Genomic DNA, 55162 nt, shown 5'->3' with positions numbered 1-55162 from the left:
CGCAAACGATTTCGCCGCAACGGTTTCTAAGCTTCGTGCCGCCCTCGAGAAACGCCCGCTGACCATCTTCGCCATGGTCGAGCATTCGAAAGGCGCGGCGGATTCGGGGCTGGAGCTTGCACCGTCGACGCTTTTCATCTTCGGCAATCCGAAAGCTGGAACGCCGCTGATGCAGGCCAACCCGGCGCTCGGAATGGAGCTTCCGATGAAGATCCTCGTCATCGAAACGAGTAGCGGCGTGCAGGTCCTGCGTCAGGACATCGGTGCGCTCCTCAATCAATACGGCGTGGCCCCCGACAGCGTGAACGCGGGCAAGATCGAAGACACGCTGTCCGGCATAGTCGCCGAAGCGATAGGCTAGTTGGCAAGCAGGTTGCGCGCGACCGCAGAACGGCGGGCCTTCTCGAGGAATTCAGAGAACTCGGCCACGGTTTCGCGCCACTCGAATGTCTCGCTCATATTGAAGACATTCTCACCGCCAAGGTCATAGCGCGACTGAACGCAGAGCGAGGCACTGCCGTTTGAGGCCCGACTGACCAGCGCATATCCACGCGGCTCACGCTGCAGATTATAGGTGTTGGCCAGCTCCAGCGCCTCGCCAGCGCCGGTCGACATCATGTCGACACAGCTGCGCGCGATCACCACGCGGCAGGCATAGTCAGGCACATCGCACTGAAACATGGAGGCGGTGAAGGCCTGCTCCTCAATGGTGCCCTTTATGACCGGCACGCCGTGCAACAGCACGCCTTCGACCTGCGCGGCGCCCCGATTGCGAAACTCCTGCATCGCCTCGCGCAACGTGATGGGTTCGGCCATTGCGGTCATCGCCGCCGAAGCTGCAATGATGAGGGCAGCAATCGTTCTCATGAGACACCTTTGAAAAAGCCTGTTGTCCTGCTTCTACGTGGCAGGCCCGCAACTGGTTGTCATGTCGATGTTGCAGCCTGTACAAGCGGCGTCGACTGAAACCAATTCGGAGCCATCCCATGTCCAGCGCCAATCGTCCCCGCCGCTCCTGTCTCTATATGCCGGGCGCCAATGCCCGCGCGCTCGAAAAGGCAAAGTCGCTCGCTGCAGATGCGGTCATCCTCGACCTTGAGGACGCCGTCGCGCCGGACGCAAAGCTTGAAGCCCGCAAGACTGTCTGTGACGCAGTGAATGCTGGTGGGTATGGTCAGCGCGAGGTCGTGATCCGGATCAATGGACTTGATACCGAATGGGGCCTCGATGATCTGAGCGCGGCTGTCGAGGCTGGCCCTGATGCCATTCTGGCACCAAAAGTCATTGATGGCGGCGATATCGACCGGCTGGACAATGCGCTGTCACGTGCGGGCGCCCCCAAGGAGCTTGGCCTCTGGGTCATGATCGAGATGCCGAAGGCCATCCTAAATATTAAGGATATCGCAGAGGCGGCTGGCCGCACACGCCTGGCCGCCTTCGTGATGGGCACCAATGACATCGCCAAGGAGCTGCGCGCCGTGAACGATCCCGCACGCACAGCATTCCAGACATTCTTTGGCCTGACGCTCGCCGCGGCGCGCGCCTATGACATCATCGCAATCGATGGCGTGTACAATGACATTTCGAACGCCGAAGGCCTCGAAGCCGAAGTGCGTCAGGGCCGACTTCTGGGTTTTGATGGCAAGACGCTGATCCACCCAAGTCAGATCGAGGTCACGAACGAGATCTTCGCGCCCGCCGAAGCCGATGTGGCGCAGGCAAAGGACGTGATCGACGCCTTTGCCGACCCGGCCAACAAAGGCAAGGGCGTGCTCAAGGTTAATGGCAAGATGACGGAGCTTCTGCATCTTGAAGAAGCCAAGCGTATCGTCGCAGTTAACGAGGCGATCAAGGCGATGGAGGCGAACTGAGCAATGACCTACACACTTCTCCACCACACCGGCTGCTCCACCTCCCGCAAAGGCCTCGCCCTGCTGCAGGAAAACGGGATTCAGCCAGAAATTCGCAAATACATGAATGCAGGCGAAGCGCTGAGTGTCGCGGATCTGAAAGAGATCGCGCAGAAGATGGGCGGTGTCTCCCCCCGTGAATTCCTGCGCGACAAGGACGCCCAGAAATTCGACATTCCAACGTCGATGAGCGACGAGGACCTGTTCAAGGCGATGGTCGAAAACCCAAAGCTTATCCAGCGCCCTATCGGCATCAAGGGCGACAAAGCCGTACTTGGCCGGCCAATCGAAAAACTGCTCGAGATTACCTGAATAGATCAAATTTGATCGAAATCGGGAGCGGGATGTTCAACCAGCCGCGTTATCAATGGCGGCTATGAGCTTCTTCGTTCTAATCGCTTTCGCGTTTCTCGCCCTCGCTGCCGCCCTTTTCTTTGGGCCGCACTTTATCGCTTATGGCCCTGATGGCTTTCGCGATCTGATCCGCCGCGGCGATGCCCGGATGATCAGCCTGTTCCTGGTCGGCGCAATTATTCTCGCCATCCTTCTTCCGGGACAAGATCCGGCCTTGATCTCAAGGGTCTAGCCGGTGCAACTGGTCCCCGTATGAATTGACGGGGCCAAGACAGGCGTGCACTGCGCGCCGCTGCGCCCTCAGCAAAGCTTAGAGGGCGACATGACCAAATCGAATCCGGGCCATTATTTCGAAGATTTCAAGCCGGGCATGGAGCTTGTCCATGCGACTCCGCTGACCGTCTCTACCGGCGACATCTCGCTCTATCGCGCCCTCACCGGCAGCCGCCACGCGCTCTATTCGGCTGAGACCTTTGCGACAGCCAATGGCTTTGACGCCCTGCCGATTGATCCGCTGCTCGCCTTTCATGTCGTTTTCGGCAAGACAGTGCCGGACATTTCTCTCAACGCGGTCGCCAATCTTGGCTATGCCGACGGCAAATTCCTGAAGACGGTGTATCCGGGCGATACGCTGACGGCGATTTCCGAAGTCATCGGCGTCAAGGAAAACTCCAACGGCAAGACGGGTGTGGTGTGGGTGCGCACGCGCGGTGAAAACCAGCGCGGCGAAACAGTTCTCTCCTATGTGCGCTGGGTCATGGTCCACAAGAAGGACCCATCCAGTCCTGCACCAGATGTTACAGCACCGGACCTTCCCGAAGCGGTCGCTGCGTCTGACCTTGTCGCACCGAACTACACTGACTGGAACAGTGCGCTGGCCGGATCCAGCTGGCGCTATGACGACTACCAGGTCGGTGAGAAGATTGACCATGTCGACGGCATGACGGTCGAAGAAGCTGAGCACCAGACCGCCACGCGCCTCTACCAGAATACCGCCAAAGTTCATTTCGACGCGCATGCACAGGTGGGCAGCCGCTTCGGCAAGCGCCTCATTTATGGCGGTGTCGTGATCTCGATTGCGCGCGCCCTGTCCTTCAATGGCCTGGAAAGCGCCGCCCAGATGCTGGCCATCAATGCCGGTACGCATGCAGGCCCACTCTTTGCGGGCGACACGGTTTATGGCTGGTCGGAAGTCCTCGACAAGGCTGAGCTCTCTGACGGCACCGGCGCGCTACGCCTGCGCCTCCTCGCGACCAAGAACCACCCGTGCAGTGACTTCCCGCTCAAGGGCGAGGACGGCAAGTATCACGCCGATGTCCTTCTGGACTTTGATTACTGGGCCGCGATCCCCAGATAGGCAGCCATGACCGGATCACCCCTCCGCACTCCACAAAACACTGAGCGAGGGGCCTGATATGGGCGGCGTTCCCGGCTTTGATGGCGTCGCTTATGTTGCGACCGCCATTGCGATCCTGCTGTCTGCGCTCGCAAGCCTGCTGAGCACGATGACCCGCAAGCAGCAGGTCGAGGGCGGCGTCGTGGATGCGGCCATCCTTTGTGAGCTGACCGGGATTCAGGACCCGCGCGTCCTTCAGGATGTGTTCGGCCCGCCCACCATGAACCGCATGTGGCAGGGGATAACCCTGAAACAGATCGCCCGAGAGCGCCGCTTTCCCGGCTATCTCATTAGTGACGACCGGGTCGACTGGACCTGTATAGGCGTCGTCGTCCTGTCCTTCTTCTGGCAGCACGCGCTCATGGATGGCCTCGTGATCACGGCCGCACTGGTCCAGATTTCAGGATGGGTCCTCGCCTATCAGCTGCCAAGGCAGGTCTAGGCGAGAATCAGGCGCTTTCGCTTCGCGCCTTTCGCGCCTACATAGCGGACCATGAAAGTCTGGAAGATGAATGGGGCAGGCAATGCGTTCGCGGTCTTTGACGCGCGCCAGCAGGCTTTTGCGCCCGATACAGACAAGATCCGCAGCATCGCAGCCGAAATGAAGGCCGATCAGGTCATGGCGATCGAGAAGGATGCCTCATCCGACGCTTTCCTGCGCATCTGGAATTCGTCTGGCGAAGAAGTCGGCGCCTGCGGGAACGGGACGCGCGCTGTCGCGCACCTTCTGCTGGAGGAAGCCGGGTCAGACAGCGTCTCGATTCGCACGTCTGCCGACCTGCTTAAGGGTATGCGCGCCGGGAACGGCCTCGTCACGGTCGATATGGGCAAGCCGCGCATGGACTGGGAAGACATCCCGCTCTCGGAAAAAATGGATGTGCGCGGCGTCGACGTGCGTATCGGGCCGATGGACAATCCATACCTCTCAAAGCCCGCCGTTGTGTCGATGGGCAATCCGCATGCGGTCTTCTTCGTCGAGGATGTGGACGTCTACAATATCCCCCAGATCGGCCCGCTGGTTGAATGGCATCCGCTATTCCCTGAGGGCACCAATGTCGGCTTTGCACAGATCATTGATCGCGAGACGATCCGGCTCCGGGTCTGGGAGCGAGGCGCCGGCCTTACCAAGGCGTGCGGCACTGGTGCGTGCGCCGCGCTGGTGTGCGCCGCGCGGGGCGGGAAGACCGAACGCAAGGCGCGCATGATCCTTGATGGCGGCGACCTCATCATAGAATGGCGGGAAAGCGACAACCGCGTCATGATGACGGGGCCCGTGGAAGTCGAGATGAGTTTCGACCTTTAGGCCGCCGCCAAAGGCCCGTGCCTGCCCGCGAAACCTTGATTTACCGGGCATTCGGCGCGATGTGGCGGGGTCTGGACAGGCATTCTGGCAATGACGGCAACGAAAGATCCCAAACCGACGGCTTCGGCCTCGCGCGCCCGCGTGATTACGCTCGGCTGCCGCCTCAACTCTTATGAGAGTGAGGTGATGCGCGGGCATGCCGACGCTGCAGGTCTGGAAGATGCCATTATCGTCAATACCTGCGCGGTGACGTCCGAGGCCGTGCGAAGCGCGCGCCAGACCATCCGCCGCGCCAGGAAAGACAATCCGGGTGCCCGCATCCTGGTGACGGGCTGCGCGGCACAGATCAATCCGGATGAATTTGCGGCCATGCCGGAAGTTGACCGAGTGATTGGCAATCATGAGAAGATGCAGGCCGGGACGTGGGCCTCGCCAGCACTGCATGAGGGCCACGAGAAGATCCTCGTCAACGACATCATGTCGGTGAAGGAAACCGCCGGCCACCTCATCGATGGGATGGAGGGCCGGGCGCGCGCCTATGTTCAGGTCCAGAATGGCTGTGACCATCGCTGCACCTTCTGCATTATCCCTTACGGCCGCGGCAACTCGCGCTCGGTGCCCGCAGGCGAGGTGGTCCAGATGCTCCGCCGCCTGGTTGAGACGGGCCATTATGAAGTCGTGCTGACCGGTGTCGACCTCACGAGCTGGGGCGCAGACCTCCCCGGCCAGCCGCAGCTTGGCAATCTGGTCCAGCGTATCCTGAAACTGGTGCCGGAGTTGGAACAGCTACGCATCTCGTCCATCGACGCGATCGAGATGGATGACGCGCTGTTTGAGGCGATTGGCGACCCGCGTCTTGCGCCCTTCATGCATCTCTCGCTGCAGCATGGTGACAATCTCATGCTGAAGCGGATGAAGCGGCGTCATTCGCGCGAGGATGCGATTGAGCTTGCCGATAAACTACGCGCCATCCGCCCTGACATCGCGCTTGGCGCCGATATCATTGCTGGGTTTCCGACAGAGACCGAGAGCGCCTTCGAAAATTCGATGCGCCTCGTTGAGGACTGCACCCTCGCCTTCCTGCACGTCTTTCCCTACAGCCCGCGGCCCGGCACGCCTGCCGCGCGCATGCCGCAGCTGGAGAAGGCCCTCATCAAGGAGCGCGCCGCGCGCCTGCGCGAAGTGGGTGAGCGCGCCCTCGCCCGCCACCTCGACACGCATGTCGGCGCGGTGCGGGATGTTCTGGTCGAGCAGGAGAATGACGGGCGACTTTCCGATTTCTCGCGGGTTGCGTTGACGGGGTTTGCCACGCTTGAGGCTGGACGCCCCGTTCCCGCGCGGATAGTCGCTCAGGATGGACAGAAACTGATCGCGGAGCCTGCATGATCCTCTGGTTCGGAAAGAAAAAGAAAAAAGACGAGCTGGAAGACGCCGGCGCGCAGATGCGCGAGCCGGAGCTGTCCGCCGAAGAGCTGGCCGCGAAGGAAGCTGCCGAGAAGGCAGAGGCTGAGCGCAAGGCGGCAGAAGAGGCCGCTGAGGCAGAACGCAAAGCTGCTGAACAGGCCAAGATCGACGCCGCGATCGCCGAAGCCAACAAGGCCTGGGAAGAGCGCCAGAAGCGCGAAGCAGCCGAAGCAGATGACGAAGCGGCCCGTCAGAAAGCCGAAAACGAACTCAAGATCCTTGAGGAGCGTCGCCGTGCCGAAGCCGCGCGCGAGGAAGCGCGCCGCAAGGAAGAAGAGCGCCAGGCCGCCATCGCCCGCGGGGAACCTGACCCTTATGCCGAAGTCCGCGACCCGGGCTTTTTCGACAAGTTGTCGGGCGGGCTCTCCAAGTCATCTTCAAAGCTCGGCACCGGGCTTACAGGCATGTTCGGCGGCCGCAGGCTGGACGACGACGCGCTGGAAGACCTCGAAGACTTGCTGATCATGTCCGACATGGGCGCGAAGGTATCGTCGAAGATTACAGCGAACCTCGCAAAGACCCGGTTCGACAAGGATATCAGCGACGACGAAATCCGCATTGCGCTGGCCTCGGAGATTGAAGCCATTATGAAGCCGCGCGAACAGGTCGTCGATTTCGCCGACGGGCCACGCCCGCGTGTCGTCCTGTTTGTCGGCGTAAACGGGTCTGGCAAGACGACGACGATTGGCAAGATTGCCTCGAAGCTGAAAGAGCAAGGCGCCAAGGCGCTTCTCGTGGCCGGCGACACTTTCCGCGCTGCCGCCATTGAGCAACTGACCGTCTGGGGTGAGCGCGCCGGTATTCCGGTTCTTTCCAAGCCAACGGGCGCTGATGCCGCTGGTCTCGTTTATGAGGCCATAGAAAAGGCGCAGCGCGAAGATCTCGACCTTGTTCTCGTCGATACGGCAGGCCGTCTTCAGAACAAGGCCGAGCTCATGTCAGAGCTCGCGAAGATCGTTCGTGTCACCCGCAAGCTTGACCCGGATGCACCGCATGATGTGATCCTCGTCCTCGATGCCACGGTAGGGCAAAATGCATTGAGCCAGGTCGAAGCCTTCCGGCATACTGCAGGTGTATCAGGTATCGTGATGACCAAGCTTGATGGCACCGCGAAGGGCGGCGTTCTCGTTGCTGTTGCCGAAGCCCACGCCCTGCCGATCCACTTTGTTGGCGTCGGCGAGAAGGCCGAAGACCTGCAGCCCTTCAGCGCTTCAGCCTATGCGAAGGCCCTCGTTGGCCTTGGCCAGGAAGAAACGGTTTGAGCGCCGGGGACGAGAAAGCTGCCCTCCGGCGTGAGCTGAAGACCTTGCGCGAAGAAGCGCATGCGCGCGACCCTGACGCCGGTGAAACACTGGCATCCAAGTTTCCGCTGAAGCTGTTTGAGCGTTACGGGCCCCTCGTTGCAGGCTACCTACCGATCGGAAGCGAGATTGATCCGCTACCGCTAATGGAACGGCTTGAGGGTGAAGGCGCAAGGCTTGCCCTGCCGCGTCTTGAGACCGATGGGTCAATGACATTCCGGGCCTGGTCCTCGAATGATGCTCTCGAGAAGGCCTCCATGGGCCTTCGCCAGCCGATCGAGAGTGCGGAGATGGTTCATCCGACACTCGTATTGATGCCTCTACTCGCTTTCGACGGGCATGGTACGCGCCTTGGCTATGGCAAGGGTTTCTATGACCGCACGGTTTCAGGATTGCGCGTCAATGGACGTGTCTTCGCCTGCGGGGTCGGCTTTCATGCGCAGATGCTGGACCAGCTACCAGCCGAACCACACGACCAGCCTCTGGACTGGGCCGTAACCGAGCGCGGCTCTGTGCCCATTTTCATGATGCGGACCTTCAAGGGTGATGGCGGCCCGAATGACAACGGGCCGAGCGCTGCCTGATCAGAAGCGGTCGAGCAGGCGCTCAAGGTAGTTGCGCTCTTCTTCATCAGCCGGGTCGCCATAGCGGCGGCGGAGCTCTTCCAGAATATCCTTGGCCCGCTGACGTTCAGCCTCGTCGGGAATGTTGACATCACGGCTGTCTGAGGTGCCGCCCATTGGCCGTCCAAACGGATCGACCCGGTCACCGCCATTGCCGTATTCTTCGCCGAGGCGGTCGCGTTTGAGATCGTCGAGTTCGCGCGCAAGGCCTTCGGCGAGGTCCCGTATCTGATCGGTCGCATCATCCTGATTTCGGATCGCACGGAAATTGTTGCCGTCCTCAAGCGCCTCAGCGGCGCGGCGCTGCGCCCGCTCAATAGCCTCAAGGGTTTCCTCGTCGACCGTCCCGCCTGCGCCAGCGCCATCCTCGCTGCTGTTACCTTCGCGGCCACGCCGACGGGCAAGCTCTTCGACAAGATCACCCAGACGGGCCTGGCGTTCGGTCAACGTGCCGCCGCGGCTTGAGCTGCCATCTTCGCCCTCTTCCTTACCAGACTGGGTGCCTGACTCACCCTGCTGGCCCTGTTGCTGGTTTCCGGGCGGCTGGCCGGGTTGGCTGCGCCGTTCGCCGCGCTGCTCAGCCAGCGTGTCATCATTGAGGTCGCGCTGTTCGCGCAGCAGGTCTGACAGTTCCTGAAGGGTTTCGGACAGCTCGCGCTCCTCCTCAGGCATGTCGTCGTCATTCTCACCCGGCTCACCCGGCATGCCGGGGAAGCCTTCGCCGCTGCCATTGCCCTGTTGGAACTGCAAGTTCTCAAGCATGTTGGTGATGTCGGCGAGCAGCTGCCTTGCCTGATCACTCGCACCGGTTTCGGTGAGGTCAGACAGCGCGTTCAGCATGTCAGCAAAATCGCTGCCCCCCATGCCGGAGCCGCCGCCCTGTGCGCTATCAGTATCGCTCGGCGGGGCATCAAGACCGTTCGCCAAGGCTTCGGCCATCCGGGCCGCGAGATAGTTCTGCGCGGCCTGTTTGAACGCTTCCATGCGTCGCTGAATCTCAGCTTCTGAGGCGCCGTCGCGCAGCGCTTCCTCAAGGGCCTGACGCGCGGCCTGCAAGGCGCGCAGGGCATCAGCGGCACTGCCATATTCGGCCCGGAGTGCCAGTGACCAGAGAAGCGGCTCTGTCTCATCGGCCTCGTCGGTGGAACTTGCCGCCTGCAGAATAGATCCGGCATGGCTGAGGCCGAAATAGACGTTCACATCCTCGAAGAAGCGTTCGGGCTTGTAGGTGACAGCGTCTATCATCAGGGAGGCGCGCTGGATCCCTGCAGGCGCGCGTGAAATCCGCTGCGTCGCTTCGGTGAAAACCTCATTCTGGACAAGGCTTTCGCGGTTCGCCGTTACTGTCAGCGTATACTCATCATCCTCGCGAAGGATCGTGACCCGGATATCCTGAATGGCCCGGGCGAGTGGCTGGAGGAGCAGTTTTTCAGGGAGGATGAAAACGGCCTCTTCGCTGAAACCGGTCTGACCGGCCCCGTCCGCCACCCGAAGTCTCGCGCTGACCTCGAGGCCCGCCCAGCGGTGGCGCGTGAGGTCGATCGACGCCACCTCCTGCGACTCGCGCGGCGAAATTCCCGGCATCTGCAGATCGACGATCTCTGCGGGGCTATCTGTTCCCTGATCGGTACGTTGAAGGACGAGCTGCAAGGCGTCGACGCCGTAATCGTCAGCGAGCTTCCACTCGAACTCCGTCCGGTCGAGCGGGGTCATTTCAGGCGTCGAGACCCATTCTACTTCCGGCGGATTGTCTGGTGAAGCCAAGATGCGCCAGCTTGCCCGCGCCCCCCACCAGCTGACGCGCAGATCACTATCGGCAGCGATGATCGCGCGCGCCTCATAAGCGCCTTCCGGGGTTTTACTAAATCGGACCCGTTCGCGGCGTTCCTCGCTCTCGATGATAAGATTAGGCGCTGAAGGTGCCTGCGCCCGCACCGTTAGTTCAGAACCTGCAGGCACGCGAACCGGCGCGGCATCAGCGGCGAGGAAGACAGGTGGTTTGCCGGTATGCTCCGGCGGTGTGATCCATGCCTCAATACGGATATTTTCTGCGCCGAACAGGCTGCCAACATCCGGGCTGAAAGCGCGCGACAGTCGCTCACCCGCCACAGAGAATGACATGAAAGCCGCGACAGCTAGCAAGGCAGGCAGGATGAATCGCAGATAGAGCGGGTCCGAGGCACGCCATTCAGCGCTAAAGTCCGGAACGTTCAGCCTGCGCGCGGCATCTGTCAGATCGGTCTCATGCGCCCGCCAAAGCGCAACACCGCTTGCGTCAGGTCTTGCCGGGCGGTCCTGCAGTGCAGAAAGGGGACGCAGCTCGGACTGGCGGTCCAGCAGGCGTATCGCCTCGGCGCGTTCCGGCTCGCGATAACGCGAAGCGCCGAACCAGACGAGTGGCAGAAGTCCAGCGAGAAAAATAACAAGCGCGATCGAAGCCAGCTTTTCGCTGACCCCGTCGAGAAGCCCGGTCAGCGCCATGACGAAAAAAATCGTCACAAAAACAGCGAGAGGCCAGAATGCGCGGGCCGTACTCAGCCTCCAGAGCGCCGCTTTCGTTCGGGCGATCTTGGGCTCGAGTCCGGGGATCCTTTTCAGCTCAGCCAATCGGGCATGCTCTCCAATGCGATCATCTCGTCGAAGTCAGGTCGCCTGCGAATGACGGCATAGCGGTCTCCATCGACCAGGACTTCCGGAACGAGAGGCCTCGCATTGTATTGCGACGAAAGCACGGCACCGTAGGCACCCGCTGACATTACAGCCAGACGGTCGCCCCCTTCAATGCGCGGCATGTCACGCTCTGCAGCAAACTTGTCCGTAGACTCGCAGATGGGTCCGACAATGTCGTAGCGCACCTGTTCATTATCTGCGCCGCGCTCGCGGAGCGGGAGGATATCATGATGTGCCTGATAGAGGGCAGGGCGCATCAGATCATTCATGCCGGCATCGACCATCAGGAAGTTGCGTTGCGGCGCCGGTTTAACGAAGAGAGCCTCGGTCACAAGCACACCCGCATTGCCCGCGATGACGCGGCCCGGCTCAAGTATGACTTCCAGACCCATCCCTTCGGTGACCTCCCGGATCATCTTTGCATAGGCAGAAGGCGGCGGAGGATTGTCGCCCGACTTGTAGGGAATGCCGAGACCGCCGCCGAGATCCACACGCCGGATATCATGACCGTCAGCACGCAGGTCTGTGACCAGCGTCATGACTTTCTCGAAGGCCGCGCGCATTGGCGCAATATCGTCGATCTGTGACCCAATGTGCACATCGACACCGACCGCCTCGACACCATCCGTCTCTGCGATCTGGGCATAGGCCTGCCGGGCTTCGTTCCAGGGCACGCCGAACTTGTCGCCTGCCTTGCCGGTCGAGATGTTAGGATGTCCGCCAGCCGCGACATCCGGATTAACCCTGACAGCAACTTTAGCTGTCTTGCCGACAGATTTCGCGACCGCAGCGAGCACGCCAAGCTCTGCCGAGCTCTCAATGTTGAACTGGTGAATGCCCTCTTCCAGCGCGAGGCGCATTTCGGACCGTGTCTTTCCGACACCGGAAAACACGATCTTGCTCGCCGGGATACCCGCCTTTCGGGCACGCATCAGTTCCCCGCCGCTTACGACGTCAGCGCCGCATCCTTCGGCAGCCAGCGTTTTCAGTACGCCGAGGTTGCCGTTCGCCTTTACTGAATAGGCAATGAGGCAACTCATGCCGTCAAACGCATCTGCGATCACGCGCGCATGACGGCGCAGCGTGGCAGATGAGTAGACATAGACAGGTGTGCCGACATCGTCGGCAATCGTATCCAGCGCCACATCCTCGCAATGGAGGCGGCCTTGCTTGTAATTGAAATGGTGCAAAAGGCTCGGTCCTTAGTCCGGCGAGACTTCATCTAGACCCGTTTCGCCAATGTCAGCTTCTGGGTCCGCTTTCGGGATCTCACCGCCGAGGCCATTGTAATAGGCCTGGTCTTCCGAACGGGCTGGCGCAGCAGCAACTTCGACAGTCGATGCGACAGGCTGGCGAGCCTCTTCGTCAGGCGGAGAAGAAAAGATTGGCGGCGGCCGGTCCAGGTCGCCGCGAACGCCGCAGCCACTCAGCACGCCAGCGGCAACCGCAAAAAGGCCAATCGTTGTCAGTCGTTTCATCATGATGTGGCCTCCAGGCCGAGACGTTTGTTCCATAGCTCAATCTGCTCCTTCACGCGGACAGGCGCAGTGCCGCCATAGCTTTCGCGGCTGGCGGCAGACGCTTCGACGCTTAGCACGGAAAAGACGGCGTCTGTAAGGCGCGGTTCGACTTCCTGCATGGAATTTAAGGAAAGCGCCTCGAGGCCGATACCATCCGCCTCTGCCATGGCCACAATGCGCCCAGTCACATGGTGCGCATCGCGGAAAGGAAGCTTCAGTTCGCGCACCAGCCAGTCAGCAAGATCGGTCGCCGTGGAATAGCCCTTCGCCGCCGCCGCGCGCATATTTGCCTTGTCGAAGCTGATCGTCTCCATCATCCCGGCCATGGCGCGGGCACAGAGGTCGAACGTATCGAAAGCTTCGAAGGTCAGGCGCTTATCGTCCTGCAGGTCCTTTGCGTAAGCGAGCGGCAATGCCTTCACCGCGCCCTGCAAACTGGCAAACTGACCGGCGATCAGCGCGGCCTTGGCGCGGATCAGCTCCGCGGCATCAGGGTTGCGCTTTTGAGGCATTATGGACGAGCCGGTCGACCACTCATCGGAAAGCCGCGCAAAGCCGAACTGTGCGCTGGTCCAGAGGACAATTTCCTCGGCCAGACGCGAAAGGTGCGTCGCCGCAATGGAAAGCGCCGCCAGCGCTTCGAGTGCAAAGTCGCGCGCCGACACGGCATCGAGAGAATTTGCCATCGGCCTGTCGAAACCGAGCGCTTCGGCAGTAGCATCCCGGTCGATTGGAAAGCCTGTGCCCGCGAGTGCAGCGGCGCCGAGTGGCGACTCATTCGCGCGCGAGGCGGCGCCGAGAAGCCGCGACTTGTCGCGCTCGATCATCTCGACATAAGCAAGCAGGTGATGGCCGAGCGTAACGGGCTGCGCCGTCTGCAGGTGTGTGAAGCCCGGCATGATCGTATCCGCATGCTCCCCCGCGCGGGTCAGCAGGATACGCTGGAGCGCGCTGAGCGCTCGCGTCGCCTCGCCGATGGCGCCTCGCGTCCAGAGACGGAAGCCGGTGACGACCTGATCATTGCGCGAGCGGGCGGTGTGCAGGCGCCCGGCCGGAGCACCGATCAGCTCTTTCAGCCGCGCCTCGATATTCATGTGAATGTCTTCAAGCTCTACCCGGTAAGGGAAGGTGCCGGCCTTTACCTCTTCAAGGACCTGATCGAGGCCGTCCTGTATGGCGACATTATCCTCTTCGGCGATGATACCGGTCTCTGCCAGCATGTCAGCATGGGCGCGGCTGCCCGCGATGTCCTGGAGCACCATGCGGCGGTCGACATCAATTGAGGCGTTGATCGACTGCATGATGTCGGACGGTTGCGCGGCAAAGCGTCCTCCCCACATCTGCTGGCCTTTCGAGGGATTATCTACCATGTCCTGCATCCTGGATACTTAAGAGGGGTTCGGTATGTCCCGCCTTGTGAAACTCGCTATTACGGCCCTGGTCCTTGTCGGGCTCGCGGGGGTGTCTTTGACATTGCTTCAGGCAACTTCCAAGGGCGGAAGTAAGGACGAGATTGCCAATCTTGCCACTGGGTCGATTGCCGCACTGGATGTTTCAAATCGCGGAGAGACTGTCTCAACCGCCGCGTTCGACGGTCCGGACGGAGAGAAAGTCACGCTGGCCGACTTTGAAGGTCGCAATATCCTGGTCAATTTCTGGGCCACATGGTGCGCACCGTGCGAGCGAGAAATGCCGTCTCTAGCCGCGCTGCAGACCGCCAGAGGCGATGAGAACTTCCAGATCGTCGCGATCAGCATCGATGCAGAAGAAGACCGCGATTATGCTCGCCAGCGCCTGCAGGAACTCACCGACGGTGTCATAGATTTCTATTTCGTCCCGCCAGAGCGCTGGGAAGTCGTCTATGATAGCGGAGCGCGCGGTTTTCCGACGACGGTCATCTATGACGAGACCGGCGCAGAAATCGCCCGCCTGGCCGGGGAAGCGGCCTGGGATTCCTATGAGGCTATCGCTCTAATCGACGCGATCAAGAACTAGGCCGGACCCGTCGTCTCAAAGATGTAGAGCAGCGTGCGCTGGTTCTCGCTGAAATTATCGTCTGACATTATGAAGATGCGGCGACGCTGGTCGTCCAGCGGCAGAACGGCGATCGCCTCGAAATTATCGAGGTTGAGTGGCGCCGCCATAAAGGCGAGCGTCCTGGTCTCACCGTCAGCGCCGCGCACCCGGATACCAATCGCGTTCTGACGCGTCAGCGGGTTATAGGCGCGGTGGAGACTGTAAAGCTCGTCACCAATCACATCGAGGCCAACCAGCGGCGTGCCATCCGCCTTTATCCACGGCACGGCCGCGAAAGATACATCGCTGTCCTGGGTGGCCACGCCAAGCGGCCCGTCACCACCCACCAGCGTTTCAAGCCCCAACAACAGCTCCCCGTCCCGCAGAGCAAGGCCTTCCGGACCCGAATTCTCGCTTATCGACCGACCGAGCCCCGTTGGGCGCGCGCCCAAGCTGGCCACCCGTACCGCGCGCGCATTGCCGCCGCAGCGTTCAAAGGCAAACGCCTCGACCCGGTGGTCACGTTCGAAGCTGACAAAGGCAATGCCGTCTTCGACATGCAAACCTTCGGCGTCGGCTTCCGATTTGCCGGTCAGGATTTCTCCGTCCGCACCCCTCAGATAGGTGAGAGTCGCTTGCCCCTGCAGCGTGAGCGCGGATTGATCGAAAGGGATGCGCACGAATGCGCCCGCATCAGATATTGCGAGCAGGTCACCGCCCGGCAGAATGTCGAGACCGGAAAGCCCACCGAAAGATGCCAGCGGCGCATCCAGGGCCCAGCCCTTCACGAATTCGACGCCCGTCAAGGCGCGGGCAACAGCCTCCGTGGGTCCGAGGTCTACTGGCTCTGCCGCCATGATGAAGGACATGGCGAAGCCCACAGGCTCGCCATCGGCGCAGGAGCTGTCTGCAAAATTGCTATCGGCCGCGTCATAGACCCACAAATCCGCCGGGGGCGACGCTGGCGCTTCGGGCGTGCCAGAACTGCAGCCGACAACGCCCAGCGCCAGCAGGGATGCGGCGAATAGAAAAGTCTGGTTCATCTCTAATGTCCTGCTGGAGATCAGCTCTTGGAGGCCTTGCGAGCAATATCCTGCATTGATGTCACTTTGACATCACGCGAGCCATAGCGAGGGCCGCCGCGCGCGGTTTCAGATACACCGCTGGTCGCGGTATCTGGCCTTGCGACGCTGCGCGGTGCCTGTACTGCCATCGCTTTCTGGTCTGGCAGATTGTCTTTTTCGTCGAAGAGGCTTGCCAGCTGCTCGGTAATCGCGCCGCCAAGCTGTTCGGCATCCACAAGGGTAACCGCCCGCTTGTAGTAACGCGTCACGTCATGCCCGATACCGATGGCGATCAGTTCAACGGGGCTGCGGTTCTCGATCTCGGCGATGACCTGGCGCAGGTGGCGTTCCAGATAGTTGCCGACATTTACACTCAGCGTGGAATCGTCGACCGGCGCGCCATCAGAGATGACCATCATGATCTTGCGCTGCTCTGACCGGCCGAGAATACGGTCATGGGCCCAGAGGAGCGCCTCGCCGTCGATATTCTCCTTTAACAGGCCTTCACGCATCATCAGGCCGAGATTCTTGCGCGCGCGGCGCCATGGGGCATCCGCAGACTTATAGATGATGTGGCGCAGATCATTGAGGCGGCCCGGGCCGGCAGGCTTATTAGCCTTCACCCAGTCCTCACGGGCAAGACCGCCCTTCCAGGCCTTGGTCGTAAAGCCGAGGATCTCCACCTTCACGCCGCAACGCTCCAGCGTCCGCGCGAGAATGTCAGCGCAGAGCGCAGCGATCATGATCGGGCGACCACGCATGGAGCCAGAATTATCAAGCAGCAGCGTGACAACCGTGTCGCGGAACTCAGAGTCGTCTTCCTGCTTGAAGGAAAGCGGCGCTGTCGGGTCTGTAATGACGCGGGTGAGGCGAGCGGTATCCAACACGCCCTCTTCCAGATCGAAGGACCATGACCGGTTCTGCTGCGCCATCAGACGGCGCTGCAGGCGGTTGGCCAGTTTGGAAACCGCGCCCTGAAGCGATTGCAGCTGATGGTCGAGATAGGCGCGAAGCCGTGTCAGTTCTTCCGGATCGCAGAGGTCAGCGGCCTTGGCGATCTCATCATGCGCGGTGGTGAAGACGCGATAGGAAAAGTCCTGGCGGTCATCGCCGTCACGGAAGTTCGGGCGGAGCGGCTTGGAGCCGTCATCGCTCTCTTCATAGTCGTCCTCACCCTCAGCTTCGGCGTCAGCGTCTACGGAGACATTCGTCTCTTCGCCTTCGACATCGTCGCTTTCGCCAGCTTCCATCTCCTCGGTTGAGGAGCCCTCGGTCTCATCGCCCTGCTCGGAATCGTCGCTGGAGGTTTCCTGCTGCTCGGATTGCTCCTCGCTTTCGGTCTCGCTCTCTTCTTCCTGATCGTCGCCAGCCTCGTCTCCCTCTGTGAGGTCCTTGATGAGGCGCTGGACAGTCTTTGCAAAGGCGCGCTGGTCGTTGAGTTGCGTCAGCAGTTCGTCCAGCGCATTACCGCCGCGTTCCGTCACTTCATCGCGCCAGATGGAAGCGATGCCTTCTGCTTCCGCGGGCAATTTGCGGCCGGTCAGCTTTTCGCGCAGCAAGAACTCGATCGCCGGCGCGATTGGCGCTTCCGTGCGATCCTGCATACGGCTATAGCCTGCCTTCTCGCAACGCGCGGCGAGGGCAGCGTCGAGATTATCAGCGGTGCCGTCCATCGCGTTTGCACCGATGGATTCAATGCGGGCGCGCTCTGCAGCCTCATAGACCTGACGGGCCATCTCACCGCTTGGACGTTCCGCCAGGTGTGCAGCCGCGTCATGGTGGGCCATACGCAGCGATAGCGCGTCAGCTTCGCCGCGGGCACGAGCCGCCTGCTCTTTCGAAAGCTCGCGTGGCGGCGCCTGCAGGACAAGCCGGTTTTCTTCAGCCCGGCCCGCCTCAGAGACAAAGCTCGTCTCCACATCGCGTGTCTGGCTCATGGCCTTCGCCGTTGCGGCAAGGGCCTGCTTGAAGAGTTCGTAGGGCGTATCGTCCTGTTTAGACATGGTCCTCACTTAGCGCCCGCTATCGCAGTTGCGAAGGGTTTTGCATGCAGGCGGCAGCCTGCCGCTCAAATTCAGGCGACGCGTACCATCAGCGCGCTTTCCGGCAGGTCTTCACCGAAACAGCGCTGATACATCTCTGCCACGAGCGGGCGTTCGAGTTCGTCGCACTTGTTGAGGAAGGTCATCCTGAAGGAATGGCCAAGGTCGCCAAAGATCCGGTAGTTCTCTGCCCAGGTGATCACGGTACGCGGGCTCATGACGGTGGAAATATCGCCGTTCATGAATGCGTTCCGGGTCAGGTCCGCCAAGCGCACCATCTTGGACAGAAGCTCCTTGTCGAGATCTGTCGCCTTGGTCGAGATGATCTCCACTTCGGCATCATGCTCAAGATAGTTGAGTGTGGTGACGATGCTCCAGCGGTCCATCTGGCCCTGGTTGAGCTGCTGGGTCCCGTGATAGAGGCCCGTGGTATCGCCGAGACCGACAGTGTTCGTCGTCGCAAACAGACGGAAATAGGGGTTCGGCGAGATGACGCGGTTCTGGTCGAGTAGCGTGAGGCGGCCAGAGGCCTCCAGAACGCGCTGGATCACGAACATCACGTCCGGACGGCCGGCATCGTATTCATCGAAGGTGATCGCGACCGGGCGTTGCAGCGCCCAAGGCAGGATACCTTCACGAAATTCGGTGACCTGAACGCCTTCTTTCAGCACGATTGCGTCCTTGCCGACCATGTCGATCCGGCTGACATGACTGTCGAGGTTGATGCGGATCATCGGCCAGTTCAGGCGGGCCGCAACCTGCTCGATATGGGTCGACTTGCCGGTGCCGTGATAGCCCTGCACCATCACACGGCGATTGTGCTCGAAGCCCGCCAGGATCGCCAGCGTTGTCTGAGGATCGAACCGGTAGGATTCGTCAATCTCCGGCACATATTCGGTCTTCGTTTCGAAGCCGTGCACGACCATGTCGGTGTCGATGCCGAAAACATCACGGACCTTGATCTCTACGGTCGGCTCAAGCTCGGTCAGAACATCGGTATCGCTGGTCAGGCTCATAAACTATTGTCCTCGATTTAGTCTCGCGGGTCTCACGAAATGGGTTCTAGCACGCGAATGACATGCGACTAGTGCGACGTGAGGTAAAGGTCACTCCGCCGCAGACCAGACGATTTCACCGTTCACAACTGTCATCACTGCATTTGCTTCCAGAATTTCAGCTTCCGGAACGCTCATGAGGTCGCGGTCGAAGACGGAGAAGTCAGCAATCTTGCCCGGTTCAATCGTGCCGAGATCTTTTTCCATGAAGGCGGCATAGGCCGCCGCCGAGGTAAAGAGCGCGAGGGCGTCCGGTCGGGAAAGCGCCTGCTCAGGATGCCAGCCAGCGCCGGAATTGCCATCAAGATCCTTTCGCGCGACAGCGGCATAGAATTCTATCAGCGGCGAGCCAACCTCAACCGGCGCGTCCGATCCGCCTGCGATGACCGCGCCTGCATCAAGAAGGTCCTGCCAGGCATACGCCCCTTCCAGACGGTCAGCCCCAAGCCGGGCAGGGGCGAATTTGAGATCGCCGATGGCATGTGATGGCTGCATCGACGCAATGAGACCGAGCCCGGGGATGCGCGAGATGTCGCCCGGGTGGACAATCTGTGTGTGCTCAATGCGCCAGCGAAGGTCGCCGTCCAGCGAAAGCTCTTCATAAACGTCCAGGATGCGCCGGTTCGCGAGATCGCCGATAGCATGGATAGCCAGCTGTACATCGTTCTCTTCTGCACGCTTCATCAGGCGTTCCAGACCCTCAGCGTCCAGCAGCGAAAGCCCGTTCGTGTCGGGGCGGTCCGAATAAGGCTCGATCAGAAGCGCGCCGCGAGAGCCGAGCGCGCCATCCATGTAAAGCTTCACGGCCCGGTTTGTGATCGTATCGGTCTCGAAGGCATGCGCCTTGGCAATCTGGAAGCCATCCTCCGAGAAAGCGTTATAAATCCGCACAGGCAATTCGCCGCTCTCATCCAGGGCTTCCATGACTTCGGCATGTGCGGGCGGCACACTCATATTGTGCAGGCCGGTCCAGCCGCGTTCTGCGTAGACACCGGCACCTTCAGCGTAAGCCCGGCGAACGTCTTCTTCTGTCGGTGCCGCGACGAGGCCCCAGACCGGCGTCATGGCATTATCGATCAGGATGCCGGTCGCCTTGCCATTCTCATTGCGCTCGATCTTGCCGCCTTCAACATCAAGGGTGGTATCATCGATCCCGGCCGCACGGAGCGCCGCAGAACTGGCGACGAGTGCGTGCCCGTCGGCACGGCCCAGAATGACAATGCGGTCGCCAACAACAGCGTCGAGGTCGGCAGCCGTCGGCATACGCCCTTCCGGCCAGCCCGTTTCAATCCAGCCGCGCCCGACAATGATGGCGTCCTCGCCAAGGCCCTCAGCTTCTGCCTCGATCCGCGTCACCAGCTCGTCGATGGATGCTGTGCCTGCAAGGTCCAGTGACAGCTCTCTCTGGCCAATCCCGATGAGATGCGCGTGCGAGTCCGTGAAGCCGGGATACATGAAATGATTATTCAGGCTGACAAATTCGGCGTTCTCGATTTCGACCTCTGCGTCGAGGTTGTCGACGGAGCCTGTCCAGACGATGCGGCCACCGCCATCCACGGCCACAGTGTCCACCGTTTCACTGCCGATACCGGTATAGATCGTGCCGTTGGAGAAGACCCGTGTCGCACTTGGACGGACGGTCTCGTTCGGTTTCGGCGTATCTGTCGGTGTTGGCGGAGATGACTGCGCGCAGGATGCAAGCAGGATGGCTGACAGGAAAATTGCGGGTCGCAGCATCTTTGGGCTCCTTGAAAACATTTGTTTCTGGCTGGCCCATAAGTGTGATCAACGCAAACAAAAACGCGCCCCGTATGGAGCGCGTTTTCTTGGTCTGTAGAAGATCAGGTGACCTTAGGCGCTTGCTTCAGCAGCCTGCTTTTCGATGTCGCGCTTGATCTTGAGGGCTTTCGGGGAAAGCGTGTCGTCCTTCGACTTTGCAAGATAGCCGTCGAGGCCGCCATGCTTGTCGACGGTGCGCAGGGTCTTTGCCGCAATGCGCAGGGATACGTCCCGGCCCAGGGTTTCGGACCGCAGGGTCACGTTCACCAGGTTCGGGAGGAACCGGCGCTTGGTCTTAACATTCGAGTGGCTCACTTTGTGGCCGACGATCGGCTTGACGCCTGAAAGTTCGCATTGGCGTGCCATGGGGCGCTCGCTTAATAGTGTTAGATTAAATCCGAAGCGGCGCTCATACGCGCCAGCCACGCAAACGTCAACCGTCCCGCTCAGCCGGTTACACACGGCCAAATTGAGGTATTATCGCGGCGAAGTCAGGTTGACCCTGTTCAGCTGCCATTCTGTTATGCACTTATATATGATGAGCGCCAACGTCTCGAACCAAGGACTTTCCCTCATGAAAAAGCTGATCGCCGCCACGAGCCTTGTAGCGCTTGCGACCGCAGGTCTGTCTTCCGCGCAATCGACTTCGGTTGCCGCCACAATGTCTCCACTCGGTGAGGTGCGCGCCGGAGAGCCGATGCGCCTCGTCTATGAAGTGAAAGCGACCGCCTGGGCGCTCTTCATCCCAATCACGGGCCGGGCGAATTTCCGCATGGACCTTCAGCCCGACACCTACTCGATCAATGGTGTTGTGAAGACGACGGGTCTCGCTGACATCCTGGTCAATTATGACATGCGCCTCGCTGCCAGTGGCTATGTCCGCGACGATCGCCTCGAGCCATATGCCTATGTCTCCCAGAACCGGGACGGCAAGAAGAACCGCCGCGTCGAGATGACTTATGGCGCGTCCGACGTCGCAATGACGGCGAAGCCCGCCTTCGGCAATCTGGGTGAGCCACCAGCTACGCCAGCTCAGAAGCTGGAAGCAGCTGACCCGCTTACGGCTTTCCTTGGCCACGCCTTCACGCCGCGCCCGGCAGACGGCAATCCATGCGGCGGCCCGATGAAAATCTTCGATGGCCGTCAGCTGACCCATCTCCACTTCGAGAATGCCGGTCTCAAACAAGTGAAAACCGACGCCTATCGCGGCGAAGCCTATGAGTGCCATGTTTCGATGGACAAGATCGCCGGCTACGACGCCGATGAGATCAATGCGAAAGAGACGCTGACTGGCATAGATGGCCCGCTGCGCATGTGGATGGCCCCCATGGATAACGGCACTTTCATGCCGGTGAAGATCCAGGCCGATACAGATGCAATCGGATCAGTGACCCTGCAGGTGTCGAAGCTTCGCTATGAGCCGATCCCGGAGCCGTCCAATGAAGGTTAGCCAGTCGCCGCGTTGACCGGTCAGGACCACGCGGCTAAGGCGAGCGGATGCCCGCGCAGCCACTCAAAATCACCACCTGGAACATCAACTCGATCCGCTTGCGGGCACCGAACGTGCAGGCTTTCCTGAAAGAGGAAAGCTCTGACGTTCTCTGCCTGCAGGAGATCAAGTGCCAGACCGACCAGTTCCCGCAGAAAGCCTTCCGCGAGATCGGCTATGATCATTTTCAGATCTTCGGCCAGTCAGGCGGCCATCATGGCGTCGCGATTGTTTCGCGTCACCCGATTGAGCCGGTCGAGGCGCATCCGCTCTGCCGCGAAGGCCACGCCCGCGTGCAAACCGCGAGCATCAAGGGCGCGCTGATCCATAATATCTACCTGCCCGCAGGCGGCGATGAGCCAGACCCGGTCAAGAATGACAAGTTCGCTCACAAGCTGGACTTCCTCGAATGCATGGCACGCGACTTTGCGTCGTCGGCGCAGGCCTCAGAACCTCACATTCTCGTCGGTGATCTCAATGTCGCCCCGCACGAAAATGATGTCTGGTCGCACAAGCAGCTACTGAAAATCGTTTCGCACACGCCGGTTGAGACCGAGGCACTCGACAAAGCGCGCAAGGCAGGCGGGTTCACCGATATCGCGCGCGCCCATCATGCCGATGATCAGAAGCTCTACACCTGGTGGTCGTACCGGGCGAAGGACTGGGCGGCCTCAAACCGCGGCCGGCGCCTTGATCATATCTGGGGCAACGATGCCGCCATGGCCGGGGCCGATCTGAAGACTTACAGCATTCATCTTGGCTGGCGCGGCGGATGGAAACCGTCCGATCACGCGCCTGTCAGCACGACATTCCATGTCTAGGCTGCGCGCCTAGCCTGCCTGCAGCCTGTATCCGCCAGCTTCGGTAATCAGGATGCGGGCATTCGCCGGATCTGGCTCAATCTTCTGGCGCAGCCGGTAGACATGCGTCTCCAGCGTATGGGTCGTCACGGCTGCGTTGTATCCCCAGACCTCAGCGAGCAGTTCCTCGCGGGCAACAGCCTTGCCGCCCGCTCTGTAGAGGTATTTGAGGATGTTCGTTTCCTTTTCGGTCAGCCGCACCTTCTGGTCGCTTGACGTGACAAGCAGCTTCATCGCCGGCTGGAACTCGTATGGGCCGAGCGTGAAGGTTGCGTCTTCGCTCTGCTCAAAGCTTCGAAGGTGTGCGCGCACACGGGCAAGCAGGACCGAGAACCGGAAAGGCTTGGTGACATAATCGTTCGCGCCGGATTCCAGCCCAAGGATGGTGTCGGCGTCGCTATCCTGCCCCGTCAGCATCACGACAGGCGCACGAAGGCCCCGTTGGCGCATCAGTTTGCAGGCTTCGCGCCCGTCCATGTCCGGCATGTCTACATCGAGGAGGACGAGGTCAAACCGCTGCGTCTCAATCAGCTTCAGGGCCTCGGACGCATTGGCTGCCTCCATCGCCTCGAAGCCGTCATGCAGATTGAACTGTTCTGCGAGAGCGCTGCGAAGTTCGTCATCATCATCGACGAGAAGAAGTGTCTTTGTGCTGATCATGTAGAGCGATGCCGGGTTGCTGGCTGTTGGCGGGACGCGATACACATAACACCGACTCGCCGTCGAATAACTAGATGATCACGATTTTGGGAGCGGCCAGATGCCGACACGTTTCCGGGTGACCCCCGACAGGAAAATTATCGGCCAGGGCCTGACCTTCCAGTGCGCGATCGGGAAAGGTGGCATGGTGGACGCCGGTAAAAAGACTGAAGGTGACGGCGCCTCGCCCATCGGCCTCTGGAAGATCAAGCGTGTCTTCTGGCGCGCCGACAAGTTTGATCGGCCAAAGACTGCGCTGCCAATAACACCGCTTCACCCAGACGATGGCTGGTGCGATGAGCCGGGCGACCCGCTCTATAACTGCGCCGTTAAACGGCCTTATCCCGCAAGCCACGAAGTCATGTGGCGTGAGGATGATCTCTACGATATCGTCGTCCAGCTCAGCCATAACACCGACCCGGTCGTTCCCGGCAAAGGCAGCGCCATTTTCATGCATATCGCGAAGCCGGACTATTCACCGACCGAAGGTTGTATCGCGCTTGCCCTGGACGATCTCAAGGATCTGCTGTCCCATTGTGACAGGGACGCAGAAATCGAGATCCTGCGCGCAAGCTAGCCGGTGTAGCGCTCTCCAAAGAAGGCACTACCGACCCGGACATGCGTCGCGCCGAGCTTTGCGCCAAGCTCATAGTCAGCGCTCATTCCCATCGACACCCAGGGCAGGCCCGCCCGGTCGGCAAGCTTCTTCAGAAGTGCAAAATGCGGACCCGCAGGCTCTTCCACAGGCGGGATCGCCATCAGCCCCTTAAGCTCACCCGGATAGGTCTGTCGCGTATAGTCTATCAGTTCTTCGAGGTCGGCCGGAAGGACGCCGGACTTCTGCTCTTCCTCCCCTGTATTTACCTGGATCAGCAGATCCGGAAACCGGTTCAGCTTTTCTGCCGCCGCTGTCAGCGTGCGTACGATCTTCTTGCGGTCGACAGTCTGGATCACATCGAACAGGGCGACGGCATCTTCTGATTTGTTGCTCTGAAGCGGACCGATCATGTGCAGGGAGAGACCTTCAATGTCCCGCCTGTGCTGCCAGTGGTCCTGCGCCTCCTGCACCCGGTTTTCGCCGAACACCCGCTGCCCGCAATCAAGTGCGGCCTGCAGGCGCTCATCCGGTTGTTTCTTGGAAACGGCGACAAGTTCGACGGGCTTGTCCGCCGCTGCGGCGAGCTGTTTCAGGATCTCGTCCCGGCCGGCGGCTATGTCGTTGGAAAGGTCAGTGCTAGGCATGCAGGGATGAAGCACGCCGCAGCCGCCTCCCGCAAGTTCCGAAACGCCGCGCACCTTGCGCAGGCGCATACCGGCCCGCTGCTTCCCGGCGGTTTCTTTGTGACGGATCCGGCACGCATAAGTGATGCGCGTGCCGTCATCGCCCGGCTACCTGACGGCATCGGCGTCATCATCCGGCACTTCGGCCAGGCAGATGCGATGCAGCAGGCCTTCGATATCGTCAGTGACTGCCAGATAGCAGGGCGGATTGTTCTGATCGGGGCCGATCCAGACCTCGCGTTCGAAACCGGCGCGGATGGTGTTCACTGGCCTTTCCGGCTGCGGGGTGATCTTCGCCGCATGAAGCCCGACCCCGGGCTGCTCCACACACTGAGCGTCCACTCATCCACCGAGCTGCGCGCAGCACGGGCTTACCCTGTCAACGCGCTCATCTATTCGACCGTTTTTCCATCAGTCAGTCCGAGTGCCGGACATCCGATCGGGCTCTCCCGCTTTGCCGCGGCGGCAGCGAGGTCACCGGTCCCGCTCTACGCGCTCGGTGGAATTACGTCAGCAAATGCAGAAAAAGCCGCCCTGTTCGGCGGCTTTGCAAGCGTTTCGGCGTTTGAGGCGCTTCTGTAAAAGCTAGAACTTGAAAGCAGACCGAAGGCGGATACCCGTCTCAATGGTCTCATTCTGCAGCTGCTGAAGCTCATCAAGCTCCGTTGCACCGAGGGTCAGCTCACCGCCAACGCTAATGCGGGGCGTGATCCGGAATTCTGCGCCTGCACGCATTTCCTCACGCGCGAGCGGCGAACCGTCGGGCCGTGAAGTCATGTCTACGCTCAACTGCCAGCGATCACCCTTGATCCAGGCAAGGCGAACTTCCTTGCTGGGCGCGCCTTGCCAGATCGGCGTTGCGTCTGATGGTGAGCTCAGCGTGAACTGGCGGTACCAGTCCGGCTGGGCTTTCTCGGTCTCGGAAACGGTCGGCGGCGACAGCTCAATAGCCTCAGACTGCGCCGTGGCCGGAAGGGCCGCGAAAACGCCGAGTGCTGCAAGAGCTGCTACAGAATAATTCATTTGCCACCTTTGTTACGCCGCTACTTAATCAAAGGAGCGCGCAAATTGAACATTAATTCCTGCTCATTTCGAAAAAATCGGCCTGGAGTGTGATTTCTACCACAACGCCCTTGCTTGTGCGGTTGCTGCCGGACGTGCTCAGACGTTCATGTTGATATGAAAGGGCTACGTCGAAACCGTCTGAAAGTTCCCTCTTCGCCGCTATACTCACGCCCTCCGAAGAAAGCCGTGCGAGATCGTCATCGGCCTCGCCATAGTTCAGCGATACGCGCGTCTCGCCAAAGTCATGGGCTAGACCTGCTTCCCAGGCCGAATAATCGCCGCCGCTGAAGCCATTATCGCTTTGCAGCAAAGAGATGCCGAATTCGGTGTCGTCGCGCTCGATGTTCGCGCCCAGTGACCATGTTTCCATCCGGTCACGGGTCAGTCCGGCGACATCATCCGGCTCGGCAGCAGACCAGGCAAGCGAGGCCTCGATCCGGATGCCCGAGGCGCGAAGCGTGCGCGACAGGTTTGCAGCGGCCTCAACGACATTTCCTAGTCCGGGCTGGCCGGTGGCGTCCGACAGGCTGCGGTCAAGGTTCTGTCCATCGCCCTCAGGCGTGAATGAAAGGCCTGCCCGAAGGCCCAGAATGCGCGGGCTGGCATAGCTGAGCTTTGCGGACGGTCCGGTCACATCATGATTGGTTCGGTTTATCTTGAGCCCTGTCGGATCGAGATATGGGTTTGCCACGGCGGAATAAGTGAGTGCGCTCGGCGCCCCCTCAAAGAATCTGGCGGCAACACCCCGATCCTTACCGATCCGGAGTTCACCATAGCCCCCATCAGCCCGGAGATAAGCTGCCTCAACCCGTCCTCGCGCTCCCGTCTCAGCGCTGTCGAACCCTCCGGAAAGTCCGCTGTAAGCGCCGGCAAGCGCCGAACCCGTACCGAAATCTCCAGCGAAGCCGGGGCGCAGCGGATGGTCCCTCTGGCCGCGCAGCGTTATGCGGGCGCCAAGCTCGGTCCCGTTCCGGAGAATGGTCTCGGCTTCGGTATCAAGGCTTATTTCGTAGAGGACTGCTTCGCTGTCGGCGCGCTTGTCATCAAGCAGCGACACGACGGTTGCTGCCTCGAAATCGCTCTCGATATCGAGGGGCAGGGCGAATGCTTGCGGCATTAGCGCCGCAATGAATATCGCGGCAGAGAGGAGCAGGGCTGATCTCATCGGGAGGGCGTCCAATCGATTGCTTCTCGCCGAGCACATATCAGCACTGGCCCGACGGGTCCCAGATGATATACAGAGCGGTTCGTGAAGAAGATATTGCCGACAGGATATTCGTAATGAACGCTTCCACAATGATCGCCGCTGCTCTCACCGGGGTGTTCGCTCTCTCAGGCTGCCTGTTCTCGGGCAATAGCGGCGCTCAGAATATCAGCGTTGCCGAAAGCTTCGAAGGCGGGGTCAATCCTTACCTCTGGCGCGCCAGCCTCGATACGTTGAACACGCTGCCTCTGACCACGGCTGACCCGGTTGGCGGCATCATCAACTATGACTGGAAGTCCTATCCGGACGCTGAGGGTGAGCGCATCCGCGCAACTGTCTACATTCTGGACTCGCGGCTACGGGCCGACGGCGTGAAAGTCTCCGTCTTCCGCCAGGTTCAGGACAACGGCCAGTGGACGGACGCCCCTGTGGATCAAGCCACAAGTGTCCAGCTTGAGAACGCCATCCTGACGCGTGCGCGCGTTCTCAAATCTTCAGAACTCAGCTAGGCGCGACAAGCCAGCTTACATAATTGCAGGAGGGACGCCGTGACGTCTCGCTATGATCCGCAAGCTGCGGAAGCCAAGTGGCGTAAGGCCTGGGCAGACGCCGGTATTTTCAAGACAAAAACGCCGGATGAGGCGAAAGGACAGGACAAGTCCTACGTCCTTGAGATGTTTCCCTATCCTTCTGGCAAGCTGCATATGGGCCATGTCCGCAACTATGCCATGGGCGACGTCGTTGCGCGCCATCGCCGTGCGCTTGGGCACAATGTGCTCCATCCGATGGGCTGGGACGCGTTCGGCCTGCCGGCAGAGAACGCCGCCATTGAGCGCAATGTTCATCCGGGTGAGTGGACGTATCAGAATATTGCGACCATGCGCGCGCAACTTCAGAAGCTTGGCCTGACGCTGGACTGGAGCCGCGAATTCGCAACCTGCGACACCGAATATTACGGCGAACAGCAGCGCCTGTTCCTCAAACTGCTTGAGGCCGGCCTGGCCTATCGCAAAGCCAGCAAGGTCAACTGGGACCCTGTCGACAATACAGTCCTCGCGAATGAACAGGTCATCGACGGCAAGGGCTGGCGCACCGGCGCACCGGTTGAACAACGCGAACTGACGCAGTGGTTCTTCCGCATTACCGCCTATGCCGACGAACTTCTCGAAGGCCTCGATGGCCTGGGGAATTGGCCCGACAAGGTTCGCCTGATGCAGGCCAACTGGATCGGCAAATCCCAGGGCGCCACTGTCCGCTGGGTAATCGATGGTGATCAACCGCCAGAGTTCGGAAAGCATATCGAGGTCTACACGACCCGTCCGGACACGCTGTACGGCGCAAGCTTCATTGCGCTGGCACCTGACCATCCGATTACACGCGCACTTGCAGAAGACCGCCCTGAAATCCGCGACTTTATTGCAGAAGCTGCGAAAATCGGTACGTCAGAAGAAGCCATCGAGAAAGCACCCAAGCTGGGTGTTGATCTTGGACTGCGCGTCCAGCACCCGTTTGATCCGAGTTGGACGATACCTGTCTGGACGGCGAACTTCGTGCTGTCTGGCTACGGCACCGGCGCCATATTTGGCTCTCCGGCCGGTGACCAGCGCGACCTTGATTTCGCACGCAAATACGACCTGCCAGTTCAGCCAGTTGTCCTGCCGCCAGACACAAGTGCCGACGATCATGAGATCACCGACACGGCCTATACCGGCCCAGGTACGATCTACAATTCCGACTTCCTTAATGGCCTATCGACGGATGCCGCCATCTCAGCCGCGATCGAAAAGCTCGAATCGCTCGGGCTAGGCGAAGGCACGACGAATTACCGTCTTCGCGACTGGGGCGTGTCACGCCAACGCTATTGGGGCTGTCCGATCCCGATCATTCACTGCCAAAGCTGCGGCGCCGTTCCAGTGCCTGATGCACATCTTCCAGTCACGCTTCCTGAGGATGTGAGCTTCGACAAGCCGGGCAACCCGCTCGCGCACCATCCAACCTGGAAGAAGACAAGCTGTCCGAAATGCGGCGGGGAGGGCACGCGGGAAACCGACACGCTTGATACCTTCGTGGATTCGTCCTGGTACTTCGCACGGTTCGCCGGGATCAAGGACAAGACCGAACGCGCCTACTGGATGCCTGTCGATCAGTATATTGGCGGTGTCGAGCACGCTGTCCTGCACCTCCTCTATGCGCGCTTCATATCCCGCGCGCTGCGTGATGTTGGCGAACTCGATCTGCCAAACGGCGAACCATTCCTTGGGCTATTCACGCAGGGCATGGTCACGCACGAGACCTACAAGAATAGCGAAGGCAAATGGGTTGAACCCGCCGATATCGAACGGCGCGATGGCAGCCTTTTCGTACGCGATAGCGGCCTTCCAGTTACGGCTGGCCCCGTCGAGAAGATGTCGAAGTCGCGCAAGAATGTCGTCGATCCGGATCAGATTATCGTGTCCTTCGGCGCAGACGTTGCCCGCTGGTTCGTACTGTCTGACAGCCCGCCTGAGCGGGATGTTGAATGGTCTCAGGCTGGTGCAGAAGGCGCGGCCCGCTTCGTTCAGCGCGTCTGGTCAATCTTTGATGGCCTCGACGGCCCGGAAGAGCCGTCGGGTAAAGCCGAACCAACGCCGCTCCTGCGCTTCTCTCACCGCGCAGCCGCCGAGATCAACAAGGCGATTACCGAATTCAGACTGAACGCGGCCATTGCGCTCTGCCATGACTGGGTCAACACGCTCAAGAAAGCTGAAGGCGCCGGTGAGGAAACGTCGGCATCGCGCCATGAAAGTGCGCGCATGCTGGCGATATGCCTGACGCCGTTCATGCCTCACCTGGCTGAGGAATGTTGGCACGCCCTCGGGGAAGAGGGCTTCATTTCCGACGCTGCCTGGCCAGTGTCTGATCCAGAGCTCATGGTCGAAAACACCATAACGCTGCCGATCCAGGTCAACGGCAAACGCCGGGCCGAAATTCAAGTCGCGCGTGATGCGAGCAAGGAAGACATTGAGAAGCAGGCACTACAGCTGCCAGCGCTTGCGAGCTTTCTTGAAGGCGTCGAGGTAAAGAAAATCATTGTGGTTCCCGGCCGTATCGTGAATATCGTAGCGTCATGAAGAATTTGATCCTCGCTTCCGTTGCCGCGCTCATGCTCGCTGGCTGTGGTTTTCGCCCGCTCTACGCGGACGCATCATTCGATCAGGTCGGCGAAGGCCTGATCCGGGTCGACGAAATCAATGGTCGGTCTGGTTATCTTCTTCGCCGCGAACTCCTGAAAGAGCTGGCCATCGGGCTTCCTGGCCTGAATGAACGCGCCGAATTGCGCGTCGGTCTCGAGGAAGAGCTTGAACGCATCACGCTTCTGAATGATGGCAGCGTGTCGCGGTCTTTCCTGCGAGGCGGCGCAGAATTCACGCTGACCACGCAGAGCGGCGAGGCTTATAGCGGCGATGCTCAGGTACAGATTCCGATTGCGGCAACGCAGTCTCCTTTCGGCGACGTTGCAGCTCAGACCGAGTCTTCGGAGCGCGGTATGAGCGAACTGGCCCGCAAGATTGTGGACGACCTTCGTCTACAGCTTGAAGCGGCGCGATGATCCTGAAAAGCGGTCAGGTTTCCAGCCGGTTCAAAAGTTCAGACAACAGCCCCTGGTGTGCCCTCATTTACGGCGATGATGACGGCGTGGTAAATGATCTGGCCGATCAGATTGCTGCAGGGTGGAGTAAGGCTGCCGGTAATGCCCGACAGGTTGTACTCGACGATGACGAAATCAGGCGTGAGCCACACCTTCTTTCTGACAAGGTAGAAACCGGCTCCCTGTTGGGAGACATAGAGATTGTGCGTGTCCGCACCTCCGGGGAAAAGATCTCCAAACCCATCCTGGACCTTATCGAAAGGGCCGATCAGATGGGAAGCGGCTTTGCCAACCGTCTTCTCGTGCTCAATGGAAGCCTCAACAAGCGCTCCAAGCTCCGCGCCACGATCGAGCAATCGAGCACTGCGGCGGCGGTTCAGGTCTATGCTGACACTGCCGATTCACTGAAATCGCTCGTCGAAGATAAACTCGCAGCGCTCAATGTGCAGATTGAGCCTGACGCGCTCGAAGATTTCGTCAGCCTGCTTCCGGGCCATAGAGGTCTCGCCAATCAGGAAAGCGAGAAGCTCTCCCTTTACGGTCGCGATCTCGGCCGGGCGATTTCTGTGGCCGATGTCCGGGCCATCTGTCGTACGGATGCAGATGATAGCGTTCGCGACCTCGCAAACGCAGCGCTCGACGGAGATTCGGTGCGCTGCCAGGCCGAGTATGATCGAGTGATTGAAAGCGGGACCAGCACAATAAGCGTGCTTCGCATTCTTGAGATGGAGATCAGGCGCCTGATGCAGGCGAGGGGGCTTATGGGCACTGGCGGTGATATCGGCAGGCGCTTGCGTCCCCCAGTATGGGGATCGGAATGGCCGGCTTTTCGCACCCGGCTCGACCTCTGGACGTCTGCTTCCCTCACGCGTCTTCTGGCAGCTATTCATGACCTCGAGCTGCAGGCGAAAACTTCCGCTGCTGCTGCCGATCCGGCGCTCCGGCTATTGCTGCTCAATATCGTGAAGTCCGCGTCGGCGCGCTCAGGTCGCTGACCGTTTCGCAGTGAGGCGCCGGCAAAGGTCGTCCAGCTGTTCCAAGTCACTGTATTTGATACGCATTTCGCCTTTATCGCCCTTGTGGCGGATATCGACACTCAGGCCAAGCGCACGGGCGAGATCAGCTTCCAGCGCTTCGGTGTCGACATCTTTCGCAGCCTGACGGACACGGCCCGCTACCGTTTCAATGCTGCCGTTTTCCTTGGTAGAGCGTGATAGCTTCTCAACGTCGCGAACGCTGAGACCCTTGTTCACGGCCATGGCAATGACGGCATCCGGGTCAGGCGCCCCCAGAGCTGCGCGAGCGTGACCGGCAGAGATCCGACCCTCGCGCAGATGCTCTCGCGCGACATCGGATAAATTCAACAATCTCAGTGTGTTAGCGATATGCGCGCGACTCTTGCCCACGCTTTCTGCCAGGCCTTCCTGCGTGCGCCCAAAACGCTTCATCAAGGCGCCGTACGCCTCCGCCTCTTCTATCGGGTTGAGATCTGTGCGCTGCACGTTCTCAATGATACCGATCTCAAGAAGTTCGAGCTCATCCATCTGCCGGATGGTCGCTGGTATTTCGGTCAGGCCTGCCTGTTTGGCCGCCCGCCAGCGACGTTCCCCTGCAACGATCTGATATTTACCCTCGGTCTTTGGATCGGGACGAACGAGGATCGCTTGCAGTACACCCTTTGCACGGATCGATTCCGACAGCTCATTGAGATCTGCTTCTGCGAAATATCGGCGAGGCTGCTGAGGGTTCGGCCTGATATCACCGATCCGCAGCGTCGACGCGTCCGTCTTGGTCTCCACATCGCGTTCTTCACCTGAAGATGCGGCCGAGAAACCCTCCACTTCGCCAATAAGCGCGGATAATCCACGCCCCAGCCGGCTTGGTTTCTGTTTCTCGCTACTCATCAGGCTGGCTCCATAGCGCGGGCCCGCTCTCTCTGCAGAACTTCGGATGCGAGGCGGATATAAGCTTCGCTGCCAGGGCAACGATAATCATAGAGGAGGGCGGGTTTGCCGAAGCTCGGCGCTTCGGACAAACGTACGTTGCGCGGAATGACCGTCTTGTACACTTTGGAACCAAGTACTTCGCGCACCTCGTCGGCAACTTGGTCCGACAGATTGTTGCGGCGGTCATACATGGTGAGGACAATGCCCTGTATATCCAGATCCGGGTTGAGACCCGAACGAACTACTTCGACCGTCCTCAACAGCTGGCTCAGACCTTCGAGTGCCAAAAACTCGCACTGCAACGGGACCAGAAGGGCATCTGCGGCGGTCATTGCGTTGATTGTGAGCGAGGACAGGGAAGGCGGGCAGTCGATCAGAACGAAATCATAGCGCTGTTCTGCGTCGTTCTCGTACTTGTTTATATGATTTCGGATTGCATCGCGCAGTCGGTAGGAACGGCGTGCCTTGTCGGCTAGCTCCGTCTCCACGCCAGACAAGTTCTCGTCGCCCGGAACAATTTCAAGACGGGGCACCAGCGTCGGAAGAATGGCATCCTCCAGCGGGATCTCGTCAACGACCACATCATAACTGGTCAGTTTCCGGTCCGCGCGGCTGATCCCTAATCCTGTCGAGGCATTTCCCTGCGCGTCGAAATCTACGACGAGCACACGCCGACCGACAGCTGCGAGCGCGGTGCCCAGATTGATCGACGTCGTCGTCTTCCCAACCCCGCCTTTCTGGTTTGCAATTGCCAGGACCCGGGTGCCAGTCTTAGACACGATGCGCCTCCTCGATCTTGAGTATGACCCCTCGTTCGCTTGTACGACTCGGGATCGCTTCATGTCTCAACGTCCAGCAATCCGAGGCGTCCGTCAATTCTTCCTGCCAGCGTTCACCCTTGAAGAAGAGCGCTGTCGCGCCTTGCGACATCCACGGATTTGCATAACCGAGAAGCTTTGGTAACGGCGCCAAAGCTCTGGCTGTAATGAAATCAACGTGTTCTGCCTTCGCGCTTTCTATTCGCGCATGAACAACCTTCGCAGGAAGCTGAAGTTCAGAAATGACGGCCTGAAGAAATGCACACTTTTTTCCGGTCGATTCGACCATGGTCACGTCGCCGCCACGCGTTTTGGCCTCGCAAGCAAGCACAAGCCCCGGAAAACCGGCGCCAGACCCAAGATCTACGATTCGGCATTCGGCGCTTGTGAGACCCGCCATCTGCGCGCTATCCAGGACATGACGCTCCCAGATCGCGTCCATCTCACGCGGACCGATCAGATTCATACGCTGTCGCCAGTCGTCCAGAAGGCGTACATAGCCATCCAGCAGCGGCAATGTTTCACGTGAAACACCGGCGCCGATTAGTGCCGTTTCTAGTTCGCCCTGCATCAGCTTACCGCACGCAGTTTCTGGCTGCGCTTGACGGCAGCGAGCAGAGCAACCAGCGCCCCAGGGGTTACGCCTTCTATCCTCGACGCCTGGCCGATTGTAGAAGGACGAACCGTCTCCAGCTTGCCCCTAACCTCGTTTGAGAGGCCGCCAACGGTCGCATAGTCAAAACGTGCAGGTATATCCAAAGCTTCGTCCCGGCGCAGGGCCTCCACATCCGCCTGCTGGCGTTCGATATATCCGGCATACAGCGCTTCGATACTGAGCTGGGTCTTCGTGGCTGGATCCAATGCGGACACCTCGTCGAAAACGTTCTCAATATCCGCAATAGAAATATCTGGGTACGCCAGATAATCCCAGACTCGACGCTTCTGACCATCCTGATTGACCTTCCAGCCATGTTGAGCGGCCTCATTCGGCGTCAGCGTAAGTGATTTGAGCAAAGCGCGACCGGATTCCAGGGCCAGATGTTTCACGTGAAACATCTCTTTTCTAGACTCAGATACAAGTCCGATTTCGATACCCTTCTGCGTAAGGCGCTGGTCGGCATTGTCTGAGCGGAGCGCCAGGCGATATTCTGCACGGGATGTGAACATCCGATATGGCTCGGTTACACCGCGCGTTGTCAGGTCATCAACGAGAACACCAATGTACGCCTCAGCCCGGTCGAAATGCACAGCCTGTTCGCCAAAAGCATGGCGTGCGGCGTTCATGCCAGCCACAAGTCCTTGGGCACCCGCTTCTTCGTAGCCCGTTGTCCCATTGATCTGACCGGCGAGATAAAGACCGCTCAGCGCCTTTACTTCCAGACTGCGGTACAGGGCACGCGGATCAACATAATCATACTCGATGGCGTATCCGGGCTGAATAATACGGACATTCTCCAGACCCTCAATCGTCCGGATGAATTTTTCCTGCACGTCGGTCGGGAGAGAGGTCGATATCCCATTCGGATAGACGGTATCGTCGTCCAAACCTTCTGGCTCCAGGAATATCTGATGACGGTCTTTATCGGCGAAGCGGTGAACCTTGTCCTCAATTGACGGACAATATCTTGGTCCTTTGCCAGCGATCGCACCAGAATAGACGGCTGACTTATTGAGGTTCTCGGCGATAATTTCATGCGTGCGGGCACTCGTGTACGTAATACCGCAGGAGATTTGCGGTACATCGACCCGCGTATTCATAAACGAAAACGGAACTGGCTCTTCGTCGGCAGGCTGCGTCTCAAGACGGCCCCAATCGATCGTCTTTCCATCCAGCCGGGCAGGGGTGCCCGTTTTGAGCCTGCCCATTGGAAGCTCAAGCGCATAGAGCCGATCCGAAAGCCCGATCGCGGGCGCCTCACCGGCGCGGCCAGCCTGAATACGCTCTTCGCCGCGATGAATGACGCCTTTCAGGAATGTCCCGGTGGTGATGACAACGGCCGCCGCGCTCCAGCTTTTACCGGAGAGACCGACAACGCCAGTCACATGGCCGGCTTCAGTCGTCAGGTCTTCGACGCCGTCTTCAACAATCGTCAGATTTGGATAGTCAGAAAGCTCCGCCTGCATCGCTTCGCGATAGAGCTTCCGGTCCATTTGCGCCCTGGGGCCCCACACGGCTGGGCCTTTAGATCGGTTAAGCAGCCGATACTGAATGCCAGCCTTGTCAGCAATTCGCCCCATCAGTCCATCGAGGGCATCGATCTCCCGAACCAGATGGCCTTTGCCAAGGCCGCCAATCGCTGGATTGCAGGACATTTCGCCAATCGTTGCGCGCTTGTGGGTGATCAGTGCCGTGCGGGCACCTAGTCTCGCGGACGCTGCTGCGGCTTCGCAGCCGGCATGTCCGCCGCCTACGACGATAACATCGAAATCATTTGCTGAGGCCATAACTCCTCGCACCCTGGTTCTGGTAATTTCTGTGAATATGGGCGCCTATAGCGCATCTTCACCCCTGAACACAGGGGGATGAGTCATTTGCCGATACAGAAGCTGGAGAAAACTTCTCCAAGAATGTCTTCAACGTCGATGCGCCCTACCAATGCACCGAGTTTCTGCGCCGCGAGTCGCACATCCTCTGAGACGATTTCGGCGCCAAACCCGTGCTCCAGGTTAGATCTCGCCTGTTTCACGTGAAACAGCGTGTTTGAAAGCGCATCGCGGTGTCGCCGTCTCGTAATCAGCGGCGCACTCTTTGATGATGTGAGCTTGGTAATTCGTTCGCTGATTGTGTCTTCAAGCACGGAGAACCCAACACCTGTCGACGCCGACAGCACGATCGATCCAGCGCCTTGCTCGCCCCTCTCAAGATCGGCCTTGTTATAGACGCGGATGTCGTCCGCACCGGCGTTTTCAAATGAGGATGAGGTATCGGGAGAGCGGACCTGTATACGCAAATCGGCCGCCTTCGCTCGCTCTAAAGCTCGGCGAACACCTTCTGCCTCAATCGCGTCATCGGCTTCGCGGAGGCCCGCCGTATCGGCAAGCCACACGACCTGACCGGCAATCTTCAGCCGGACTTCGACTATATCACGTGTTGTGCCGGGAATATCGGAAACAATTGCAGCCTCGCGGCGGGCCAAGCGATTCAGGATGGAAGACTTGCCAGCATTTGGCGGTCCGATGATCGCGACCCGAAAACCATCGCGGATGCGCTCGCCGACCTCATCATCGTCAATGGCTGTTTCAAGTTCTTCCACGAGACGGCCCAGCAGCACCGCCACTGGCCCCGTACTTTCGTCCGGCGCGTCGTCTTCATCTGGAAAATCGATGCTTGCTTCGAGAAGGGCCATCGCTTCGAGAAGTCCCGCACGCCAGCCCTCGTAGGCCTGCGACAGGCTTCCACCGAGCTGGTTCAACGCAAGCGCTTTCTGCGCGCGAGTTTCGGCGTCAATCAAATCCGCGACGCCTTCAGCCTCCACCAGATCGAGACGTCCATTTTCGAAAGCCCGACGTGTGAACTCACCGGGTTCAGCAAGTCGGACACCTTGAAAAGCGCACAACGTATCAAGTACGTGATCAATAACGGCTGCACCACCATGCAAATAAAGCTCAGCCGTGTCTTCGCCCGTGTAGGAATGAGGCCCAGGCATGTATACGCCAAGGCCCTCATCGATTGTTTCACGTGACACATCGAGAAAACGGCCAAACACGCTCCGCCGCGGGGCAGGGAGGCCGGCTTCAAACATGCTCGCGCAGATATCCCGCACCGACGGTCCACTAATCCGCACGATGGCGATTGCCGAAGGCGGTGGACCAGAGGCAAGCGCGCAGATCGTATCGCGCTGCGCTGCCATGCCTAGTTCTTCATAGCCTCAAAGAACTCGTCGTTCGTCTTCGTCTGACGCAACTTGTCGAGCAGGAAGTCGACCGCATCGGACGTGCCCATCGGGTTGAGAATGCGGCGAAGGATGTAGATCTTCTGAAGCTGCTCTTTCGGCGTAATAAGTTCTTCCTTACGCGTACCGGACTTCATGATGTCGATGGCAGGGAAGGTCCGCTTGTCTGCGATCTTGCGATCAAGCACGACTTCTGAGTTGCCCGTGCCTTTGAACTCTTCGAAGATAACTTCGTCCATGCGCGAGCCCGTATCGATCAGCGCCGTCGCGATAATGGTCAGCGACCCGCCACCTTCGATGTTCCGCGCCGCACCGAAGAAGCGTTTCGGACGCTGAAGGGCGTTCGCATCAACACCACCGGTCAGCACCTTGCCAGAGCTTGGAACGGTTGTGTTGTAGGCCCGGCCAAGGCGCGTAATCGAATCCAGCAGGATCACGACATCGCGGCCATGTTCGGCGAGGCGTTTTGCTTTTTCGATAACCATTTCAGCAACCGCCACGTGACGTGTTGCAGGCTCATCGAAGGTCGAGGAAATAACTTCGCCCTTCACCGAGCGCTTCATATCGGTCACTTCTTCCGGACGCTCATCGATCAGAAGAACGATCAGATAGCACTCGGGATGATTTTCCTCGATCGATGCTGCGATGTTCTGCAGAAGGACCGTCTTACCAGTCCGAGGCGGCGCAACGATCAGCGCGCGCTGGCCCTTACCGATTGGTGAGACGATATCGATGACCCGGCCAGAACGGTCTTTCTTAGTCGGATCCTGGCTCTCCATGTGAAGACGTTCTTCAGGATAGAGCGGGACCAGGTTATCAAAGTGGACTTTCTGGCGCGCCTTCTCAGGCTCCTCGAAGTTGATCGAGTTAACGCTGTTGAGCGCGAAGTAACGCTCGCCTTCACCCGGTTCGGTGATCGGGCCGTCAACCGTATCACCCGTTTTCAAACCTGCCTGTTTAATAACTTTCGGGCTGACATAGATGTCGTCCGGGCCGGGCAGATAGTTCGATTCAGGTGAACGGAGGAAGCCGAAGCCATCGACCAGAACTTCCAACACACCCTGGCCGATAATGACGATGTCACGCTCAGCCAGCTCACGAAGGATTGCGAACAGCATGTCCTGTGTCCGCAGTGACGACGCGTTTTCGACTTCCAAACTTTCTGCATAGGCGAGCAGTTGGACCGGGGTCTTGGCCTTCAGGTCGCGCAGATAGACATGGCTCGGCGCTTCTGAATCGGAAACCGCTTGCGGGTCGAGGGGCGTTTCGGTGTCTGACATGAAATCTTCTGGGTATGGAAGGTGCGCAAGGGAAGGATGCGCGACCGATAGATTGACTTGGGAAAGCACGGCCTGCCAGGAAAGGCGGCCTCTTACGGCCGCTTATGTGATCAAATTTCCCCGCAGGTCAAGAGAATTCCCGCACTTCAGAACGGTTTGACGATCACCAGGATGACGATGATGATGAGAAGAATGAACGGAACCTCGTTCAGCATCTTCAACCGTTTTGCCGGCACATCCTCGCCGCGATCAATCTTCTTGCCCATCGCAACGAAATAGCCGTGCAAGCCCGATAGCAGGATGACAAGCAAGATCTTCGCATGAAGCCATCCGCCCGACATGATTGCTGGATTGATGACGATGAGGCTGAGCCCCAGCACCCAGACAAGGATGATACTAGGCGTCAGGATAATCTTGCGCAGCTTTGCCGATGCGGACTTCATGGTATCGAACAGAGGCTCACCAGGCTTCGACGTCAGCTGATGCAGCTTGTATCGTGGCAGGATTAGCAGCCCTGCCATCCAGGCGATGACGAAGATGAGGTGAAAAGCCTTGACCCAGAGATAAAGCATTTTTGATCCGTATACTGTCTAACTAGCTTTCCATTCCCGAACGGTGCGCACTGCGCGCTCAACATGCGGGATTGGTGTCTGCGGCAGCACGCCGTGCCCCAGATTGAAAATATGCGGGCGGTCCTTATACGCCTCGAGCAGTTCAATGATCCGGCGCTCCATGGCATCCCCGCCCGTCATCAGAAGAAGCGGATCGAGATGACCCTGAACCGGCATGCCGGCCGGCAGCTCGCGGTTCACAAATGAGGGCAGGGCCGCCGTATCGAGACCGACAGCACTCACACCCGTCTGCTCTGCAAATGCCGGAAGCTGGACGCCAGCCCCGCGTGGAAAGCCGATAAGCGGCACCGTCACGCCAAGCTCGCGCAGACGCTTCACCAGCTTCTGGTTCGGACGAATGATAATCTGCTCGAAAATGTCGTTCGGAAGTCCTTCAGCCCACGAGTCGAACATCATGAGGGCTTCAGCGCCAGCTTCTGCCTGCGCGGCCATATAGTGGGCTGTCGCTTCAACCAGATCATCCAGCAGGAGATCCAGCTCAGCCGGATACTGATGCGCCCAGAGGCGCGCAGTGGACTTGTCCGTCCCGCCACGTCCTTCAATCGCATAGAGCGCCACCGTCCAGGGTGCGCCTGCGAAGCCGATGAGCGTCGTTTCAGCCGGAAGTCGAGACTTCACGCGAGAGACGGTCTCATAGACAGGAGACAGCCGCTCAACGACCGTCTGAACCGGGACTTCATTCAGCCTGCCGCCGGTTTCCACCGCTTCCACGATCGGGCCGACACCTTTCTCGAACCGTACACCTCTACCGAGAGCATCGAGGATCAGCAGGATGTCTGCGAACAGGATCGCGCCGTCCATGCCATAGCGCTCAATCGGCTGAAGGGTCGCTTCCACAGCCAGCGAAGGCGTGTAGCAGAAATCCAGGAAGTTCTTCGCCCGTCCTCGCAGCTCCATATATTCAGGCAGGTGCCTGCCAGCCTGTCTCATCATCCAGAGGGGGACAGGGTCGCAGCGCTTGCCATTCAGTACGCTCAGTAGCGGTTTTTCCGGGACGGGGGCCATCTGGTCCTCTTCTTCCTTCAGCATGAAAATGCGCTCTTATCATTACTAAGCGCTGGATAAGGTGGACAATCAGTCCCAGGCGGCTTTGTCACCAGTAATTCCACAGCCTGTCCATAGGAGGGGTTCGCGTTAACCATTCGTCAACCTTTTGGAATCGCCGTTAATTTACTGTTAACCATTTGGTTCATTCACGCCGAAAGAACAGCCCGTGAATCCACCCTGTGGGCGTTTGCAGAATGTGGAATTGTGGTGAAAGCCCGAGGGCTGGAATCTCTATCCACAGCCACTCCACAGGGGTTGTCGATTCCTTCAAGACGCGGCAGGGTCCGGCCGTCCACCAACCAGCGGAGCCGCAATGCGCCCGAGTATATTCTTCAATGTCCATCTCGTATCGGATTCGACGGGTGAGACATTGAACGCAGTCATGCGCGCAGCGGCCGCGCAGTTCGAAAACGTCACTCCGCTTGAGCACAATTATTACTTGGTGCGCTCGGAGCGCCAGCTTGAACGCGTGATGCGGGAGATCGAGTCTGCCCCCGGTGTGGTCTGGTTTACCATTTCCGATGAGGATTTGCGCCTCAAGCTCGAACAATTCTGCCGCGCACGTCATATCCCGACGCTCGCCGTGCTCGACCCGTCCATCCACATGCTGAGCCGCCACCTTGGCGTGACCGCCAGTGATCGCGTGGCCGGCCAGCACGCGCTAAACGCCGAGTATTTCGAGCGGATCGAAGCGATCAACTTTGCGCTGGCCCATGATGATGGCCAGAACCTGCAGGGGCTTCTTGCCGCTGATGTGATCCTGCTGGGTGTCAGCCGCACATCAAAGACGCCAACCTGCGTGTATCTTGCAAACCGCGGCGTGAAGGCAGGTAACATTCCGCTTGTGCCAGGTATGCCGATGCCGCCAGTTCTCGACGAGATTGACCCCGTAAATGGCCCGATGGTCATTGGCCTCAAGATCGGTGTCGAACGCCTTGTCCAGATCCGTAGCCAGCGTCTTATGGCGCTCAATGAAAACTCGATCACCGACTATACCGACGAGGAAGCCGTACGCGCTGAGGTGACTGAGGCAAGCCGCCTCTTCCAGCGCCGCAAATGGGCCGTTATTGATGTGTCCCGCCGCAGTGTTGAAGAAACCGCTGCCGCCATCCTCAACAAGCTCAATCAGAGGCACCAGCAGGAATGAGCGCGCAATCCGTTATCCTCGCATCCGGTAGCGAAAGCCGCCGGCGTTTGCTGGCCAATGCCGGCGTGGCAGCCGAAGCTGTGCGTCCCAACGTCGATGAGGACGCGGCGAAGGCCGCCTTCCGCGTTAAAGGCATGCGCGTTGCCGACCAGGCGATGCAACTTGCTGAGCTGAAAGCGATCAAGGTCTCCCAGCGCATGCCAGGCCTCGTCATTGGCGGAGATCAGATGCTGAACCTCGACGGGGAGCCGATCGACAAGCCGAAGGATATGGCGGATGCCGGCAATCATCTCCGCAAATTTTCTGGCAAGACGCATCGACTGGAAACGGCGATTGTCATTGCCGAGAATGGCGAGCCTGTCTGGCGACATCTTTCAGCGCCAAAGCTGACAGTCCGTCCGCTGAGCGAAGACTTTATCGCTGCCTATCTGGAGGCGAGCGGTGAGGGCCTTCTGAAAACCGTTGGCGCTTACATGCTGGAAGACCTAGGCGCGCAGCTCTTCACGCGGATCGAGGGCGACTATTTTACCATCCTCGGCCTGCCGCTTCTGCCGCTCCTCGATTACCTTCGTACCCGCGGTGTGCTGCAGTCATGAAACGCCTCGCCGTTATTGGGGACCCGGTCGGTCACTCCCTATCACCGCTTATCCACATGACGTGGATCGACGCGCTGCGGCTGGAAGCTTCCTATGAATCAATCCGCGTTCCCGCGGGTGAAACCGCTGCCGCGCTCGATGACTTTGAACAGCAGGAATTTCAGGGCCTCAACGTCACCCTGCCGCACAAGCAGGCCGTTCTTGCCAAAGTCACTGAAACCTCCGACGCAGTAGAAGCTATCGGAGCGGCGAACACACTTTCCAGACTGCCTCGCGGCGGGTGGCGCGCCGATAATACAGACGCACCGGGTCTTCTCACGGCACTTGCCCGGATCGGCCTCTCTGATTTTTCAGACAAGACGGTGCTCATGCTGGGTGCAGGCGGCGCCGCCCGCGCCGGTCTCTTTGCGCTGGACAGGGCCGGGGCCAAGATAATCTTGCTCAATCGCACAGTTGAAAAAGCCGAACAGATCATCACCGAATGCTGTTCGCGCGCCCATGTTTCCGGGCCTTTGGGCACTTTGCAAGAGCATGCTGACCACGCCGATCTTATTATCAACACGACCAGCGCCGGACATGGCGGCGCCCATATTCCACTCCCGGATGGCGAGGGCCGGCTATTTTACGATATGAGCTATGGCACCCCGGCAGAGGCGCAGCTTGCCCACGCCAAGGCGCAAGGCTGGCAAACTGAAGACGGCCTCGGCATGCTGGTCGGCCAGGCGGCTGAAAGTTTCTCGATCTGGTTCGACGGCGTACGCCCGGACATCGAAATCGCTCTGACGGCCTGCCGAACATCGCTGGAGCAGAATGTATGATCATCCTCGGACTTACTGGATCCATCGGAATGGGGAAAAGCGCCACCGCAGCGATGTTCGCCGATGGCGGCGTCCCGGTCTATGATGCGGACGCGGCTGTTCACTCCATTTACGAACAGGGTGGCCTTGCAGTGGAACCGCTCGGTGAGCGTTTTCCGGGCGTGATTGTCGATGGCGCAGTCAGCCGCCAGCGCCTTCGTGACATCGTGATGGAAGACCCCGATGCGATGAAGGACCTGGAGGCCATCGTCCATCCACTGGTTGGCCAGACCCAGATTGAGTTTCGCACATCGGCGCTGAAATCAGGGGCAGGGCTCGCAGTCCTCGATATTCCGCTCCTCTATGAAACGGGCGGCGACAAACGTTGTGACTATATCGCTGTGGTCTCTGCACCGCCAGAGGTGCAGCGCGAACGGGTGATGGCGCGAAATGAAATGTCTGAATCAGACTTCGAAAAGATTGTCGCCAAACAAGTCCCGGATGCGGAAAAACGCGCCCGGGCGGACTTCATCATTTCTACAGCGTTCGGTTTCGATTTTGCCCGAACCCATGTAAACGCGATCATCCACTTGCTGACCAAAATGGACAGGGAAGAGAGATGAGCCAGCCGCTTCGAGAGATTGCGTTCGATACTGAAACCACCGGTCTCGACTGGTCAGGTGAAGACCGGATCATTGAGCTTGGCGCCGTCGAACTCATCAATCATGTCGCCACGGGCCGCATCTTTCACGAGCGTATCAATCCGCGTCGGTCCGTGTCGGCAAAGACCGTGGAAATCACTGGCATCACGGATGAGATGCTGGTCGACAAACCTTTCTTCGAAGACCCGCGTATTGTTGATGCATTCCTGGAATTTGTCGGCGACTCGACGCTGGTCGCACACAATGCTGCGTTTGACCGGGGCTTCCTGAATGCAGAACTCCAGCGCTGTGGCCGCGCAGAAGTCCCGCTAGAGCGCTGGGTCGACACGCTGGATATAGCGAAGAAGCGGCACCCTGGTGCGCCAGCTTCTCTGGATGCGCTCTGCAAGCGTTACAGCATTGGCCTTGAGGCACGGACGCTCCACGGCGCTCTCCTGGACAGCCAGCTCCTCGCCGAAGTCTATCTGGAGCTACGCGGGGGACGCGCCCGTGCGTTTGACTTCTCGAACCGGGATGAAAGTGACGGCGAAGCGAACTTCCGCCGCGCGCTGGTTCGCCCAGAGCCGCTTGCTTCACCTATCACGGGCGCAGAGCAGGAAGCCCACGCCGCCTTTGTGGCGACGCTGGGCGATAATCCTATCTGGGCGCGTTACCTGAACTAGGCGGCGCAGCCCAGAAATCCGGATCTTACAAGATCAGTTTTCGGTTTCTTTGTTTTCTGGCTCACCGGCCGGGGCAGCAATACCATTGTCAACAGGTGCGGCCTGCGCAGGAGCGCCATTCGCGCCTTGTTGCATGCGGGCACGCTGCTGACGGTAAAGTGCGGTGAAGTCGACTGGGTCAATCCGCAGCGGCGGGAAGCCACCTTCCTGGGTCAGGTCGGCAACCAGGCGACGCGCAAACGGGAAGAGAAGACGCGGGCACTCGATGAGCAGCATGGCTTCTGCATCGGCCTGCGACGCGCCTTGCAGCTGGAACAGGCCAGCATATTCAAGCTCGACGAGGAAAAGCGCTGTTTCCTTGGTGCCAGCGCGCGCGTTCAGCTTGAGGACAACTTCGAAGATACCTTCTTCGCGGTTCTGCGTGTTCGCCTGCACATCGATACCGAGATCGACATTTGGCTGCTCATTCAGACGCGCGCCCGGATTTTCGAACGACAGGTCCTTGATGTACTGGTTCAGGACGCGAAGGCTCGGGCCAGTCGGTTGTTGTGGCTGTGCAGCGGTGTCTGTCGTATCTGACATTACGGCGAAATCCTCTCGAAAACTGGGTTTTGCGCCTATCATGCGACCCCTGCTTGAGCAACAACGGGTGGCATAGGTCAAAACGTGACTATATGAGTCCGTACAGACCCCCTCCACGGAGACGAGATGTCCTCTTCGATGATCGAATTACTGCTCCTCACCGCAATCGCTGTCTTTGTTGGCTGGCGGCTTTACACGACGCTTGGCAGCGACGCTGGTCCACCCGAAGGGCGTGCGCGTGACCAGAAACCAGCCGTGGGAAACAAGCCTGCCACCCCGGCGCGTGAGAACCCGGCAGGGCTTCGCCCGGCCTTTACCGGCCCGGCGGCAAGCGGTCTCGAAGCCATTCATTCCGCCGATTCAAGCTTCAATCCGAAGGAATTCCTTTCCGGCGCCCGCTCTGCGTATGAAATGCTCGTGAAGGCATTTGCAGAAGGTGACCGAGAAACGCTCGGCCAGTGGCTCGATACCGACGTCTACGAAGCCTGGGATGCAGCCATCGCAGAGCGAGAGAAAACCGGCGCCGAAGCGCCTCAACTGCTTCGCCTCAAGCGGAGTGAAATCGATGCAGCCGATCTTGATGCTGGCGGCACGGCGAGGGTCACGGTCCGCTTCCAGTCCGAACTTGGTATCGGTGACATGACGCGTACGTCTGAGGAATTATGGACATTCATGCGCGACACATCGTCCGATGATCCGAACTGGCTGCTGGATGACGTCGATACGCCGTAGGACGCCCGCGGCGCTTCAGTCGCGCTGAGACTTTCAGGTTGTCGATTTCGTCGAAACCCGGCAACTCTTTGCGCCATGATGAGACTTATCGGCCTTATTCTGGCAGCCTGCCTGATCGCATCCTGTGCGAGCTCTCCAAACTCTGAAGACGGCAAACGCCGGTCCTACGGGACCGCGCATCGCGATGTCTCCATGGGACACCCCGCGCCGACACCGCGTTCGCGCCAGCCGGATGAACGACCGCCTGAAAAGGAAATCAGTCCGAATGCCGTGCGCAAGGCACCGCCCGCACCAGCAGCATTCGCCAGCCTTCCGGGCTGGGAAGAAGCGACGCTCTATCCGGGCGTAATGGCGCTTCGCAAAAGCTGCAGGGTGTTCCGCGAAGGGGCAGCCGATGCACCCATTTCCTCTGTCGCCCCTTGGGCAGGCAGCACGATGGACTGGCTGCCAGCCTGCGCCGCCCTCGAAGTGGTTGAGGATGAAGTTTCCGCTCGCACAGTCATGCAGACGCTTTTCCGGCCGGTAGAGATCAACGCCCCCGATGGCAAATCCCGCTTCACCGGTTATTTCGAACCGGTCTACGAAGCGCGCACCACGCCAGAGCCGCCTTTCACCGAACCCGTCCCCGCCTATCCGCAGGACCTTGAGCGCGAAAGCGGCGTCGGCATTTTCCAGCGCCTGCCAGATGGGTCGCGCCGGCCATACCCCGACCGCAAGGCAATTACCGAAGCAGGCGTCGAAGCACTGGCCTATGCCCACCCGGCAGATGTCTTCTTCCTCCAGATTCAGGGTTCGGGAAAGCTTGTCTTTCCGGACGGCACGACGATGAAGGCGGTTTACGCCGCGCATAACGGCCAAAGATTCGGGTCGACTGCCAACTGGCTGCTCAATCGCGGCTGGATTTCGCGCGGCGAAGCCTCGATGCAGGGCATCCGCGCCTGGATGGACCGAGCAACGCCCGAACAGGTGCGCCAGGCAATGAACGCTAATCCGCGCTACATCTTCTTCACGCTGGAAGAACCCGAAGAGGGTGAGACAGGGCCCAAGGGCGCGATGGGCGTGCCGCTGACCCCGCTCGGCTCTGTCGCGATCGACCGGGAGCATAACCCGATGGGCGTACCAATGTTCATCCAGACCACCGCGCCGGGGCTTGGCGGCGACTGGTCCGGCATGCTCGTTGCGCAGGATACTGGCGGCGCCGTGAACGGCCCGGTTCGCGGTGACATCTATTTCGGCACCGGCAAGGAAGCTGGTGAGCGGGCAGGCACGATGAATGCGCCGGGACGTCTCTGGGTACTCCTGCCACGCGCGGTCGCCGACCGTATTCCGGGCGTCGATGCCTATGCTGACCTTGGCCGGAACCCTCCGGCCCCCTAAATCGGGCCAATGAGCGACCGGCCCCTCCGACCTGATGAAAAGAAAGCCTGGGGACAGGTCCGCCGGTCTGTGCGCCCGCTGGGTGGCAGCAAAGCCGTCCCCCGACCGCGCGCCCCGGCGATCACAAGGCCGGTCCTCGACAAAACACCCTCTGAAAACACCGCCAGTACACCGTCACTGCACCGTCCAGCCACCCCGGCTGCACCTCGCGACCGGAGCACCGACAAACAGGTCCGCCGCGGCAAGATTTCCATCTCTGCCCGTTTCGACCTCCACGGTCACACACAGGCTTCGGCCTGGAGCGCCCTCCCGGCCTTCCTCGCCCGCGAACAGGCACGCGGCAGCCGCGCTGTCATTGTAATTACAGGCAAGGGCAAGGCAGGCGGCGGCGTTCTTCGCCACAACTTCCTGCGCTGGGTCGAAATGCCAGAAGCGCGCGCACTCATCACCGGATATGCTGGAGCACATCCGCGCCACGGCGGAGAGGGCGCGTTCTACGTATTCCTCAGAAAACGCTAGTCTTTTCTGGTTCGTGCGGCTTTTTCGGCAAGGCCGGAAACGCCTCTGCGCTCTGCCAGCGCGTCGGCGACCATGTCGAGTGACACGCCTTTCGCCCGCAAGCCTACCAGCAGGTGGAATAGCAGGTCAGCAGTCTCCGCAGCGACTTCCTTGCGGCCCTGCGCGGCGATAGCCAGTGCCACTTCTGCGCCCTCCTCGGCAATCTTTTTGCCGCAGCGGATAGGGCCCGACTTGATGAGCCGCGCCGTGTAGCTCTTCTCGATATCGCCCCCGACCCGGCTATCCACCGTCTTGGAAAGCAGGGCGACGAGCTCGTTCAGGCGTTTGGCAGAGCCGAGTTCGGTCTTCGACATGTTGTTTTGTCCAGTCGTCATTAGAGGGGACGCACCGGCGCACCGGCGTCTGATAGGGCTTTGCGCGCCTCATCGAGGCTGACTTCGCCAAAGTGGAAGATCGAGGCGGCGAGCACGGCAGTTGCCCCGCCTTCGAGTATTGCAGGGGGCAGGTCAGCTGCAGACCCGGCGCCGCCCGAAGCAATCACCGGAAGATTTACCGCTGAGGTGACCGCTTTCAACAGCGCAATATCATAGCCGGACTTGGTCCCGTCGCGGTCCATGGAGGTGAGCAGGATTTCGCCCGCGCCGCGCTTTTCGGCCTCGCGCGCAAACGCGACCGCGTCGATCCCCGTCGGTTTGCGCCCGCCATGAGTGAAGATCTCCCAGTGATCGCCGGTCTGTCGGGCATCAATTGCGACCACAACGGCCTGGCTGCCTGCCCGTGCGGCACATTCTGAAATCACTGCCGGGTTGGCTACAGCGGCCGAATTGATCGCGACCTTGTCAGCGCCCGACCGTAGCAGCTGAACAAGATCGTCGCCGCTGCGCACGCCGCCGCCCACGGTCAACGGCATAAAGCATTGTTCTGCCGTGCGCCGGACAACATCCAGCGTTGTGCCGCGCCCTTCATGGCTCGCGGAGATATCAAGGAAGCAAAGCTCATCTGCACCCGCCTCATCATAGGCCTTGGCCAGCGCGACAGGGTCACCCGCATCGCGCAGATCGACAAAATTGACGCCCTTTACAGTGCGCCCGTCCTTCACATCTAGGCAGGGGATGATGCGGGACTTCAACATCTAGTTCTTACCCGCGGCCTGAATAGCTTCAGCCGGATCGATGTCGCCATCATAGAGCGCGCGGCCAAGGATGGTGCCTGCGACAGCACGTTCGCCTTCAGCCGATTTGAGGTCAGTAATGTCCTTCACGCTGGCAAGACCGCCAGACGCGATGACCGGGATGGACACCGCATTCGCCATCTTCGCGGTGAAATCGACATTGATGCCGCTCTTCATGCCGTCGCGCGAAATATCCGTCACCACCAGCGCGGCCACGCCGCAGCCTTCAAACTGCTGAGCCAGCTCAACCGCTTCCATGTCGGAAGTTTCGGCCCAGCCTTCGACAGCGACACGGCCATCGCGCGCATCAATGCCGACGACGATCTGGTTCTCGAAAGTTATCGCTGCCTTCTTGACCAGTTCCGGATCCCGCAGCGCTGCCGTGCCGAGGATCACGCGGCTGAGGCCCGCATCGAGCCAGGCTTCGATCTGCGCAAGTGTGCGAATACCGCCGCCAAGCTGGACCGGCACATCCACAGCCGACAGAATCGCGCGAACCGCGTCGCCATTGGCGCTATCGCCCGCAAATGCGCCGTTGAGGTCAACGACATGCAGCCGGTCAAAGCCCATCGCCTTGAACCGTGCGGCCTGATCAGCCGGGTCAGGATTAAACGTCGTCGCCTGATCCATCTCACCGCGCAGAAGGCGCACGCAATTACCATCTTTGAGGTCGATGGCAGGCCAGAGCTCGAAAGTCTTTGTCATTGCGGGCTCCATTGCAGGAAATTTGCGAGAAGTTTCAGGCCGACACGCTGGCTTTTTTCCGGGTGAAACTGGGTAGCGACCATATTGGCGCGGCCGATCACGGCCGTCAGCGGGGTGCCATAATCCGTCTGCGCCAGCACATCCGCCGCATCCTTTGCCCGGAAGCTGTAGGAGTGGGTGAAATAGACATGCGGATCGTCGCCAAGGTCACTCAGGATCGGGTGAGGGCGCAGTATCTCCAGACCATTCCAGCCCATATGCGGGATCTTGAGGCCAGGCCCTGGCTCAATCCGGTCTACATCGCCAGCAATCCAGTCCAAACCCGCAGTGACGCCGTCTTCCAGCCCGCGCGTCGCCAATAATTGGAGGCCGACACATATGCCCAGGAAAGGGACGCCGCGCTGCATGACAGCTTCGTTCAGGGCCTCAACCAGACCCTCGCGGGCAAACAGCCCCCGTGCGCAATCTGCGAAATGGCCAACCCCGGGCAACACGATCCGGTCCGCCTTGCGCACAGCGTCCGGGTCATCGGTCACGCGCACAGATGCGCTGCCCGGGCAGGCCTTTCCGGCTTCATTCAGGGCGCGTTCGGCCGAATGAAGATTGCCGGAGCCATAATCTATGAGAACGAGTTCGGTCATCGCCTGCGCTCATAGCGATGCGAGCGCCGAAGTAAAAGTGGCCTTGGCTTGATTGATGTGAATGGGTGAAGCAAGGTCGCGCATCAAATCACATTGGAGACCATTTCATGCGCCTGATCTCTTCCCTTCTGGCCGCTGGTATTGCATCGACCGCGCTGGCCCTGCCTGCCGCTGCCGACCCATCGACCGACACTGCTAGCTCGCTCGTTGAGCAGCGTTCGGAGATGATCTCGGACATCGCGATGAGCCTCTGGGACTGGGCCGAGGTTGGCTATCAGGAAAACCGCTCTTCGCAGCTCCTCCAGGATCAGCTTGCGGCCGAAGGCTTCACGATCGAGGCAGGCGTCGCGGACATTCCGACGGCTTTCATCGCTGAATACGGCTCCGGTGAGCCGGTGATCGCAATCCTTGCTGAAATGGACGCGCTACCGGGCATCAATCAAAGCGCCAGCGCTGTGCGTGAGCCCGTGGAGAACAAGCATGCAGGCCAGGCCTGCGGCCATAATCTCTTTGGCGCAGGGTCCGTCTCAGCCGCGGTCGCCATTCGTCACTGGCTGGAAGACAAAGATGTGACCGGGACGATCCGTCTTTATGGTACGCCAGCAGAAGAGGGCGGCAGCGGCAAGGTCTACATGGTCCGCGCCGGTCTCTTCGATGATGTTGACATCGCGCTTCACTGGCATCCGTCAGATCGCAACTCTGCCGCTGCATCCACTTCGCTCGCCAATCGCTCTGCCAAGTTCCGTTTTTCCGGACAATCCGCCCACGCTGCGGGCGCCCCTGAACGGGGCCGCTCGGCGCTCGACGGCGTGGAGGCGATGAACATGATGGCGAATATGATGCATGAGCACCTCCCGCAGGATGCGCGCATGCATTACGTCATTACTTCCGGCGGCGAAGCGCCGAACGTGGTGCCCGACTTCGCTGAGGTCTTCTATTATGTCCGCCATCCAGACCCTTCAGGCGTTGAGCAGATCTGGGCGCGCCTCGAAAACGCAGCGCGCGGCGCTGCCATGGGCACTGGCACGGAAGTCGACTGGGAAGTCATCCACGGCAACAACCCGCTCCTCGTCAATGAGACGCTCGCCAAGATGATGGACGGCAAGCTGCGCGAGTTTGGCGGCATCACCTACACCGCTGAAGAACAGCAGTTTGCCGAAAATATCGTCTCCACTTTTGACGATCCTCGCAATGAGCTTGGCTCTCAGGAAGAGGTGCAGCCCTACGACGTTTCGCTCGGCTATGGTTCAACAGACGTAGGCGATGTCTCTTTCGCAGCGCCAACGGTCGGCCTTCGCACGGCAACCTGGGTGCCCGGTACGTCCGCACACAGCTGGCAGGCGGTCGCTGCGAGCGGCATGTCCATCGGCGAAAAAGGCACAGAGCTTGCGGCGAAGACGCTGACAGCGGCGGCTATCGAGCTCTATCAGAACCCGGACCTCGTCGAAGCGGCCTGGGAAGAGTTCGAAGAGAAGCGCGGCGAGGATTACGAGTACAAGTCACTGCTCGGCGACCGCGAACCGCCGCTCGACTACCGCAAATAGATGAAATACCGCAAAGGGCAGTCCTAGAGGCTGCCCTTTGTCGATGCGGGTTTGCCGCCGAGGCGCTCGTCAGGCGTCACCGCCATGCGCAGCGCACGGGCCGCCGCCTTGAAGCAGCTCTCGGCGATGTGGTGATTGTTCTCACCATAGAGGTTTTCGATGTGCAGGCACATGCCGCCATTGCCAGCGAGGGCGTGGAAAAACTCCTTGAAGAGTTCGGTATCCATGTCGCCGATCTTGTCGCGCCGGAAATCGACTTTCCAGACAAGGTAAGGCCGCTTGCAAAGGTCCACCGAAGCGCGGCTCAGCGTCTCGTCCATCGGAATATAGGCGTGGCCAAAACGGTTGATGCCCGCAAAATCGCCCAGCGCATCCTTGATGGCCTGACCGATCACAATGCCCGTATCCTCGACCGTGTGGTGCGCATCGATATGCAGGTCGCCTTCGGCTTTCACTTCAAGGTCAATGAAGCTGTGCCGGGCGAATGAATCGAGCATGTGGTCAAAAAAGCCGACGCCGGTCTCGACCTTGGCCTTGCCCGTCCCGTCAAGATTCACCGTGACCGTAATGTCGGTCTCGCGTGTTGTGCGGATAATCGTGGATTTACGCGTCTTTGTCATCGCTGCCTGAGATAGTTCGTGTTCGGGTCAAGTGCTACTGCAGATTTGTTCACGGATTTCTAAAGTTTATCACCGATTGTCCGTCTAGCGCAGGAAAGTAACCGCGTGAACACGGGGGTGGCATCTGTATAGGACGTCTGCATTTGAACGGTTTCTGTCGCGAACAAGTTTCGCGAACGCGGTGCCGATTGCGGCTGCCTTGCTTGCACTTATTGCAGCGAGCGCTGTCTCTATTCTGTTTCTTGTGTCTGCAGAACACGCGGCTTCAGACAGATCCGACCGGATCGCCACACGAGTTGCAGACGGCATCTATGTAGAACTTGCCTTCGGCAATCAAGCCAATGCCGATGCGGTGCTGGACCGACTTTCGCCGGGGCGCGCCGCGGCGTTTGATCTCGATGGAAATCTGATTGCAGGGGAAGCCACGCCAGAGGTGCTACAAGACGGCCGCCGCTATCCAATCGCATCAGCGGGCGATGTGCGCGGTGAACTTGTCATGCTTCGTGCGCTGCCCGGAATGATGGTCCTTTCGCTACCTGTCGTGGTCGGCGTGATCCTCCTGGTGACGATAGTCGCCTACTTCTTCGCCAATTTCTTTGCGCACCTCGTTGCCCAGCAATCGAATGAGATCACAAGTCTCGTATCACGCACATCGCTGAAGCAGGGTCTTCCTGAGTCCGAAAAACCTGTCCTGTTTGCAGAATTCCGCCGCTTACGCACGACGCTGGTCAGGCGGATCCAGCAGCTTCAGCGCGAGAATGAACGTCTGGTGAGCGCGGCCTATATCGATGAGCGTACGGGCCTCGGAAACGGCGCTGAGCTGACGCGCCAGCTGACACAATTCATCTCCCGGTCTTCGTTCGAGTTTCCGTCGGCCTTTATCCAGATCGACACCGAACCGATGCAGCTTGAGGGCGACCATCAGGACACCGCCTTCGTCCTCGAGGTCCAGTCCGCGATCTCCCGCCGGATCATGAGTTTTCTCAGCGAGCAGCAGGCGGCTTACAGCCTGCCGGATGGACGTTGGCCTGGCTTCGCCCTCGCCTCCGACGATTTCGGAATCCTTCTCGACCGGGTTGGTCCACGCAATGAGATCAACCGCATCGCAAAATCGCTCCTGGTCCGGCTGAAAGAGCCATACACAATCGGCGGCAAGAAGGTGACGTTCACAGCGTTCGCTGGCATCGCCATGATTCCGGAAGACGGTCAGAACCCGCAGGATATCCGTAAGCGCGCTTACACCGCTCTGGTTCAGGCCAAACGCACTGAAGGCGCGGAGATGCAGTTCTACTCGCCCAAGCTGGACCGCCAGACTGCCGCGCGCAAACGTCTCGAATCGGAAGTGCGTTCAGCTGTTGAGCAAAGTGCGTTCACACCAGTTTACCAGCCCAAGGTCGATCTTGCCACGGGGCGGATTGTCGGTGCCGAAGCGCTGGCCCGCTGGCAACTTGATAGCGGCCGCATTGTTTCGCCGGGTGTCTTCATCCCTGTGGCCGAAAGCTGCGGCCTGATCGGGGATATCGGCGAGCAGATCGCCCGCAAAGCCTGTATGGGCGCAGCCAGATGGGCCGAGATGGGCTATACTGACATTTCCATCGCCGTGAATGTGTCACCGCGCCAGTTCGAGAATGATGATCTCGGCACCATGCTTATTGATGCGATGACGACGGCTGGCCTTCTCCCGCGGCTTCTGCAGTTGGAGATTACGGAAAGCGTCGCGGTGACGGATCCGGAACGCCTGCGAGACGTAATCGGACCGCTCAAATCCATGGGCGTGCGTCTCGCGATCGATGACTTCGGTACCGGCCACTCAAACCTCGCCATGCTGGGCCGCCTGCCGTTCGACGTCTTCAAGATTGACCGCGCCTTCATCTCCAGCCTGCACACCGACAAACAGGCCCCGGCCATCGTCGAGATGATCCTCGGCATGGCCGAAACACTGGGCATGGAAACCGTGGCTGAAGGTGTGGAAACCGACGACCAGCTGCAATTCCTGAAGCGTCGCGGCTGCGACCAGTATCAGGGCTTCCTGTTCAGTCCGGCGGTCGGTCTGGAGAAATTCATCGAGATGGTTCGCCGCAATAGACAGCCAGCCGCAGCCTGAGAAAGCGCCATGCCTCTTGCAGAGGCAGGACCTGCGCGCCACATCTGCGAGCGTGACTGATCAAGACAGACAGAATTCAGCGCTATGGCACGGGACGACTATCCTTGCTGTGCGCACGAAAGACCACGTCGTCATACTGAGCGATGGCCAGGTGTCGATGGGTCAAACCGTAATGAAGGGCAATGCCCGCAAGGTACGCCGTCTCGGCAACGGTGACATCCTCGCCGGGTTTGCTGGCGCAACTGCCGATGCCTTCACCCTGTTTGAGCGCCTCGAGCAGAAGCTGGAGCGATTTCCGAACCAGCTGCAGCGCGCTGCAGTAGAGCTCGCCAAGGACTGGCGGACAGAAAAATACCTCCAGAAGCTGGAAGCCCTGCTGATCGTCGCCGACCGCGATGCGACGCTGGTCATCACGGGCGCTGGCGATGTGCTGGAGCCAGAACATAACGTTGTGGCTGTCGGCTCCGGAGGCAATTATGCGCTGTCGGCCGCCCGCGCGCTTTACCCCTATGAAGCAGACGCCGAGAAGCTGGGCCGTCAGGCCATGGAAATTGCTGCCGACATCTGTGTTTACACGAATTCGAACTTCTCGATCGAGAAACTGGACCTGAAAGACTGATGGATCTCTTGACCCCCAAGGAAATCGTCGCCGAACTGGACCGCCATATTGTCGGGCAGGGCGATGCAAAACGCGCTGTCGCACTCGCCCTTCGCAATCGTTGGCGCCGCAAGCAGGCGCCTGACGACCTGCGCGACGAGATCACGCCGAAGAACATCCTGATGATAGGCCCAACCGGTGTCGGCAAGACTGAAGTCTCCCGCCGTCTCGCCAAGCTCGCCAATGCGCCCTTCCTAAAGGTGGAGGCGACGAAATTCACCGAGGTCGGCTATGTCGGGCGCGATGTCGAACAGATCATCCGCGACCTCGTCGAATCGGCTGTTGGCATGGTCAAAGCCCAGCGCC

59 protein-coding genes (2 of these 59 only partly in view) are annotated in these 55162 nt (G+C 59.7%); 31 read left to right on the top strand and 28 right to left on the bottom strand.

The window, feature by feature from the left end:
* A protein-coding gene (locus O4G74_RS03110; RefSeq protein ID WP_269401202.1) for a DUF302 domain-containing protein crosses the window boundary here: on the top strand, nucleotides 1-361 show its 3' portion. Its footprint begins 143 nt before the window's first position; 361 of the gene's 504 nt are visible here — the last part of the coding sequence; the start codon falls outside the window, past its left edge; it ends in the stop codon at nucleotides 359-361.
* Here O4G74_RS03110 and O4G74_RS03105 read toward each other — a convergent pair.
* Nucleotides 358-867, bottom strand: a complete 510-nt coding sequence (locus tag O4G74_RS03105) for a hypothetical protein (protein ID WP_269401201.1) — start codon at nucleotides 865-867, stop codon at nucleotides 358-360. The genes O4G74_RS03110 and O4G74_RS03105 overlap by 4 nt on opposite strands.
* A gap of 119 nt (nucleotides 868-986) precedes the next feature.
* Between O4G74_RS03105 and O4G74_RS03100 the strand changes: the two genes are divergently transcribed.
* From O4G74_RS03100 to O4G74_RS03060, 9 genes are all read left to right on the top strand, one after another.
* Nucleotides 987-1871, top strand: coding sequence for an HpcH/HpaI aldolase/citrate lyase family protein (locus tag O4G74_RS03100; protein ID WP_269401200.1), 885 nt, complete (start codon nucleotides 987-989; stop codon nucleotides 1869-1871).
* Between the two features lie 3 nt (nucleotides 1872-1874).
* Nucleotides 1875-2222: an ArsC/Spx/MgsR family protein gene (locus tag O4G74_RS03095; protein WP_269401199.1), complete on the top strand. Its 348-nt coding sequence runs from the start codon at nucleotides 1875-1877 to the stop codon at nucleotides 2220-2222.
* Between the two features lie 64 nt (nucleotides 2223-2286).
* Nucleotides 2287-2496, top strand: a complete 210-nt coding sequence (locus O4G74_RS03090; protein ID WP_269401198.1) for a hypothetical protein — start codon at nucleotides 2287-2289, stop codon at nucleotides 2494-2496.
* 90 nt (nucleotides 2497-2586) lie between these two features.
* Entirely contained in the window at nucleotides 2587-3621 is a 1035-nt protein-coding gene (locus O4G74_RS03085; protein ID WP_269401197.1) for a MaoC family dehydratase, read from the top strand.
* 58 nt (nucleotides 3622-3679) lie between these two features.
* On the top strand, nucleotides 3680-4102 hold the full coding sequence (locus tag O4G74_RS03080) for a hypothetical protein (RefSeq protein WP_269401196.1): 423 nt from the start codon (nucleotides 3680-3682) through the stop codon (nucleotides 4100-4102).
* Between the two features lie 51 nt (nucleotides 4103-4153).
* Nucleotides 4154-4963 carry a diaminopimelate epimerase gene (gene dapF / locus O4G74_RS03075; RefSeq protein ID WP_269401195.1) on the top strand — a complete coding sequence of 270 codons (810 nt, stop codon included), beginning with the start codon at nucleotides 4154-4156 and terminating at the stop codon, nucleotides 4961-4963.
* A 90-nt stretch (nucleotides 4964-5053) separates the two neighbouring features.
* Complete coding sequence (gene mtaB / locus O4G74_RS03070; RefSeq protein ID WP_269401194.1) at nucleotides 5054-6349, top strand: tRNA (N(6)-L-threonylcarbamoyladenosine(37)-C(2))-methylthiotransferase MtaB; 1296 nt, start codon at nucleotides 5054-5056, stop codon at nucleotides 6347-6349.
* Entirely contained in the window at nucleotides 6346-7689 is a 1344-nt protein-coding gene (gene ftsY, locus O4G74_RS03065) for a signal recognition particle-docking protein FtsY (protein WP_269401193.1), read from the top strand. The genes mtaB and ftsY overlap by 4 nt, the downstream gene beginning before the upstream one ends.
* The gene (locus O4G74_RS03060; RefSeq protein WP_269401192.1) at nucleotides 7686-8312 is read left to right on the top strand and encodes a 5-formyltetrahydrofolate cyclo-ligase; all 627 of its coding nucleotides are present in this window, start codon (nucleotides 7686-7688) and stop codon (nucleotides 8310-8312) included. The genes ftsY and O4G74_RS03060 overlap by 4 nt, the downstream gene beginning before the upstream one ends.
* On the opposite strand, the gene O4G74_RS03055 is transcribed toward O4G74_RS03060, so the two are convergent.
* From O4G74_RS03055 to argH, 4 genes are read right to left on the bottom strand one after another with little or no spacing between them, the layout of a single operon-like run.
* Nucleotides 8313-10958, bottom strand: coding sequence for a DUF4175 domain-containing protein (locus O4G74_RS03055; RefSeq protein ID WP_269401191.1), 2646 nt, complete (start codon nucleotides 10956-10958; stop codon nucleotides 8313-8315). It abuts the gene before it with no gap.
* A complete protein-coding gene (gene lysA, locus O4G74_RS03050) occupies nucleotides 10946-12211 on the bottom strand; it encodes a diaminopimelate decarboxylase (RefSeq protein WP_269401190.1) in 1266 nt (421 codons plus the stop codon). The genes O4G74_RS03055 and lysA overlap by 13 nt, the downstream gene beginning before the upstream one ends.
* 12 nt (nucleotides 12212-12223) lie before the next feature.
* Nucleotides 12224-12502, bottom strand: a complete 279-nt coding sequence (gene lptM / locus O4G74_RS03045) for an LPS translocon maturation chaperone LptM (protein ID WP_269401189.1) — start codon at nucleotides 12500-12502, stop codon at nucleotides 12224-12226.
* Nucleotides 12499-13911: an argininosuccinate lyase gene (argH, locus tag O4G74_RS03040; protein ID WP_269401188.1), complete on the bottom strand. Its 1413-nt coding sequence runs from the start codon at nucleotides 13909-13911 to the stop codon at nucleotides 12499-12501. The genes lptM and argH overlap by 4 nt, the downstream gene beginning before the upstream one ends.
* Nucleotides 13912-13945: 34 nt before the next feature.
* Here argH and O4G74_RS03035 point away from each other — a divergent pair, with 34 nt between their 5' ends.
* Nucleotides 13946-14536, top strand: coding sequence for a TlpA family protein disulfide reductase (locus O4G74_RS03035; protein WP_269401187.1), 591 nt, complete (start codon nucleotides 13946-13948; stop codon nucleotides 14534-14536).
* Here O4G74_RS03035 and O4G74_RS03030 read toward each other — a convergent pair.
* From O4G74_RS03030 to rpmB, 5 genes are all read right to left on the bottom strand, one after another.
* Nucleotides 14533-15600, bottom strand: coding sequence for an esterase-like activity of phytase family protein (locus O4G74_RS03030; protein ID WP_269401186.1), 1068 nt, complete (start codon nucleotides 15598-15600; stop codon nucleotides 14533-14535). The genes O4G74_RS03035 and O4G74_RS03030 overlap by 4 nt on opposite strands.
* Before the next feature lie 20 nt (nucleotides 15601-15620).
* On the bottom strand, nucleotides 15621-17624 hold the full coding sequence (gene cobT / locus O4G74_RS03025) for a cobaltochelatase subunit CobT (RefSeq protein ID WP_269401185.1): 2004 nt from the start codon (nucleotides 17622-17624) through the stop codon (nucleotides 15621-15623).
* Between the two features lie 71 nt (nucleotides 17625-17695).
* Nucleotides 17696-18679 carry a cobaltochelatase subunit CobS gene (gene cobS / locus O4G74_RS03020; protein ID WP_119379273.1) on the bottom strand — a complete coding sequence of 328 codons (984 nt, stop codon included), beginning with the start codon at nucleotides 18677-18679 and terminating at the stop codon, nucleotides 17696-17698.
* Between the two features lie 90 nt (nucleotides 18680-18769).
* Entirely contained in the window at nucleotides 18770-20455 is a 1686-nt protein-coding gene (locus O4G74_RS03015) for an amidohydrolase (protein WP_269401184.1), read from the bottom strand.
* A 114-nt stretch (nucleotides 20456-20569) separates the two neighbouring features.
* Nucleotides 20570-20863: a 50S ribosomal protein L28 gene (rpmB, locus tag O4G74_RS03010; protein WP_119379275.1), complete on the bottom strand. Its 294-nt coding sequence runs from the start codon at nucleotides 20861-20863 to the stop codon at nucleotides 20570-20572.
* A gap of 208 nt (nucleotides 20864-21071) precedes the next feature.
* Between rpmB and O4G74_RS03005 the strand changes: the two genes are divergently transcribed.
* Both O4G74_RS03005 and O4G74_RS03000 read left to right on the top strand, forming a co-directional pair.
* Nucleotides 21072-21947: a DUF3108 domain-containing protein gene (locus tag O4G74_RS03005; protein WP_269401183.1), complete on the top strand. Its 876-nt coding sequence runs from the start codon at nucleotides 21072-21074 to the stop codon at nucleotides 21945-21947.
* A gap of 47 nt (nucleotides 21948-21994) precedes the next feature.
* The gene (locus tag O4G74_RS03000; protein ID WP_269401182.1) at nucleotides 21995-22807 is read left to right on the top strand and encodes an exodeoxyribonuclease III; all 813 of its coding nucleotides are present in this window, start codon (nucleotides 21995-21997) and stop codon (nucleotides 22805-22807) included.
* A 9-nt stretch (nucleotides 22808-22816) separates the two neighbouring features.
* Here O4G74_RS03000 and O4G74_RS02995 read toward each other — a convergent pair whose 3' ends face one another.
* On the bottom strand, nucleotides 22817-23506 hold the full coding sequence (locus O4G74_RS02995) for a response regulator transcription factor (RefSeq protein WP_269401181.1): 690 nt from the start codon (nucleotides 23504-23506) through the stop codon (nucleotides 22817-22819).
* Between the two features lie 100 nt (nucleotides 23507-23606).
* On the opposite strand from O4G74_RS02995, the gene O4G74_RS02990 reads away from it, so the two are divergent.
* Entirely contained in the window at nucleotides 23607-24122 is a 516-nt protein-coding gene (locus O4G74_RS02990; protein WP_269401180.1) for a L,D-transpeptidase family protein, read from the top strand.
* On the opposite strand, the gene O4G74_RS02985 is transcribed toward O4G74_RS02990, so the two are convergent.
* On the bottom strand, nucleotides 24119-24787 hold the full coding sequence (locus O4G74_RS02985) for a YggS family pyridoxal phosphate-dependent enzyme (RefSeq protein ID WP_269401179.1): 669 nt from the start codon (nucleotides 24785-24787) through the stop codon (nucleotides 24119-24121). The genes O4G74_RS02990 and O4G74_RS02985 overlap by 4 nt on opposite strands.
* A 6-nt stretch (nucleotides 24788-24793) precedes the next feature.
* On the opposite strand from O4G74_RS02985, the gene O4G74_RS02980 reads away from it, so the two are divergent.
* Nucleotides 24794-25408 carry a thiamine phosphate synthase gene (locus tag O4G74_RS02980; protein WP_269401178.1) on the top strand — a complete coding sequence of 205 codons (615 nt, stop codon included), beginning with the start codon at nucleotides 24794-24796 and terminating at the stop codon, nucleotides 25406-25408.
* 3 nt (nucleotides 25409-25411) lie between these two features.
* Here the strand turns inward: O4G74_RS02980 and O4G74_RS02975 are convergent, their stop codons facing one another.
* On the bottom strand, nucleotides 25412-25849 hold the full coding sequence (locus O4G74_RS02975) for an NtrZ family periplasmic regulatory protein (RefSeq protein ID WP_269401177.1): 438 nt from the start codon (nucleotides 25847-25849) through the stop codon (nucleotides 25412-25414).
* A 52-nt stretch (nucleotides 25850-25901) separates the two neighbouring features.
* On the bottom strand, nucleotides 25902-27056 hold the full coding sequence (locus tag O4G74_RS02970; RefSeq protein ID WP_269401176.1) for a porin: 1155 nt from the start codon (nucleotides 27054-27056) through the stop codon (nucleotides 25902-25904).
* Between the two features lie 116 nt (nucleotides 27057-27172).
* Here O4G74_RS02970 and O4G74_RS02965 point away from each other — a divergent pair, with 116 nt between their 5' ends.
* The 4 genes from O4G74_RS02965 to holA are packed head-to-tail and all read left to right on the top strand — an operon-like array spanning nucleotide 27173 to nucleotide 31718.
* Entirely contained in the window at nucleotides 27173-27604 is a 432-nt protein-coding gene (locus O4G74_RS02965) for a DUF3576 domain-containing protein (protein WP_269401175.1), read from the top strand.
* A 39-nt stretch (nucleotides 27605-27643) separates the two neighbouring features.
* A complete protein-coding gene (leuS, locus tag O4G74_RS02960; protein WP_269401174.1) occupies nucleotides 27644-30205 on the top strand; it encodes a leucine--tRNA ligase in 2562 nt (853 codons plus the stop codon).
* A complete protein-coding gene (lptE, locus tag O4G74_RS02955; protein ID WP_269401173.1) occupies nucleotides 30202-30684 on the top strand; it encodes an LPS assembly lipoprotein LptE in 483 nt (160 codons plus the stop codon). Before leuS ends, lptE begins: the two co-directional genes overlap by 4 nt.
* On the top strand, nucleotides 30681-31718 hold the full coding sequence (holA, locus tag O4G74_RS02950) for a DNA polymerase III subunit delta (protein WP_269401172.1): 1038 nt from the start codon (nucleotides 30681-30683) through the stop codon (nucleotides 31716-31718). The genes lptE and holA overlap by 4 nt, the downstream gene beginning before the upstream one ends.
* On the opposite strand, the gene O4G74_RS02945 is transcribed toward holA, so the two are convergent.
* The 8 genes from O4G74_RS02945 to hemE all read right to left on the bottom strand — a co-directional run bounded on the left by O4G74_RS02945 (nucleotide 31707) and on the right by hemE (nucleotide 40321).
* A complete protein-coding gene (locus O4G74_RS02945; RefSeq protein ID WP_269401171.1) occupies nucleotides 31707-32627 on the bottom strand; it encodes a ParB/RepB/Spo0J family partition protein in 921 nt (306 codons plus the stop codon). The two genes, holA and O4G74_RS02945, sit on opposite strands and share 12 nt — an antisense overlap.
* Nucleotides 32627-33448 (bottom strand): ParA family protein, encoded by an 822-nt coding sequence (locus O4G74_RS02940; RefSeq protein ID WP_269401170.1) that lies wholly within the window; start codon nucleotides 33446-33448, stop codon nucleotides 32627-32629. Before O4G74_RS02940 ends, O4G74_RS02945 begins: the two co-directional genes overlap by 1 nt.
* Complete coding sequence (rsmG, locus tag O4G74_RS02935) at nucleotides 33441-34058, bottom strand: 16S rRNA (guanine(527)-N(7))-methyltransferase RsmG (RefSeq protein WP_269401169.1); 618 nt, start codon at nucleotides 34056-34058, stop codon at nucleotides 33441-33443. Before rsmG ends, O4G74_RS02940 begins: the two co-directional genes overlap by 8 nt.
* Nucleotides 34058-35932 carry a tRNA uridine-5-carboxymethylaminomethyl(34) synthesis enzyme MnmG gene (gene mnmG, locus O4G74_RS02930; RefSeq protein ID WP_269401168.1) on the bottom strand — a complete coding sequence of 625 codons (1875 nt, stop codon included), beginning with the start codon at nucleotides 35930-35932 and terminating at the stop codon, nucleotides 34058-34060. The genes rsmG and mnmG overlap by 1 nt, the downstream gene beginning before the upstream one ends.
* A gap of 83 nt (nucleotides 35933-36015) precedes the next feature.
* Nucleotides 36016-37338 carry a tRNA uridine-5-carboxymethylaminomethyl(34) synthesis GTPase MnmE gene (gene mnmE / locus O4G74_RS02925; protein WP_269401167.1) on the bottom strand — a complete coding sequence of 441 codons (1323 nt, stop codon included), beginning with the start codon at nucleotides 37336-37338 and terminating at the stop codon, nucleotides 36016-36018.
* A gap of 2 nt (nucleotides 37339-37340) precedes the next feature.
* Nucleotides 37341-38660, bottom strand: a complete 1320-nt coding sequence (gene rho / locus O4G74_RS02920; RefSeq protein ID WP_269401166.1) for a transcription termination factor Rho — start codon at nucleotides 38658-38660, stop codon at nucleotides 37341-37343.
* 146 nt (nucleotides 38661-38806) lie between these two features.
* On the bottom strand, nucleotides 38807-39232 hold the full coding sequence (locus tag O4G74_RS02915) for a CopD family protein (RefSeq protein WP_269401165.1): 426 nt from the start codon (nucleotides 39230-39232) through the stop codon (nucleotides 38807-38809).
* An 18-nt stretch (nucleotides 39233-39250) separates the two neighbouring features.
* Entirely contained in the window at nucleotides 39251-40321 is a 1071-nt protein-coding gene (gene hemE / locus O4G74_RS02910; protein WP_269401164.1) for a uroporphyrinogen decarboxylase, read from the bottom strand.
* 331 nt (nucleotides 40322-40652) lie between these two features.
* Here hemE and O4G74_RS02905 point away from each other — a divergent pair, with 331 nt between their 5' ends.
* Genes O4G74_RS02905 through dnaQ form a run of 5 tightly spaced genes read left to right on the top strand, consistent with a single transcriptional unit; the run spans nucleotide 40653 to nucleotide 44203 of the window.
* The gene (locus O4G74_RS02905) at nucleotides 40653-41486 is read left to right on the top strand and encodes a pyruvate, water dikinase regulatory protein (protein WP_269401163.1); all 834 of its coding nucleotides are present in this window, start codon (nucleotides 40653-40655) and stop codon (nucleotides 41484-41486) included.
* Nucleotides 41483-42082: a Maf family protein gene (locus tag O4G74_RS02900; RefSeq protein ID WP_269401162.1), complete on the top strand. Its 600-nt coding sequence runs from the start codon at nucleotides 41483-41485 to the stop codon at nucleotides 42080-42082. Before O4G74_RS02905 ends, O4G74_RS02900 begins: the two co-directional genes overlap by 4 nt.
* Entirely contained in the window at nucleotides 42079-42900 is an 822-nt protein-coding gene (gene aroE, locus O4G74_RS02895; protein ID WP_269401161.1) for a shikimate dehydrogenase, read from the top strand. Before O4G74_RS02900 ends, aroE begins: the two co-directional genes overlap by 4 nt.
* Entirely contained in the window at nucleotides 42897-43502 is a 606-nt protein-coding gene (coaE, locus tag O4G74_RS02890; protein ID WP_269401160.1) for a dephospho-CoA kinase, read from the top strand. The genes aroE and coaE overlap by 4 nt, the downstream gene beginning before the upstream one ends.
* Nucleotides 43499-44203 carry a DNA polymerase III subunit epsilon gene (gene dnaQ, locus O4G74_RS02885; RefSeq protein ID WP_269401159.1) on the top strand — a complete coding sequence of 235 codons (705 nt, stop codon included), beginning with the start codon at nucleotides 43499-43501 and terminating at the stop codon, nucleotides 44201-44203. The genes coaE and dnaQ overlap by 4 nt, the downstream gene beginning before the upstream one ends.
* Before the next feature lie 33 nt (nucleotides 44204-44236).
* Here dnaQ and secB read toward each other — a convergent pair whose 3' ends face one another.
* Entirely contained in the window at nucleotides 44237-44785 is a 549-nt protein-coding gene (secB, locus tag O4G74_RS02880) for a protein-export chaperone SecB (RefSeq protein WP_269401158.1), read from the bottom strand.
* Between the two features lie 126 nt (nucleotides 44786-44911).
* Here secB and O4G74_RS02875 point away from each other — a divergent pair, with 126 nt between their 5' ends.
* The 3 genes from O4G74_RS02875 (at nucleotide 44912) to O4G74_RS02865 (ending at nucleotide 47413) form a co-directional block, all read left to right on the top strand.
* A complete protein-coding gene (locus O4G74_RS02875) occupies nucleotides 44912-45517 on the top strand; it encodes a Tim44/TimA family putative adaptor protein (protein ID WP_269401157.1) in 606 nt (201 codons plus the stop codon).
* Nucleotides 45518-45592: 75 nt separating this feature from the next.
* Entirely contained in the window at nucleotides 45593-46894 is a 1302-nt protein-coding gene (locus tag O4G74_RS02870; RefSeq protein ID WP_269401156.1) for a murein transglycosylase A, read from the top strand.
* Nucleotides 46895-46903: 9 nt separating this feature from the next.
* The gene (locus O4G74_RS02865; protein ID WP_269401155.1) at nucleotides 46904-47413 is read left to right on the top strand and encodes a Smr/MutS family protein; all 510 of its coding nucleotides are present in this window, start codon (nucleotides 46904-46906) and stop codon (nucleotides 47411-47413) included.
* On the opposite strand, the gene hisE is transcribed toward O4G74_RS02865, so the two are convergent.
* Genes hisE through hisH form a run of 4 tightly spaced genes read right to left on the bottom strand, consistent with a single transcriptional unit; the run spans nucleotide 47410 to nucleotide 49930 of the window.
* Entirely contained in the window at nucleotides 47410-47766 is a 357-nt protein-coding gene (gene hisE, locus O4G74_RS02860) for a phosphoribosyl-ATP diphosphatase (RefSeq protein WP_269401154.1), read from the bottom strand. The two genes, O4G74_RS02865 and hisE, sit on opposite strands and share 4 nt — an antisense overlap.
* A 20-nt stretch (nucleotides 47767-47786) precedes the next feature.
* Nucleotides 47787-48545 (bottom strand): imidazole glycerol phosphate synthase subunit HisF, encoded by a 759-nt coding sequence (gene hisF / locus O4G74_RS02855; RefSeq protein WP_269401153.1) that lies wholly within the window; start codon nucleotides 48543-48545, stop codon nucleotides 47787-47789.
* A complete protein-coding gene (gene hisA, locus O4G74_RS02850; RefSeq protein ID WP_269401152.1) occupies nucleotides 48546-49289 on the bottom strand; it encodes a 1-(5-phosphoribosyl)-5-[(5-phosphoribosylamino)methylideneamino]imidazole-4-carboxamide isomerase in 744 nt (247 codons plus the stop codon).
* Nucleotides 49286-49930 (bottom strand): imidazole glycerol phosphate synthase subunit HisH, encoded by a 645-nt coding sequence (gene hisH / locus O4G74_RS02845; RefSeq protein WP_269401151.1) that lies wholly within the window; start codon nucleotides 49928-49930, stop codon nucleotides 49286-49288. Before hisH ends, hisA begins: the two co-directional genes overlap by 4 nt.
* Before the next feature lie 107 nt (nucleotides 49931-50037).
* Between hisH and O4G74_RS02840 the strand changes: the two genes are divergently transcribed.
* Nucleotides 50038-51474 (top strand): amidohydrolase, encoded by a 1437-nt coding sequence (locus O4G74_RS02840; RefSeq protein ID WP_269401150.1) that lies wholly within the window; start codon nucleotides 50038-50040, stop codon nucleotides 51472-51474.
* A gap of 23 nt (nucleotides 51475-51497) precedes the next feature.
* On the opposite strand, the gene hisB is transcribed toward O4G74_RS02840, so the two are convergent.
* Nucleotides 51498-52094, bottom strand: coding sequence for an imidazoleglycerol-phosphate dehydratase HisB (gene hisB, locus O4G74_RS02835; RefSeq protein WP_269401149.1), 597 nt, complete (start codon nucleotides 52092-52094; stop codon nucleotides 51498-51500).
* Between the two features lie 199 nt (nucleotides 52095-52293).
* Between hisB and O4G74_RS02830 the strand changes: the two genes are divergently transcribed.
* The 3 genes in view from O4G74_RS02830 to hslU are tightly spaced (at most 52 nt apart) and all read left to right on the top strand, a layout consistent with a single transcriptional unit that may run on beyond the window.
* Nucleotides 52294-54198 (top strand): putative bifunctional diguanylate cyclase/phosphodiesterase, encoded by a 1905-nt coding sequence (locus O4G74_RS02830; protein ID WP_269401148.1) that lies wholly within the window; start codon nucleotides 52294-52296, stop codon nucleotides 54196-54198.
* Between the two features lie 52 nt (nucleotides 54199-54250).
* On the top strand, nucleotides 54251-54817 hold the full coding sequence (gene hslV, locus O4G74_RS02825) for an ATP-dependent protease subunit HslV (protein ID WP_269401147.1): 567 nt from the start codon (nucleotides 54251-54253) through the stop codon (nucleotides 54815-54817).
* Nucleotides 54817-55162: the 5' end (the start) of an ATP-dependent protease ATPase subunit HslU gene (hslU, locus tag O4G74_RS02820; RefSeq protein ID WP_269401146.1), read on the top strand. Its footprint extends 959 nt past the window's final position; only the first 346 of its 1305 coding nucleotides appear in the window; its start codon is at nucleotides 54817-54819; its stop codon lies beyond the right edge, outside the window. The genes hslV and hslU overlap by 1 nt, the downstream gene beginning before the upstream one ends.

The organism is Henriciella marina (assembly GCF_027213945.1).
GTDB lineage: Bacteria > Pseudomonadota > Alphaproteobacteria > Caulobacterales > Hyphomonadaceae > Henriciella > Henriciella marina_A.
This window is presented reverse-complemented; position numbering and strand designations above follow the sequence as displayed.

Excerpts from the sequence above, each read along its gene's own strand:
- O4G74_RS03105 (WP_269401201.1), bottom strand. The coding sequence starts at position 867 with ATGAGAACGATTGCTGCCCTCATCATTGCAGCTTCGGCGGCGATGACC.
- O4G74_RS03100 (WP_269401200.1), top strand. The coding sequence starts at position 987 with ATGTCCAGCGCCAATCGTCCCCGCCGCTCCTGTCTCTATATGCCGGGC.
- O4G74_RS03095 (WP_269401199.1), top strand. The coding sequence starts at position 1,875 with ATGACCTACACACTTCTCCACCACACCGGCTGCTCCACCTCCCGCAAA.
- O4G74_RS03090 (WP_269401198.1), top strand. The coding sequence starts at position 2,287 with ATGAGCTTCTTCGTTCTAATCGCTTTCGCGTTTCTCGCCCTCGCTGCC.
- O4G74_RS03085 (WP_269401197.1), top strand. The coding sequence starts at position 2,587 with ATGACCAAATCGAATCCGGGCCATTATTTCGAAGATTTCAAGCCGGGC.
- O4G74_RS03080 (WP_269401196.1), top strand. The coding sequence starts at position 3,680 with ATGGGCGGCGTTCCCGGCTTTGATGGCGTCGCTTATGTTGCGACCGCC.
- dapF (WP_269401195.1), top strand. The coding sequence starts at position 4,154 with ATGAAAGTCTGGAAGATGAATGGGGCAGGCAATGCGTTCGCGGTCTTT.
- mtaB (WP_269401194.1), top strand. The coding sequence starts at position 5,054 with ATGACGGCAACGAAAGATCCCAAACCGACGGCTTCGGCCTCGCGCGCC.
- ftsY (WP_269401193.1), top strand. The coding sequence starts at position 6,346 with ATGATCCTCTGGTTCGGAAAGAAAAAGAAAAAAGACGAGCTGGAAGAC.
- lptM (WP_269401189.1), bottom strand. The coding sequence starts at position 12,502 with ATGATGAAACGACTGACAACGATTGGCCTTTTTGCGGTTGCCGCTGGC.
- argH (WP_269401188.1), bottom strand. The coding sequence starts at position 13,911 with ATGGTAGATAATCCCTCGAAAGGCCAGCAGATGTGGGGAGGACGCTTT.
- O4G74_RS03035 (WP_269401187.1), top strand. The coding sequence starts at position 13,946 with ATGTCCCGCCTTGTGAAACTCGCTATTACGGCCCTGGTCCTTGTCGGG.
- O4G74_RS03030 (WP_269401186.1), bottom strand. The coding sequence starts at position 15,600 with ATGAACCAGACTTTTCTATTCGCCGCATCCCTGCTGGCGCTGGGCGTT.
- cobT (WP_269401185.1), bottom strand. The coding sequence starts at position 17,624 with ATGTCTAAACAGGACGATACGCCCTACGAACTCTTCAAGCAGGCCCTT.
- cobS (WP_119379273.1), bottom strand. The coding sequence starts at position 18,679 with ATGAGCCTGACCAGCGATACCGATGTTCTGACCGAGCTTGAGCCGACC.
- O4G74_RS03015 (WP_269401184.1), bottom strand. The coding sequence starts at position 20,455 with ATGCTGCGACCCGCAATTTTCCTGTCAGCCATCCTGCTTGCATCCTGC.
- rpmB (WP_119379275.1), bottom strand. The coding sequence starts at position 20,863 with ATGGCACGCCAATGCGAACTTTCAGGCGTCAAGCCGATCGTCGGCCAC.
- O4G74_RS03005 (WP_269401183.1), top strand. The coding sequence starts at position 21,072 with ATGAAAAAGCTGATCGCCGCCACGAGCCTTGTAGCGCTTGCGACCGCA.
- O4G74_RS03000 (WP_269401182.1), top strand. The coding sequence starts at position 21,995 with ATGCCCGCGCAGCCACTCAAAATCACCACCTGGAACATCAACTCGATC.
- O4G74_RS02995 (WP_269401181.1), bottom strand. The coding sequence starts at position 23,506 with ATGATCAGCACAAAGACACTTCTTCTCGTCGATGATGATGACGAACTT.
- O4G74_RS02990 (WP_269401180.1), top strand. The coding sequence starts at position 23,607 with ATGCCGACACGTTTCCGGGTGACCCCCGACAGGAAAATTATCGGCCAG.
- O4G74_RS02985 (WP_269401179.1), bottom strand. The coding sequence starts at position 24,787 with ATGCCTAGCACTGACCTTTCCAACGACATAGCCGCCGGCCGGGACGAG.
- O4G74_RS02980 (WP_269401178.1), top strand. The coding sequence starts at position 24,794 with ATGAAGCACGCCGCAGCCGCCTCCCGCAAGTTCCGAAACGCCGCGCAC.
- O4G74_RS02975 (WP_269401177.1), bottom strand. The coding sequence starts at position 25,849 with ATGAATTATTCTGTAGCAGCTCTTGCAGCACTCGGCGTTTTCGCGGCC.
- O4G74_RS02970 (WP_269401176.1), bottom strand. The coding sequence starts at position 27,056 with ATGAGATCAGCCCTGCTCCTCTCTGCCGCGATATTCATTGCGGCGCTA.
- O4G74_RS02965 (WP_269401175.1), top strand. The coding sequence starts at position 27,173 with ATGAACGCTTCCACAATGATCGCCGCTGCTCTCACCGGGGTGTTCGCT.
- lptE (WP_269401173.1), top strand. The coding sequence starts at position 30,202 with ATGAAGAATTTGATCCTCGCTTCCGTTGCCGCGCTCATGCTCGCTGGC.
- holA (WP_269401172.1), top strand. The coding sequence starts at position 30,681 with ATGATCCTGAAAAGCGGTCAGGTTTCCAGCCGGTTCAAAAGTTCAGAC.
- O4G74_RS02945 (WP_269401171.1), bottom strand. The coding sequence starts at position 32,627 with ATGAGTAGCGAGAAACAGAAACCAAGCCGGCTGGGGCGTGGATTATCC.
- rsmG (WP_269401169.1), bottom strand. The coding sequence starts at position 34,058 with ATGCAGGGCGAACTAGAAACGGCACTAATCGGCGCCGGTGTTTCACGT.
- mnmG (WP_269401168.1), bottom strand. The coding sequence starts at position 35,932 with ATGGCCTCAGCAAATGATTTCGATGTTATCGTCGTAGGCGGCGGACAT.
- mnmE (WP_269401167.1), bottom strand. The coding sequence starts at position 37,338 with ATGGCAGCGCAGCGCGATACGATCTGCGCGCTTGCCTCTGGTCCACCG.
- rho (WP_269401166.1), bottom strand. The coding sequence starts at position 38,660 with ATGTCAGACACCGAAACGCCCCTCGACCCGCAAGCGGTTTCCGATTCA.
- O4G74_RS02915 (WP_269401165.1), bottom strand. The coding sequence starts at position 39,232 with ATGCTTTATCTCTGGGTCAAGGCTTTTCACCTCATCTTCGTCATCGCC.
- hemE (WP_269401164.1), bottom strand. The coding sequence starts at position 40,321 with ATGCTGAAGGAAGAAGAGGACCAGATGGCCCCCGTCCCGGAAAAACCG.
- O4G74_RS02905 (WP_269401163.1), top strand. The coding sequence starts at position 40,653 with ATGCGCCCGAGTATATTCTTCAATGTCCATCTCGTATCGGATTCGACG.
- O4G74_RS02900 (WP_269401162.1), top strand. The coding sequence starts at position 41,483 with ATGAGCGCGCAATCCGTTATCCTCGCATCCGGTAGCGAAAGCCGCCGG.
- aroE (WP_269401161.1), top strand. The coding sequence starts at position 42,079 with ATGAAACGCCTCGCCGTTATTGGGGACCCGGTCGGTCACTCCCTATCA.
- coaE (WP_269401160.1), top strand. The coding sequence starts at position 42,897 with ATGATCATCCTCGGACTTACTGGATCCATCGGAATGGGGAAAAGCGCC.
- dnaQ (WP_269401159.1), top strand. The coding sequence starts at position 43,499 with ATGAGCCAGCCGCTTCGAGAGATTGCGTTCGATACTGAAACCACCGGT.
- secB (WP_269401158.1), bottom strand. The coding sequence starts at position 44,785 with ATGTCAGATACGACAGACACCGCTGCACAGCCACAACAACCGACTGGC.
- O4G74_RS02875 (WP_269401157.1), top strand. The coding sequence starts at position 44,912 with ATGTCCTCTTCGATGATCGAATTACTGCTCCTCACCGCAATCGCTGTC.
- O4G74_RS02870 (WP_269401156.1), top strand. The coding sequence starts at position 45,593 with ATGATGAGACTTATCGGCCTTATTCTGGCAGCCTGCCTGATCGCATCC.
- O4G74_RS02865 (WP_269401155.1), top strand. The coding sequence starts at position 46,904 with ATGAGCGACCGGCCCCTCCGACCTGATGAAAAGAAAGCCTGGGGACAG.
- hisE (WP_269401154.1), bottom strand. The coding sequence starts at position 47,766 with ATGTCGAAGACCGAACTCGGCTCTGCCAAACGCCTGAACGAGCTCGTC.
- hisF (WP_269401153.1), bottom strand. The coding sequence starts at position 48,545 with ATGTTGAAGTCCCGCATCATCCCCTGCCTAGATGTGAAGGACGGGCGC.
- hisA (WP_269401152.1), bottom strand. The coding sequence starts at position 49,289 with ATGACAAAGACTTTCGAGCTCTGGCCTGCCATCGACCTCAAAGATGGT.
- hisH (WP_269401151.1), bottom strand. The coding sequence starts at position 49,930 with ATGACCGAACTCGTTCTCATAGATTATGGCTCCGGCAATCTTCATTCG.
- O4G74_RS02840 (WP_269401150.1), top strand. The coding sequence starts at position 50,038 with ATGCGCCTGATCTCTTCCCTTCTGGCCGCTGGTATTGCATCGACCGCG.
- hisB (WP_269401149.1), bottom strand. The coding sequence starts at position 52,094 with ATGACAAAGACGCGTAAATCCACGATTATCCGCACAACACGCGAGACC.